Here is a 50,475-nt window from a genome sequence, read left to right as displayed (position 1 = left end):
TAACAAAACAAGGAAAGGCCAAAACCCCAAGCCCACAACCAATCCCCGAGCAGGCAAAAACCCCCTACCTCCCCCCCGACAACCCCCTCTCCAAAGCCGCCACGCCGGCAGGCAAATCAACCTTAACCCCAAGATCGACCATAGTCCTCCCAAGCGCATGCACAGTGCGAAAGAGGTTATGTTCCCGACACTGCTCCCCCATCTGCCCCACACGAACAATTGGCAATCCAAACGAACCCGAAATCTCCACCTGATGCATCCGCGAAATATGCGAACAAACATCCGCGGGACTGAAGCCTTCAGGCACCTCGATCCCAACAACAGAATTCAACCGACAAGCCTCCGGCGTATACAACCGCAACCCCATCGCCGCGACCCCATCCTGCAACGCCAGTGAGCATTTCAAATGCCGGGCAAATCGCTTCTCAAGCGTCTCAGCACACACAAGTCGCAAAGCCTCATGCAAAGCCAGAACGCCCGACACAGGCGCCGTATAGTGATACCCCGCGTTATGCCAAAAATTCTCGGCGAGCGAAGCATCCAGACACCAATGCGCATTCGGCGCCGTGCGCCCCTTGACCCGCTCCCAGGCCGCATCGGAAAACGCGATCAACGATACACCCGGAATCGACGACAACCCCTTCTGCCCACCCGTAATAACGGCATCGATCCCCCAGGCATCCATCTCCAAAGGCATCGTACTCAACGTGCAAACCGCATCGACGATCACCAACGCGCCCGCCGCTTTCGCCAACGCGGCAATCTCCTTCAGGTGATAGTTCCAAACGGTATTGGACGTCTCCCCCTGCACCACCGTCACGATCTCGGGACGCTCCCGACGAATCGCCTCGGCAACCTCTTCGAGACTCGCCACCGAACGATCAGCAACATCGAGCGTGCTCACGCGGGCGCCGACGCGCCGCCCCATCTCCGCCATCCGTTCGCTGAAGAAACCGTTCTTGATGGAAAGCACACGCGTGCCTTCCCACGCGAGGTTCGAAATCGCCATCTCCATCGCGGCCGATCCAGGCCCCGCCACGCCCAACACCCATTTCGAGTTCGTCTGGAACACATAGCGCGCCATCGACTTCACCTGCCCGATCACCTTCACCATCGTGCCGCCCAGGTGATTGATCACGATCGCGTTGGCCTTGGCGACGGCGGCGGGAATCGGCACGGGGCCGGCGCCCATCATCAGGAGCGGTTCTTCGGGAAGAATGGCGTCGAGCGACTCGACAACCGGACAGGGCACTGCGGAAGATGCGGATGTGAATGATGAAGTCGGCATGATGATCGGTACGTGAATGTCAGGACGCAAAGGAGCAAACGGCCCCGCCAGCAATGACGCTGACGAGGCCGCCTGTTCGATCATTCACCGATCCGCGCGATTGCGCAAGTTTTTTGACTATGCTTGTTGCGCACGCAGCGCGGCAAACCATGCCATCACTTCACCTTGGTCTTGTCGAGTTTCTTGCCAGTCGCCGCATTGAAGCGCTCGACATACTCTTCGATCAGCTTGCGCAGAGCGCGCCCGATCTGCCGGTAGTCGGCCTCGTTCAGGTTCGCCAACGACACGCGCCCCGACGGATGCTGCGTGCCGAAACCAAGCCCCGGCAGCAACACGACGCGCGCTTCACGCGCAAGGCGGAACAGCAGTTCGGAAGGCTGCGTGTTCTTCAGAAGCCACTCGACGAACTCACGCCCGAACATCCGCTCGCCGAGGAACTCGACGTCGAGGATCGTGTAGTAATCGACCTGGTTCGGATCGTCGTCCTCGAAGGAAATGCCAACTTCCTCGTAAAGCGCCTGCTTGCGCTTGCGGATCAAACGCTTCAGCGCGTTCTTGTACGCGTCTGGCGTGTCCATCAGCGAGAACAGCGAAAACAGCACCATCTGCACCTGCTGCGGCGTCGACAGACCCGCCGTGTGATTCAGCGCGACAGTGCGGCTGTCGGCCACCAGACGGTCGATGAACTTGAGCTTGTCCGGCTCCGTCGTGATCGATTCATAACGCTCGTGCAACTGCTTCTTCGCGTCCTTCGGCAATTCGGCGATCAGCTTGTCGAGCACGTTGTCGCGGTGCGTCGCGATCGTACCCAGACGCCAGCCGGTCGCACCGAAATACTTCGAGTACGAATAGACGAGAATGGTGTTCTTCGGCGCGAGCGCGAACAGCGAGACGAAGTCGTCGGCAAAAGTGCCATACACATCATCGGTCAGCAGGATCAGATCGGGCCGTTCCTTGACGATGTCGGCAATATATTGAAGGCTCTCGTCATTGATCTTCACCGAAGGCGGATTGCTCGGGTTCACGAGGAAGAACGCCTTCACCTTCGGATCGCGCAGCTTGTCGAGTTCCTTCTTCGAGTACTGCCAGCCGTTCGCCACGTCGGCTTCGAGATTCACCACGTTAAGCTTGTAGTCGTTCAGGCGCGGAATCTCGATGTACGGCGTGAAGATCGGCATGCCGAGCGCGATCGTGTCGCCCGCCTTGATCAGGTGGTTCTCGCGCATCGTGTTGAAGATGTACGTCATCGCCGCCGTGCCGCCTTCCACCGCGAACACATCGAATTCGCCGACAAAAGGATGGTCGCCGATCATCTCCTTGCGCAGATACTGCCCGACGATTAGCTCGGACAGTTTGAGCATGCGGTCCGGCACCGGATAATTCGAAGCGAGAATGCCCTCGCACATTTCATACAGGAAATCGCCGGCTGAGTATCCCAACTGATCGCGCACGTACGACACCGCACCGCGCAGAAAGTCGATACCCGGCACGCCCTTGTTCTCGCGCAGGAACAGATCGAAGCGTTCTTCGAGGCCGTCGCGCCGCGGAAAGCCGCCCACGCCTTCCGGCATGTAGGCAAACGAGCGCTCCGATTCGCGCATCGCGAAGAGGCCGAGTTGCCAGAAGCCGTGACGCGGAATCGTCGCGAGAAAATTCGGGTTGCCGCGGCCGGCGTTGAGCATGGATGCGTTGGCGGGCCGCTCCACGGCGCTGCCGCCGGCGGCCTTGATCAGTTCGTCCTTCAACTCGAACGGGCTGAGCGCGGCCATACCCGCTTGTGCCATATCCGCGTGTTTCTTGTCACCCTTCTCTTTTGCCATGATGCGTTCTCCAATGAGCCAAGTGAAAGACGCCGGCGTGGCGAATGATCGTCCGGTGAGCGCCGGCGTGAGAGAGATCGATAGACGCCCGCGCTAGACAAGCCCGACCACGAGCGGGCCGAGCAGCGTCAATGCGACGTTCGCGATGGCATACGTGATCGCGAACGGCACGGTCGGCACGGCGCTTTCCGCCTTGTCGAGCACGCCGCCGAATGCGGGATTCGCACTGCGTGAGCCGGACAGCGCACCGGCCAGAATGGCTGCGTTGTTGTACTTCAGCACGTAGCGGCCGAACAGCATGGTGAGCAGCAACGGGAACAACGTGACGAACACGCCGAGCAGGAAAATCGTGATGCCAAGCTGCTTGACGGTCACCACGGCCTGCAATCCCGAGTTGAGCCCCACCACCACCACGAACGCCGCCAGGCCGAAATCCTGCAGCAGCCGCGAAGCCGCCGACGGCATCACGCCGTACATGGGATGCTTGCCGCGCATCCAGCCGAACAGCAGGCCGGCCAGCAGACAACCACCGCCCGAGCCGAGCGTAAGCGGAATGCCGCCGACGTTGATGACGATCAGGCCGATCAGCAAACCGAGCACGAGGCCGACGCCCATGTAGATGAAGTCGGTTTTGATGCTATAGGGCAGCTCGTAGCCGGCGGCGTCGACGGCGCGCTTGGTGTCTTTCGGCGAGCCGTAAAAGGTGATGACGTCGCCGTGCTCGAGTTTGGTTTCCGGCAGAATCGGCAGCGGCTGACCAGCGCGCGAAATACCCTGGATGTAGACGCCGTGGCGCAAATCGCGATCCACCACTTCCCGCGCGGCGGCGATCGTGGTGTGGTTCATGCCCTTGCGCGTGAACACGCCCTGGCGCGTCTGCATGACGACGCCGACGTCCTCGACGGTGGCCACCTCGCCGCCGCTCGCGCCGAAGGCGACCACGGCTTCGCGGCGGCCCACCACCAGCACCACGTCATCGGGCTTCAATACCAGGTCGGGCACCGGGTCGAGTTGCTGGCCGTCGCGCTTGATGCGCTCGATCGTCAGGAAGTCCTGATGCTGCGTCTCGACGGCCTTCACCGTTTTCCCGGCGCTGACATCGATCTTGTAGGCGCGGCCAACCATCTCGGGCAAGGCGGAAAGCTGCCCCGGCGCGACGGACGGCGCGCCTGAGGTCAGCTCGCGTTCCGCTTCGATCGAGGCGTCGCGCAAACTTTGCCCCATGAACTTCGGCAAGATATTCACGCACACGATGATCGCGCCCAGTGAGCCGAACACGTAGGTCACCGCGTAGGCAATCGCCACGTCCGATTGCAGCGACTTGACCTGATCGGCGGGCAGGCCGAGACGCGCGATCGCATCGCCTGCCGTGCCGATGATCGCCGACTGCGTCAGCGCGCCGCCCGCGAGCCCGGCGGCGAGCCCCTTGTTCAAATGGAACAGCTTCGCGCACACCACCACGGTGACGAGCGCACTGACCGCCAGAAATACGGCCATCGCGATCTCACGCAGCGTCTTGCGGTTCAGCGAATTGAAGAAGCCCGGACCGGAGTCGTAGCCAACCGCATAGATGAAGACGGCGAACATCACCGACTTCACACCGTTGTCGATCGTCACGCCCGCCTGACTGATGACGACCGCGGCCAGCAACGACCCGCCCACGCCGCCCAACTGGAACTTGCCGAAGTTGATCTGCCCGATGAAGTAGCCGACTGCGAGCGACAGAAACAGCGCAATCTCGGGTGATTTCTGAAAGATGTGATGTAGCCAGTCCATCGTGCCCTCGCTGGATAGTTTGTGATACTGAGTACTGGGTGCTGCTCGCGCATGCGAAGCGCAATCGTGGCGTGCTCCGCTTGGGGCCTGCCGCATCGGCCGAACGTGGCATGGCGCGCCACATCCGGCACATCTGGCCGCCTAATGAAATTTCCCGGCGAGGCCGACGACCACCGGCCCCATCAGCGGCAACAGAATGTTCGAGAGTGCATAAGTGATCGTGTAGCCGATCACGGGCGTGGAGTTGCCGGTGACGCCCACCAGTGCGCTGATCGCAGGCGTGCTGCATTGCTGGCCGGCAATCGCGCCGAGCAGCATGGGGGCCTCAAGCTTGAGAAACATGCGGCCGATCCACAACGACAGCAGGCCCGGCACGAGCACCATCAGAATCCCGGCCACCGGCAGCGCGAGACCGTACTCGCGCACCAGCCTGATGGCGTCCGGTCCCGCCGACAAACCCACTGCGGCGATGAACGTGGCGAGACCAAAGTCCTTGAGAATCTGCGCGGCCGCCGAAGGCAACGAACCGACCAGCGGATAACGCGAACGGATCCAGCCGAACAGCAGCCCCGACAACAGACAGCCGCCGCCCGTCCCAAGCGCCACCGACACGCCGCCCACCCGCCCGCCGAGATGGCCGATCGCCATGCCGACCAGCACGCCCAGACCGAGATAGACGAAGTCGGTCTTCTGCGTCGCGACGAGTACGTAGCCCAAACGCTTTGCGCCGCGCTCGACATCGGCTTTCGCGCCCACCAGCGTGAGCACGTCGCCGCGATTGAGCTCGGTGCCGGGCAGCGCCGGCACCGTGGTTTCGAGCCGCGTGACCGTCGCGATGTAGACGCCACGTCCGTTTTCCGGCGTCGCCTGTTCGCGCACCTGCGCGATCGTTCGACCGTGCAGGTCGCTGCGCGTCAACACCACGTCGAGCTTCTCGGCGATCACAAGGCCGAAGTCCGCGCCGTCTACTTCTTCGCCGAGAGCGGCCGCCGCCGTCACGATCGCTTCACGTCGCCCCGCCAGCAGAATGATGTCGCCGGCCGCGAGCGTCAGCTGCGGTTCGGCCGGCACATTCGCGCCGTCTCGCCGCACGCGCTCGACCGTCAGGTTGAAGCCGTATTGCTGTTCGAAGGCCCGGATCGTCGCGCCGGCCGCCGCGCCGACGCGAAACGCGCGGCCCACGAGCGCCGGCGCGGCCGCACGTTGACCCTCACCGAACGCGCCGTCGCCGCCGAGCTTGCGCCACACGCGCTCGGCTTCGTCGCGCAGATTGACGCGCAAAAGCAGCGGTGCGAACTGGCTCGTAAAGAGCACGATGGTGATCAGGCCGAACAGGTAGCTCACGCTGTACGCGGTCACGATATTGGCCTGCAGGCGGACCGTTTCCGCGTCGCTGAAACCGAGCTTGGCAATGGCCTCGGACGCCGTGCCGATCACGGCCGACTCCGTCGCCGCGCCCGCCAGCAGACCGGCCGCCGTACCGGCATCGAGCCGCATGACGGCCACCGCGATCATGATCAGCACCAGCACCGACACGATCTCGACCACCGACAGCAACCCGTAACGCCAGCCACGGCCGATGTTGGCGAAGAACTGCGGCCCACCGGTGAAGCCCAGCGCGAAGATGAACAGCGCGAACGCGATGTTCTTCAGATCCGGAGCGATGCGCGCGCCCGTCTGGCCCAACAGCAACGCAACGATCAACGTGCCGCACACGCCGCCGAGCTGAATGGGCCCGACGCGGAACGAACCAATGAAATATCCAATTGCAAGGCTTGCGAACAGCGCGATCTCCGGTTGAGATCTCAGCAATTCACCGATCATGTTGGCTCGCCGATTGACGGGTTTATTAGCAGGAAACCGAAAAATCATTCGAAAAACTCGAATAGATTTATTTGGCCCCCAGTACGACGCACGCATTACTCAACCGGCATAGCGATTGAGTGAAAACTTAATTTACGGCAATGGGATGACGCGAGTCGCGTCCGAGACGATTTGCCGCGCTGCGGTGGGGGTTATTGAAATTATCTTCCGATAGCTCGACTGTCACTCTTTCCTCGCGAAGTTGCCTAACGCCTTGAAAAAGACATCGTCTGCTGATGGTCAATTATTACAGCACGAGTGAACATGCTTTTTTGAACGGCCTTTTTTAATAGATATTGTAGTTCGACGAGGCTGTCAATATTATTTTCAACTCACATCCACTTGTCTTCGCAAAAAATGATCTTCAGCAAAGACAAGTGGATTGGCAGCGCGCTTCACTCGCGACGCATACCCTATACTGATTTGCTCGCCTGCCACGCCATGAGTCCGCGTCATTAGCGCCGGCACGGTGTCTTCGGAGCCCGACATGCGCATGATACTGTTCAGCAGCCGCCAATACGACAGTGACACGTTCACCGAAGGCAATGCCAAGCATCGCTATGAACTGCACTTCCAGGAATCGCACCTCGACAGCGAGACGGCCATTCTCGCTCAGGGCTATGAAGTGGTCTGCCCGTTCGTCAACGACAACGTCGACGCGGCGGTGCTGAAACGGCTTCATGCCGGCGGCACGCGCATGATTGCACTGCGCTCGGCAGGCTTCAATCACGTCGATCTGGCCGCGGCCGAGCGTCTCGGCATCACGGTCGCGCGGGTGCCGGCCTACTCGCCGCACGCGGTGGCCGAGCATGCGGTCGGCTTGATTCTGGCGCTGAACCGGCGTCTGCCGCGCGCCGCCGCACGCACTCGCGAAGGCGACTTTTCGTTGCATGGGCTGCTCGGCTTCGATCTGCATGGCAAGACCGTCGGCGTGGTCGGCACGGGCATGATCGGCCGCGTATTCGGCCGCATCATGGCGGGCTTCGGCATGCAGGTGCTCGCGTACGATCCCGGCAAGCCCGCCGACGACTTGCTCGCGCTCGGCGCCCGCTACGTGCCGCTCGACACGCTGCTCGCCGAGTCCGACGTGGTCAGCCTGCATTGTCCGCTGGTGCCGGACACCTACCATTTGATCGACGGCCCCGCGCTCGCCAAAATGAAGCGCGGCGCGATGCTGATCAACACGGGCCGTGGCGGCCTCGTCGAAAGCAATGCGCTGATCGGCGCGTTAAAGGACGGCCAGCTTGGCCACCTCGGGCTCGACGTGTACGAGGAAGAAGGCGGCCTGTTCTTCGAGGATCACTCGAATCTGCCCTTGCAGGACGATGTGCTCGCGCGTCTGTTGATGTTCCCGAACGTGATCGTCACCGCCCATCAGGCGTTCTTCACGCGTGAGGCGATGAACGAGATCGCCCAGACCACGCTCGAAAACGTCGCGGCGTGGCATGCCGGCACGCCGCGCAACGTGGTGCGCGCGCCCGCTTAGGTGTCGCCGCCGGTGTTCAACGGCGTCGCGCGGACCACAGTGCGCGCGTCGTCCGCGGCGCCGCAGAGTTCGCGCAGCAATATCGCCTCACGCTCGTGCACTTCCACCGGACACCAGCGGGCGCCCGCATCCGCCAGATAGCGTGCGCGATGCTGGCCGTTGCGAAACGCCACCACGCCTTCGCGCTCCAGTCCGAACCAACCCAGCAGACCCGGCGCGCGACGCGTCGAGATGGTCACGTACGGCATCTGCGGAATACGCGGGTTCTCTGGATCGAGAAACTCCCGAATGCCGCGCACTTTGCCCGAATGCCATTCGGCGACCGGCTTCAGCACGTAATCGGTATTGTCGCGATCGGCGCAGGCGAGCAGCTTGCGCACATCGACGAGTACGACCTGATGCCGCGTGCCGTCCGTGACGAAGACGCGTTTCAGGCGCACATGGTCGTACCATGGATGCTCTTGCAGAGGCACGGTCCAGACCGTCTCGGCACAAGCCGGCGCGGCGGCTGACGATGAATTGGACAAGGGCAAAGGCAGGCTCGTTAAGCTGGCGAAAAGACGCCAGCGTGTTAGAAGAGCGCTTACGCTACGAGCCGATTGTGTAAGAAGCATGACAGACCACGGTATTAATTACTCTGCATGAGCACACCGCTCACAAGCCCGCGACGAGCGAGCAGACGCGGATGACTTCTACGGTGACAACGATGATAACCACGCAAAATTTCAATGACCACGTGCGCATCGAAGCTAATCAGGATATCGGCGTGGCCACGATCATCCTTGAGCGGCCCGCGCGTCGAAATGCCGTCGACCGTCCTGTCGCTGAGGCGCTCAGCGCCGCGTTCGCCCGCTTCGAAGCCGAGCCGGTCTGGCGCGCGGCGGTGTTGTTCGGCGCGGGCGGCACCTTCTGCGCCGGCGCGGACCTGACCGCCCTCGCCGACGACACCCGTCGCAACGAATTGCATGCCGACGGCAGCGGTCCCGGCCCGATGGGACCGACGCGCATGAGCTTCAGCAAGCCCGTGGTCGCCGCGATTGCCGGTTATGCGGTGGCGGGTGGCCTGGAACTGGCGGCCCTGTGCGATCTGAGAGTCGTCGAAGACGACGCGGTGCTCGGCGTGTTCTGCCGACGCGTCGGGATTCCGCTGATCGACGGTGGCACGATCCGCTTGCCGCGTTTGATCGGCCTGTCGCGCGCGCTGGACCTGATTCTGACCGGCCGCGCGGTGAGCGCGCACGAAGCGCTCAGCTTCGGTCTCGCCAATCGCGTCGTCCCCAAGGGCACGGCGCGCGCGGCAGCCGAACAGTTGGCCGCCGAACTGGCCGCGTTTCCGCAGGCGGCACTGCTCGCCGATCGCCGCTCCGTGCTGGAAAACAGCCTGCTCGACGATGTCGCTGAAGCATTGCGCCGTGAAGGTGCCGGCGGCTATCAAGCCGTGTTCGACGAAGGTGTGGCAGGCGCGGCGCATTTCGCCAGTGGTGCCGGCCGCCACGGCAACACGCTCGCCCCCGACGGCGATCAACGCTAGAAACGCAGCCGAACTCGCGTTGCGATAGCGATTTTCAGTAAAAAACAACACCAGCCTTGACGATCAGCAAGCCCGTTTTGACTTAGGTAGAATCCCCTACTGTTTTACCCCTGTACGGCGCACGCGTTTTCGCCCCGAAAACGCGCGCCGGCCGCGCGACGCTTCCCGCCGCGCCGATTCACGCTCCTTCACCATGCCTTTGCCCCTGCTTGCCCTTGCCGTTGCCGCGTTTGGAATCGGTACCACCGAATTCGTGATCATGGGGCTGCTGCCCGATGTCGCGCGTGACCTGTCCGTGTCGATCCCGGCGGCCGGCATGCTGGTGTCGGCGTACGCGCTCGGCGTCACCATCGGCGCCCCGATCGTCGCGATCGCTGTTGCGAACATGCCGCGCAAGAAGGCGCTGATGAGCCTGATCGGCGTGTTCATCGTCGGCAATCTGCTGTGCGCGGTCGCGCCGGGCTACGCGGTGCTGATGGCCGCGCGCATCGTGACCGCGTTCTGCCACGGCGCGTTCTTCGGCATCGGCTCGGTGGTGGCCGCGGGCCTCGTCGCGCCGAACCGCCGCGCGCAAGCCATCGCGTTGATGTTCACGGGCCTCACGCTCGCCAACGTGCTGGGCGTGCCGCTCGGCACCGCACTCGGCCAGGCGGTGGGCTGGCGCGCCACCTTCTGGGCGGTGACGGGCATCGGCGTCGTCGCGGCGGCCGCGCTCGCGGTGTGTCTGCCGGCGAAGATCGAAATGCAGAAGGCGAGTCTTGTCCACGAATTCAGCGTGCTAAAGAACCCGCAAGTGCTGATGGTGCTCGGCATCAGCGTGCTAGCGTCCGCAAGCCTCTTTTCCACCTTCACGTACATCACGCCGATTCTCGAAGACGTGACCGGCTTTACGCCGCACGCCGTCACCCTAGTGTTGCTGCTGTTCGGCCTTGGCCTGACGGTGGGCAGCACACTCGGTGGCAAGCTCGCCGACTGGCGGCTGATGCCGTCGCTGGTGGCGTTCCTGTTGGCGATCGTCGTGATCCTGACCATCTTCGCTGGCACCATGCATGCGGAGATCCCGGCGATGATCACGATCTTCGTGTGGGGCGTTCTGGCCTTCGCGATCGTGCCGCCGCTGCAGATGCTGATCGTCGACCGCGCGAGCCATGCGCCGAATCTGGCTTCGACCTTGAACCAGGGCGCCTTCAACCTCGGCAATGCGACGGGCGCCTGGCTCGGCGGCATGGCGATCGGCGCGGGCGCACCGCTCACGACGCTGCCGTGGGTCGGCGTGGCAACCTCGATCGGCGCGCTGGTGCTGACGCTGTGGTCGGTGTCGATCGACCGGCGCGCGCAACGCATGGCGATGGCGGGCTAACCACGTTTCTCCGCTCACGTCGCAAACCCCGCGCAGGTGCGAATGACCCGCGGCCGTAGTAGCATCTCGGCCGATGAAAGTCATCTTCACGCGCGATTTCCTCGCTTTGATCCTTAGCGTCGCGGTCGTCGGACTCGGCAGCGGCGCGACGCTTCCCCTCACTGCCCTCGCACTCACGCAAGCCGGCTACGGCACCGACGTGGTCGGCCTGCTGACCGCCGCGCAAGCGGGCGGCGGGCTCGTCATCGTGCCGCTCGCGGGATGGATCGCGGCGCGTTTCGGCGGCCGCCAGGTGATCGTGGGCGCCGTGCTGGTGGTGGCCTTCGCCACCGCGCTGATGCAACTCACGTCGAACCTGTGGCTCTGGGCCGTGTTGCGCGTGCTATGCGGCGCGGCGCTGATGCTGCTCTTCACGATCGGCGAAGCCTGGGTCAACCAGTTGGCCGACGACGCCACGCGCGGACGCGTCATCGCCATTTACGCGACCAACTTCACGCTGTTCCAGATGGCCGGTCCCGTGCTGGTGAGCCAGATCGCCGGCTTCACGCAGTGGCGCTTCCTGATTTGCGGCGCGATCTTCCTGCTGGCGCTGCCGATGCTCGCCACGATCCGCAAGACGCCGCAAGCATCCGAGGATGAGCACGCGGCGCACGGCAGTTGGCGCCGTGTCTTGCCGCAGATGCCGGCGCTCGTGATCGGCACTGGTTTCTTCGCGTTGTTCGACACGATCGCGCTCTCGCTGCTGCCGCTCTTTGCCATGTCGCATGGCATCACGAGCGAGGTGGCCGTGCTGTTCGCGTCGGCGCTGCTGCTCGGCGATACGACGATGCAATTCCCGATCGGCTGGCTGGCTGACCGGCTCGGGCGCGAACGCGTGCATATTGGTTGCGGTGTGATCGTCGTGGCGCTGTTGCCGTTGCTGCCGTGGGCGATGACTTCGCCGTGGCTCTGCTGGCCGCTGCTGTATGTGCTCGGCGCGGCGGCGGGCGCGATTTATACGCTGTCGCTGGTTGCCTGCGGCGAGCGCTTTCGCGGTGTCGCGCTGGTGTCGGCGAGTTCGCTGGTGGGCGCGTCGTGGAGCGCGGCGAGTTTCGGCGGGCCACTCGTGGCTGGTGCGTTGATGAAGGGCGTCGGCAATGACGCGATGGTCGGTGTATTGCTCGTTGCTGCGTTGGCGTTTCTGGCGGCGGTTTGGTGGGAGAGACGGCGTGCGCCGGTGCGGGCTGCTGGTTGATCGGCAAGCCTTTGGTACGGCGCTGCGGCGCCGCTGACGATGCGATGGCCGACGTGCCGCTCGCTGCTGCTTTGGCGTTTCCTGTAGCGGCTTGATGAGAGGGACGCCGTGCGCCGAGCCCGGTCGCGGGTCGATCAGCAGACTCTGTCGCGGCGCGAGATGATGCGTGAATAGCAAAACGGGGAAGCCATTTATCGTGGCTTCCCCGTTTTTTTTCATGCGCCTTCGTGCGGCTCGCCCGCTATTTCCAGCGTTACTTCAACGCCGGCAAAATCTCCCCGACGCACGCGCCGAAGCCCACACGATAACCCTCGCCCTGGCACCAACCGGCCAGCGTCAACTCGTCGCCGTCTTCGATGAAACTGCGCGTGCCGCCTTCCTGCAACTCCAGTGGCTTCTTGCCATTCCACGTCAGCTCCAGCAAGCTGCCGAACGAATCCTCCGTCGGTCCGCTGATCGTGCCCGAGCCCATCAGATCGCCCACGCGCGTATTGCAGCCCGATACCGTGTGATGCGCGAGCTGCTGCGCCATCGTCCAGTACATATGCTTGAAGTTGGTCAGCGCAATCGTGCTCGCCTCTTTCGCCTGGTGCGGGCGCAGCTTCACTTCCAGCGTGATATCGAACGCATGCTCGCCGTCGTGGCGCAAATACGCGAGCGGTTGCGGCTCCTGTGCCGGCTGCGCGACGCGGAACGGTTCGAGCGCGTCGAGCGTCACGATCCACGGCGAGATCGTCGTCGCGAAGGTCTTCGCGTTGAACGGTCCGAGCGGCACGTATTCCCATTGCTGAATATCGCGCGCGCTCCAGTCGTTCAACAGCACCATGCCGAAGATATGCGCTTCGGCATCGGCACACGCAACCGGCTCGCCCAAGGCATTGCCCGCGCCGATCACGAAGCCGGTTTCCAGTTCGATATCCAGCTTGCGGCATGCGCCGAACACCGGACGATCCTGATCCGGCAGCTTCAATTGCCCGTTAGGACGACGCACCGGCGTGCCGCTCACCACCACCGATGACGCGCGTCCGTTATAACCGATCGGCATCTCCGACCAGTTCGGCAGCAGCGCATTCTTCGGATCGCGGAACATGGAGCCGACATTAGTCGCGTGCTCCTTCGACGAATAGAAATCGGTGTAGCCCGGAATCTGCACCGGCAGATGCAATTGCGCATCGGCCTGGCGGATCAATGCGCGGCCGCGCAGCTCGACGTCGTCGTGCAGCGTCGTGTTATCGCGCGACAGCAGCTTGCTCAACTGAATGCGCACGCTACGCCACGCGTCCCGGCCGAGCGCGATGAAATCGTTCAACGCGTCGCGCACGAATACGCTGTCGCCCGCGCCCGATGAAGGCACGGTCAGCAGACCCGCGCTTTCGAGCGCGGCCAGATCGACGATGCTCTCGCCGATCGCGACGCCCACGCGGCGCGTCGCATTCAGGTCGTCGCTAAAAATACCGAACGGCAGATTCTGAATCGAAAAATCGTTGGTCGAATCATTGGCCGACTCGACCCAGCTTTTGCGCGACGGATCGAGCGTCGCCTGAAGATCGCTCAATGCGTTCATCGTTGCTCCGGGTTGAAGTGTTTCGTGAGGCCTTGCCAGCACTCGTAGTAATGCGCTTGCAATTGCGCGGTTTCGAGCGCGAAGCGAGTCGGCTTGATCAGCGTGCGCGTTTCGAACATGAAGGCCATCGTGTCGCCGACTTTCTTCGGCGTCGACGTATCGCCATGCGAGGCTTTCTCGAACGTCTCCGCGTCCGGGCCGTGACCCGACATGCAGTTATGCAGACTCGCGCCGCCCGGCACGAAGCCCTCGGCCTTGGCGTCGTACACGCCGTGCACAAGGCCCATGAATTCGCTTGCGACGTTGCGATGGAACCAGGGCGGACGGAACGTATCTTCGGCGGCGAGCCAGCGCGGCGGGAAGATCACGAAGTCGATGCTATCGACGCCCGGCGTATCGGTTTGCGATTGCAGCACAAGAAAGATCGACGGGTCCGGATGGTCGAAGCTGATCGAGCCGATCGTGTTGAAGCGGCGCAGATCGTACTTGTACGGCGCGTAGTTGCCGTGCCACGCCACCACGTCGAGCGGTGAATGACCGATGTCCGCGCGCCACAGATTGCCGTTCATCTTGACGACGAGTTCGAAATCGCCCTCCCGGTCTTCGTAGGCCGCGTGCGGTGTGAGGAAGTCGCGCGGATTGGCGAGGCCGTTCGAGCCGATCGGACCGAGATCCGGCAGACGCAGCAACGCCCCGAAGTTCTCGCAGATGTAGCCGCGCGCCGTGCCGTCCGGCAGGCTCACCGCGAAGCGCACGCCGCGCGGAATCACCGCGATCTCGAACGGCTCGATGTCGAGCTTGCCGAACTCGGTTGCGATGTGCAGACGCCCTTCCTGCGGCACGATCAGCAATTCGCCGTCGGCGGTATAGAAGAAACGGTCCTGCATCGAGCGGTTCGCGGCGTACAGGTGAATCGCGCAGCCGTTCATCGATTCGGCCGCGCCGTTGCCCGCCATCGTCACCCAGCCGTCGATGAAATCGGTCGGCTCGGCCGGCATCGGTAAAGCGTCCCAGCGCAACTGGTTGGGCGGCGTCGGCGGCACCTCGGCGAAGTTGGCGACGAGCCGCTCCGAAGGCAGTTGCGTGAACGGCATATGCACCGCCGCCGGCCGAATCCGGTACAACCACGAGCGGCGATTATGGCCGCGCGGCGCGGTGAACGCCGTGCCCGACAGTTGTTCGGCGTACAGACCATAAGCCGCGCGCTGCGGCGAATTGCGGCCTTCCGGCAACGCGCCCGGCAAGGCCTCCGTGGCGAATTCGTTCGCGAAGCCCGACTGATAGCCCGGCTCGATTTCGAGCCGCGAACTGGCAGTGTTCGGCGTGCGTGTTGGGGTGTCCATGCAAGGTTCTCCGTTGATACTCGATCTCGTCATCTCACGCGGTCCGCGGCTCGGACGGCTGGCGGCGTTGGCGCGTCGCGGCGGCCAGCGCGATCACCAGCAGCGCGGAGCACAGCACCGGCAGGGCCGCCGCATGAAACAACTCGGCGTTCGACCAGTTCAGCGCGATCAGTTGACCGCCGACCAGCGGTCCGATCACCGAGCCGATCCGGCCAATGCCGAGGCTCCAGCCTATGCCTGTCGAACGCAGCGTGGTCGGGTAAAAATGGCCGGCCAGCGCGTTGACCGCCGGTTGTCCGCCGACCACGCAGAAGCCGCCCGCGAAGACCACTAGCAACAGCCACGGCAACGCATGCGCCACCGTGCCGATCGTGCCGACCGCGAGCGCCGCGCCCGCGAAACACACGAACAGCACGCGCACAAAACCAAAACGTTCGATGAACCAGCCTAGCAGCAAGGTGCCGACCACGCCGCCCGTTTGCAGCACCGTGCCGACGATCACCGCCGTGCCCGGCGAATAGCCGGCGTCGCGCATCACGGTGGGCAGCCAGTTCGACAGGAAATACAGATCGATCAGGTTCATGAAGCTGATCGCCCACAGAATCAAGGTTACCGGACCGCGGCCGGCGCGGAACAATTCAGCGACCGGCGCGCCGTCGTTGCCCTTTTCACGCACGACGAGCCGCGTGTTCGCGTCGATCGGCAGCGCCGGGTTGAACTTCACGAGCCAGCGCAACGCGCGCTCGCTGTGTCCTTTGAGAACGAGGAATTGCAGCGACTCCGGCAACGCAATAAGCATTGCCAACGCGAGCAGCAGCGGCACCGCGCCGCCCACCCAGAACACCGCGCGCCAGCCATAAGCCGGAATCAGCGCGGCGCTGATGAAACCGCCGAGCGCCGCACCCAGCGTGAAACCGCACGACACCAGCATCATGCGCTTGACGCGATGTGCGGGGGTCGAGAATTCGCCGACCAGCGCCATCGCGTTCGGCATGATGCAGCCGAGCCCGAGGCCGGTGATGAAGCGCAGCGCGATCAACGCGGGGATCGTGGTGACGAAGGGCGTGGCCAGCATCGACAGCGCGAAGAAGAAGGTCGAACCGATCAGCACCGGACGACGGCCGATGCGGTCCGCCAGCACCGACAGCCCGAGCGCGCCGAGCAGCATGCCGAACAGGCTCGCGCTGAACACTGGGCCGAGCGCCGCCTTCGAGACATGCCATTCGCCGATCACGCTCGGCGCGACGTAGCCCATCGCCTGCGCGTCGAAGCCGTCGATCACGAGGCACAGCCCGCAGAGCGCGAGCAGCAGCAACTGGAATGCCGGGTGATGCGTTTCGGCGAGCACGCGCTCGACTTCGATCACATTGGCGGTGGCCGCGGCCGGTTTCGCGCTCATTGGGTCGTCTCCTGATGCTGACTGGATTGTTCGGTGGCAGCGCGGCTGAAACAGGCCAGCAAGCGCCAGTGGCGGGCACATGCGCTGCGCCGACGGCACAAGCCATCCGCCATCGCAGCCGCGATGCAATTTACGTATAGTAAAACTAATTACGCTTAGTGAAATTAACGTAAACCCTGAAAAATCGCCTGAAAAGACCGGACAGCGCGTCGGCACAAGCGTTCGGCGGATAACGTTATGAGCAATTTGTTCATGTGGCGGCGGTGCGGACTGCTACCATCAATGGATGCGGCAATCGAGTCGCGTTGCCGCGCGCCGAGCGCCTCACTATCGCCATCCATACGTCTACATGATTCCGCCGACCATCCCCAACCTCATTGCCCGCGCCGCCGATCATCCGTTTCTCGGCGAGCATCTGGTGATGGGTCAAGGCTTGCATCACGACGTCGCGCTGGCGCAATTCGACGGGTTCGAACTCGCCAGCGCCTATGAGCCGATCTTCGATATCAGCGTGCATGCGTTGGCGCAGTCGCTTTCGTCGGGGGTCGAGGGTGTGGACCGTTTCGGCGATGAACTCGGGTTCCAAGCTGTCACGCACCAGGTCGACGCGGCGCCGTTCGACGTGTTCGATCCGTTCGACCGTATCGCCGACGATCGGGAGTTGGTCGCGCTCGACCGCATGTCACGCGCGCTGCACGCCATCAATTTCTTCGGTGCGCAGCGGCATGGGTTGCTCTTTCTGCGCGTGCACGAGCGGCTGCTCAAGAGTGTGAAGTACGACCACGGACGGCATTTTTCGAGCGTGCTGATGTCGTTCGGATTGAACCCGTCGCGGGTGGTGATCGAGTTGCCGGCAGCGGCGGTCGCGCACAAGACCTTTCTTGGCTATCTGACCAAGAGCTACCAGCACTATGGCTTCAAGGTGGCGGGGAATCTGTCGAACGCGGGACAGATTCTGTCGGTGTCGGAGACCGCGCGACTCGACTTCATCAAGATGGATGCGGGGACCGCTTTGCGCGACGCCACGGTTAAACCGCTAGTGGGTTATGCCGGACGGTTGCGGATTCCGTTGATTTTCAACCGTGTCATGGATGAAACGCAGTTTGAGGCGTTGCAGCAGTACGACGTGCGCTTCGTGCAAGGACCGTTGTTCAATGCGCATTATCACGACCGGGCAGTTTGAGTAGTTGTTTGACGCGTCGGCACGCGCCGCCCGCTTCAACCCGTATCGCCCAAACGCCGCGCAAGCGCCTTCAGCCGCGGCGCGACGTTGTCACGAAATACATCCTCTCCCATCGACGATGCCGGCCCGCTGCAACTCAGCACCAGCCAGCGCCCTTCGCGCGGCTCGCGAAACGGCACCGCGACTGCATTGACATCGTCGTGCCACGCACGGAACGAATAGCAGCAACGCTGCGCGGCAAACGCGGCGATTTCTTGCTCGGCGTCGGCGACCAGTTCGGCGCCTTCCTTGCCCGCCGCCTTTTTCAACTCCACCAATAACGCGGCGCGCAAGTCGAGCGGCTGCACCGCCAGATAGGCGCGGCCCATCGAGCTCGTCAGCATCGACAGCTTCGAACCGGACGCCAGTCCGAGCGTCAGCGCGGTTTCGCTGCGGATCGTCTCCAGATAAATCATGTCGAGCCCATCGCGACAACCGAGCGAGACCGCCGCGCCCACCTCGCGCGCGAACGTGCGCATGTGCGGGCGCGCGAGCTCGAGCGTGTCCGTGCCTGAGAGCAGCGCGAAACCAAGTGACAGCACACCGGCGTCGAGCGCGTATTTACCCAAGGTTTCGTCGAGCCGCAGATAGCCAAGCACGGTCAACGTGTAGGCGAGACGGTTGACGGTCGCCTTCGGTAAGCCGGTGCGTTCGACGAAATCGCAGTTGCCGAGCATCGTTTCGCCCGGCTTGAACGCGCGCAGCAAATCCAGCCCGCGTGCGAGGGCGACGACGAATTTGCGCTCATCGAGCGGTTCGGAGGGAGTAGATGTTGGCGTCATGGGGTGATACACTCGGACGTGGTTTGCAAAACATTGTTTCGCATAGCGGAACTAAAGTCAAGCGCAAACACGTTTCCGTCAAGCAAGGAATCAGGAGATAAGCCATGGCCGAGGCCGCGCAGTTTCACTGGGAAGACCCGTTGCTGCTGGATCAGCAGCTCACCGAAGACGAACGCATGGTGCGCGACGCCGCCGCGGCCTACGCGCAGGACAAGCTGCAGCCGCGCGTGCTCGAAGCGTTCCGTCATGAAAAGACCGATATCGAGATCTTTCGCGAGATGGGCGAACTCGGCCTGCTCGGCCCGACGATTCCTGAGCAATACGGCGGCCCCGGTCTGAACTACGTGGCGTACGGTTTGATCGCGCGCGAAGTCGAGCGTGTCGATTCCGGCTACCGGTCGATGATGTCGGTGCAGTCGTCGCTGGTCATGGTGCCAATCTACGAATTCGGCTCGGAAGCGCAGAAGCAGAAATACCTGCCGAAGCTCGTCACCGGCGAATGGATCGGCTGCTTCGGCCTGACCGAACCGAATCACGGCTCCGATCCGGGCAGCATGGTCACGCGCGCCAAGAAGGTCGACGGCGGCTATTCGCTGTCGGGCTCGAAGATGTGGATCACCAATTCGCCGATCGCGGACGTGTTCGTGGTGTGGGCGAAGCTCGAAGAAGACGGCAAGGACGCGATCCGTGGCTTCATTCTCGAGAAGGGCTGGAAGGGACTGTCGGCGCCGACCATCCATAGCAAGGTGGGCTTGCGCGCGTCGATCACCGGCGAGATCGTGCTCGACGAAGTGTTCGTGCCGGAAGAGAATCGCTTCCCCGAGGTCAGCGGCTTGCGCGGTCCGTTCACGTGCTTGAACTCGGCGCGCTACGGTATCGCCTGGGGCGCGCTCGGCGCGGCCGAAGCATGCTGGCACACGGCGCGTCAGTACGTGCTGGACCGCAAGCAGTTCGGCCGGCCGCTCGCTGCGAACCAGTTGATTCAGAAGAAGCTCGCCGACATGCAAACCGAGATCACGCTCGGCCTGCAAGGCGTACTGCGCCTCGGCCGCATGAAGGACGAAGGCACCGCGGCCGTCGAGATCACCTCGATCATGAAGCGCAACTCATGCGGCAAGGCGCTGGACATTGCGCGGCTCGCACGCGACATGCTCGGCGGCAACGGCATCTCGGACGAGTTCGGCATCGCGCGGCATCTGGTGAACCTGGAAGTGGTGAACACCTATGAAGGCACGCACGACATTCACGCGCTGATTCTCGGGCGCGCGCAAACGGGCATTCAGGCTTTTTTCTGAAGGTTTTCTGAAGCGCGGATTACACCGATTGCGATTGGGAGGGAGTCTGCGCGGCTCGATAAAAAAGCCGGTTCCATGTGAACCGGCTTTTTTCGTTCGACGCAGCGCGCCGCAGCTAACGGCCCGCTTCGTGGCGCATCAGCCGCTTACTTGTTCGGCTGCGGCGTCATGCGCAGATACGGACGCAGCGCCTTATAGCCCTTCGGGAATTTCTGCTTGATGACTTCCTCGTCCTTCAGCGACGGGACGATCACCACGTCATCGCCCTGCTTCCAGTTGCCCGGCGTGGCGACCGAGTGGCTGTCGGTGAGCTGCAGCGAATCGATCACACGCAGCACTTCGTCGAAGTTGCGGCCGGTGCTGGCCGGATAGGTGATGATCAGGCGCACCTTCTTCTTCGGGTCGATCACGAACAGCGAGCGCACCGTGAGCGTCTCGTTCGCGTTCGGGTGAATCATGTCGTACAGCTCGGCAACCTTGCGGTCGCCGTCCGCGAGAATCGGGAAGCCGACATTGGCGGCTTGAGTCTCGTTAATGTCTTTGATCCACTCTTTGTGCGACTCGGCGCTGTCGACCGACAACGCGATGGTCTTCACATTGCGCTTCTCGAATTCGTCGGCCAGCTTGGCGGTCAAGCCGAGTTCCGTCGTGCAGACCGGCGTGAAGTCGGCGGGATGCGAAAACAACACGCCCCAACTATCGCCCAGCCATTCATGGAATTTGATCGGGCCGACACTCGACTGCTGCTCGAAATCCGGTGCGATATCACCAAGACGTAGACTCATTGTGCATCTCCTATAGGTTTGGACATTGCCGCGCGAGCATTCATCCGCGGCGCCCCGCAACGATAAAGCATACGGGAGTGACGGTGTATGACGAACCAACATCGCGTCACTACTTTATGCGTTTTTGTAATTTTCACCGATTTAGTGGAAACTTTGCGGGACAGATCAACTCCATCTTAAGCAAACTTGCCTGCACGTTGTGCAGGCGGTAGCGTTGTTTGTGGCTATGCTTCAACCGGGAACGGTTCGTGCGAAGTTGGGAAGCAACCGAGCCCTGCGCTCGCCAGCGGCCGTTTCTTTGGTTACGATTCACGCGTGGCGTGAGACGAAGGGGAGCTGTCAATGTCGGAAATCAACAAGGAGAGATTGATGTCGGATATCAAAACCGTCCTCGCGGACGCTGAAGATCTGCTGAAACAGGCCGCGAGCGCCACCGGCGAGCGTGCTTCGGAACTTCGTGAAACGGCGCTGACGCGCCTGAAGCAAGCCAAGGAAAAGGCGGCCGACGTTCAGGTCGTGGTGGTCGAAAAAGGCAAGAAGGCGGCCCGCGCCACCGACGACTACGTGCACGAGCATCCGTGGGCATCCATCGGCATCGCCGCGGGCGCCGGTGTGCTGCTTGGGCTGTTGATCAACCGCAAGTAACACTGCCGATGCCGCCGGGCGTATCTCGTCCGGCGCACCAGCGAATCGAGTTGACCGGCGCACGCCTGGCCGGTCCGCTTCTTCTGGCGCGCGCGCGCGCCGGTTAGGCCTTCACGCGCAACGCCCACAGCCATGACGATCGAAACACAATCGCAGCGCGGAGAACATAGTCCGTTACGCCGCATAATCGGTTCCGTGTTTGCCATTCTGCAAACGCGGCTGGAACTGGTCGGCATTGAACTCGCCGAAGAAAAGGACCGTTTGCTCGGCGTGCTGTTCCTCGGCCTTGCCGCCATGATGCTCGCCACCATGGCGCTGATCGCGCTGACGGCGCTGATCGCCATCGCCTTCTGGGACACTTACCGGTGGCAGGCGCTCGCCAGCATCACCGCGGTCTATGCGATTGCGGGATTAGCCTGTGCACTAAAAGCGCGCAGCGGTTTGCGCAATGCGCCAATGGTGTTCGAGGCGACCCTCGCTGAGTTCGAAAAAGACCGCGACGCGTTCCGCAAACCGTGACCCGCAAGACGCAACGGCGTGTCCTTCGTGCCCTGCGTTTTGCTTAAGAAGCTCGCGCGATTTGCAGCGCCGTTCCACCGCCTCACCTTCACTGCCGCCGACACGCCATGAGCCAGATCCATTCCGACACCGCATTCCGTAACAAGCGCCACCAGGCCAAAGATCTGACCGCACCGCATTTGCGAGAACTGCGCAAGGAACTACTGCTGGTGCGCGCGGATGTCGAGCGTATGGAACTCGCTCAGGCAACCATCGAGTTGCGGCAAGCGGTCACGCACTTCAGTTGGCTCAAATTTATCCTGCCTGGCTTCGGCGGCATGCGCGTTGGCAAAGGCTCGAAAGCGAGCTTTATCAACGCGGGGAGCATCGGTGCCCTCCTCAAACAGTATCCGCTCATCAGCTCGATCGTCTCGATCGTCCTCGCCAAGCCACTGCGTACGACGGTCGTAGCCGGAGCCAAACCTGTGCTCAAGTGGGGCAGTCTTGCGCTTGCCGGTTGGGAAGCCTATCGGATCTGGCAGCAGATGAAGCGGGATTCGGCGGCGTCTGGCAACAAGGCTGAATCCACGGACAGCGGTTCCTGAACGCTGCGTGCCTTGTCGCGTTGGCTCGCTAGCTTGTATTCCAGCAGTCGCCGCTAGCCGACGTCGAACCGGTTGCCCCGTTTTTGTTGCCGCGTAATCCTGTCGCATCGAGCGTGAAAATGCCGCATGTGTCGTCGCGCATCGGGCCGGATTCGCTCGGCGTTGCCTCGATCGCATAGCCACCGTTTGCATCGTCCGCGGGCAGCACATGCAGGCGATAGACAGCCGTGCCGAATTGCGGCGCCTGATCTAGGCCCGGGCGCAATGTCGGTGCGCTGCCGCTTGTCGCTCCTTCGACAAATTGAGCCGCGCGATAGAGCGCGGACGCCGCGTCGATTCGATGAGTTCGCGCAACATGGCTGCGATACGAAGGCACGGCAAAGACGGCCAGCGTGGCGGCGATCGCTAGCGTGATCATCAACTCGAGCAACGTGAACGCGGACGTATGCGGCTTCATGTCGCCTCCGTCAAAAAGGCCTGGCGGCAACGCGGCGCCAATGACGTTCGATCTTCTCTCCATCGATCACCAGTTCCATTTGCAGCCATACCTGCGACTCGCTGGCGCGGCCGAAGCCGCGCGAAGTCAATAAATACGCTCGAGCGTCGGCTCGAGTGGCGAGACGCCAGGCCTCGATCAGACATTGCGGCGGACGCAGCGAGCCGGGCCATTGCGTTACCGGCGTGACGGCGCCTGCTTCGAATGCGGCTGCGAGTTTCCACTGTGTCGGCTCGCCGGATGTGGCCGGCGGCGGTGCTGCGGACTGCGTGCCTGCAACCGCGATGACACTGCGGGCGCACAATGTCAGTGCCGAATCCGCGGCGTGAAAGGCCTGCAAGTAGTCGCGAACGTTGGTGGTGCCACGCGCGGCTGCGAGCGAGGTTTCGAACCAGGCGGCGGAAGTGATCAGCATCATTGCTGAAATCAGCAGGACGATTGGCAGGACCATGCCGCGTTGGCGAGTGCGTGATACGTTGCGACCCGTTCGGCCTGAGCCTGCCGAGTTTGCCGAGTTTGCCGAGTTTGCCGAGTGATCGTGGCGTCCAACGCACTTCCTGTCCGTGCAACTCGGCTGCTTTTCCGTTCGTCGTTTCGTCACAGCAAATCCTCCGCGTGGTTGCGTATCGCCACACGCCGCGAGAACGCCTGGCGTGGCCGTGAGTCGGCAGCGAGACCGCTCACGCCGTCGCAATCGACATAGCGCGCACGCTGTTGCCCCTGCGGCGCGCCGCGCACGAGCACGCAGAGATCGACTGCGACGATCTTCGCCCATTGATCAGCCATCACGGCCGACGCGTCGATGGCGGCCAACCCGCCGGCCAACCAGTACTTGATCCGCAAGCGTTCGACGCCTTCGACCAGCGGCTGCGCGGATCCCGTCTTGCCGTTGCCCTCGCAGTAAAGCTCCGGCTCACCGGTCGAACCGCTTACCCTCGCGAAGTACCGGTTGACGACCAGCACGCCCTGGTCGCCGAGCGCGGCGCTGCTGCCTGTCACGGCTTGCCCGAGGCAATCGGTTGTTTGCCCGCTGGTCGATGGCCATGTGGAAATGTTGTCGCCCACGTAGCGGACCGCGACACCGTCCGAGTGACTGGGCAAGGTCTCGCAAGCGAGGCTATCGTCGGCGCCGGTCGGGCGGCCGCCCGAGCATCCGAACATCGGCGCGGGATTGTTGTATCGTGCGACGTCGGGGGGCACGAAGCCGGCCATTTGCAGTTGCTGGCCGATCAGCGTCAGCGCCGTCAGTCCGGCTTCGCGAATCCGCATTGCATCGCTCGCGTGTTCGAACGCGCTCCGCTGCGTCGTATAGAGCGAGACGGCACCCGCAGTCACCAGCAGCCCCAGCGCCATAGCGATCACGAATTCGACCAGGGTATGGCCGTGAATAGCATTCGAGCGCCGCGTCATTTCGCAAACGCCAGCACGACGCACGACGAGCCCACGGGAAGATCCGCGCCGCCACAGGACTCGGGCTTGTCGATTACGCCGTCGGAATGCGGCATATCGCGTAGTGATGTCCATGTCACGCGCGCAGCCGATACACCACCGTTGTCTCCCACCGAGGCTTCGCCATGCGGCAAAAGTACCGTGGCCCGGGCGCTCCATTGCCTGATTGCGGAGTCGCCAGCGGAGGGCGCGCACATCGCTTCCGCCACGGAATCCGCGATCCAGGCAGCATGTTCGCGCATGGACATCGCGCGGGCTTCGCGTGCGGTCCACAACTGGCCGGCGATCAAGCCCAGCGCGGTGACCGCCATCAACGCGACAGCCAGCATGACCTCGATTAATGAGCTGCCGCCACACTTCGACTCACTGTGGCGCGAGTGCTGGCTCTGCGAATATCGGCTCATGACGCCGCTCCACACGCGCCCTCGACAATCCGCGCGCGACCGCCCGCTGCGATACGAATGCAGCGTCGCCACTTGTCCCCTTGCGTCGCCCTGGACGGCGTACGCGGCGCGATATCAAAACTGCGAAAGGTCCCGATCAATTGCCCCGCCGGCGGAGTGAACGTGAGATTCGTCTGTGTGCCGGTGATGCTCACGGCCGCAAGCAGAGGCTGCGCGCGCAATAGCGATAGCGTGCCGCCTCGTTCGGCCAGAACGGCCCAGCCGCACGACCAGTCAGCGACGCCATTGCCGCACGGCTGCCCCGCGGCGAGACAATGCCGTGCGGCGTCGGTCCGGCACACGATGACGCGTGAGCCTCGGCGTAAGGCCTCACTGCGCGCATAAGCGAGCGTCGAGGCAAGCGCCTTCGCGCGGGCATCGACCTGATCGCGCACGTACCACGCTACGAACGACGGCGTGCCCATCACAGCGATGACGGCCAGCAGCGCGACCACGGCCAGCGTTTCGACAAGCGTAAAGCCGCAGTATCGCGGCGGACGGACTGCATTCCGACTCATCTGCATCCCTGATCGATTCGAAGAATGCAGCCAATCTAGCGATTTGCAAATCGCCCAACAATCGGCCGAATGGCCAGGTGGCACTCAGACGCTATCCCGCGCAAGAATGCACGCGACGAACCACAACGGCAGCGGGGGATACAGATGCGCGAAACAACGCGGGAGAAAACGGCGATTCAAACGCGACGCGAGAGGCGACTACGTTTAGCGTTTGCGGGAAGGCTTGGGAGGAGAAGAGGCGCGGCGAAATTCTTCGATCACGTCTTCGAATTCGGAGACGTCTTCGAAACGCCGGTAGACGGAAGCGAAACGAACGTAGGCAATGGTATCGAGCGCACGCAACTCGTTCATCACGAGTTCGCCGAGGCGCTCGCTGCGCACTTCGCGCTCGCCGCTGCCGAGCAACTGATACTCGATGCGGGCAACCGCCGCCTCGATCGCGTCCGCTGCCACTGGGCGCTTACGCAGCGCCAGTTGCATGCTCGCGACGATCTTGCGGCGGTCGAATTCAGTGCGGCTGCCATCCTTCTTGACGACCGAAGGCAACGCCAGCTCGACCCGCTCATACGTCGTGAAACGTTTGTCGCAGGCCGGGCAGCGGCGGCGCCGGCGAATCGTCGCGCCGTCTTCGGATACGCGCGAGTCGACGACTTGCGTATCGGCGTGACGGCAGAAGGGGCAATGCACGGCGGCTTAACGGTAGACCGGGAAGCGCTGGGTCAGCTCAGCGACTTGCCCGCGCACACGTTCGATCGTGGCGGCGTCTTCCGGGTTGTCCAGCACGTCGGCGATCAGGTTACCCACCTGCTCGGCTTCCTTGACGCCGAAGCCGCGCGTGGTCATGGCCGGCGAGCCGAGGCGCACGCCGCTCGTCACGAACGGCTTTTCCGGATCGTTCGGGATCGCGTTCTTGTTGACGGTGATGTGAGCGGCGCCCAGCGCGGCTTCAGCAGCCTTGCCGGTAATCTTCTTCGCACGCAGGTCGACCAGCATCACGTGGCTTTCGGTGCGACCCGACACGATGCGCAGACCGCGCTTGACCAGCGTCTCAGCCAGCACACGCGCGTTTTCGACGACTTGCTGCTGATAGGCCTTGAACTCCGGCGACAGCGCTTCCTTGAACGCGACGGCCTTGCCGGCGATCACGTGCATCAACGGACCACCTTGAATGCCCGGGAAGATCGCCGAGTTGATCTGCTTTTCGAACTCGGCCTTCATCAGGATCACGCCGCCGCGCGGGCCGCGCAGGCTCTTGTGCGTGGTGGTGGTGACGAAGTCGGCGTGCGGCACCGGGTTCGGATAGACGCCCGCAGCGATCAGGCCGGCGTAATGCGCCATGTCGACCATGAAGTACGCGCCGACCGACTTGGCGATCTTCGACATGCGTTCGAAATCGATACGCAGCGCGAATGCCGACGCGCCCGCCACGATCAGCTTCGGCTTGTGTTCCTGAGCGAGCTTCTCCGCAGCGTCGTAGTCGATGTCTTCGGCTTCGTTCAGGCCGTAGCTGACCACGTTGAACCACTTGCCCGACATGTTGACCGGCGAACCGTGCGTGAGGTGGCCACCGTGCGCGAGGCTCATGCCCATGATCGTGTCGCCCGGCTTGAGCATGGCGAAGAACACGCCCTGGTTGGCCTGCGAGCCGGAGTTCGGCTGCACGTTGGCGGCTTCGGCGCCGAACAGTTGCTTCACACGGTCGATCGCCAGTTGCTCGGCGATGTCGACGTACTCGCAGCCGCCGTAATAGCGCTTGCCCGGATACCCTTCAGCGTACTTGTTCGTGAGTTGCGAGCCTTGCGCAGCCATGACAGCCGGGCTCGTGTAGTTTTCCGACGCGATCAGTTCGATATGCTCTTCCTGACGGCGGTTTTCCTGCTCGATGACCTTCCAGAGTTCAGGATCGACGTTGGCGATGGTGCTTTGGGCTCTGTCAAACATACGGATTCCGTTGAATGTGTTCAGGTTGACCGGATCGTGCGCCGAATCTTGCGTAGAGGGTACGCAGCGCTGCTGGCGGCTGGGCCAGCCCTGACGTGGCGGATGGAGAGTCGCCGCACACGCGAGGCAGGACAGCCACCGTCAGCGCAGATCAATGCGCGCGGATCACGGCTGCCCAGGCGAACGGCAAAACGGCACCCTGCGCTTCACGGTGGGTTGTTCCACCTTGAACCCGGTTGCTTGAACCGGTTCTATCGCCAGTCACGCAGGGATGAGCGCGTTAGTTTATTGGAAGAGGATCGAATAGGCAACCAGCTTCCGGCCGCTGCCTCGGGCGCCCATCGGGCGGCCTTCAGGGCCGTCTTATGCGACGCACAAACGTCTGAGGAAAATCCTACGAAAACCCGCGGCGCGTCCCTACCACGGCCACTCGTACGGCTGGTTCATCCTTGCCGCAGCGCCGCAATGGAAGTAGGCTTGGGACCTTTCTCTCTTACCAGCCTGGGAACCACTGCAATGATCGTGTTCGTCACCGGAGCGTCCGCGGGATTCGGCGCCGCCATCGCTCGCGCCTTCGTCAAAGGCGGCCATCGCGTCGTCGCCACCGCACGTCGCAAGGACCGTCTGCAAGAACTCGCCGATGAACTCGGCGACGCGCTTCTGCCGTACGAACTCGACGTGCGCGACCGCGCCGCCGTCGAAGCCGTACCGGCCTCGCTGCCGGCCGATTTCGCCGCAGTCGACGTGCTGGTCAACAATGCCGGCCTCGCGCTCGGCATCGAACCGGCGCAGAAAGCGAGTCTCGACGAATGGAACACCATGATCGAGACCAACTGCACGGGACTCGTTCAAGTCACCCACGCCCTTCTGCCCGGCATGGTGGAGCGCAATCGCGGCCACATTTTCAATCTCGGCTCGGCCGCCGGCAGCTGGCCCTACGCGGGCGGCAACGTGTACGGCGCCACCAAAGCGTTCGTGCATCAGTTCAGCCTGAATCTGCGCGCCGATGTGGCCGGCACCGCGCTGCGGGTGACGAACGTCGAACCGGGCCTGTGCGGCGGTACCGAGTTCTCGAACGTGCGCTTTCGCGGCGACGATGAAAAAGCCGGCAAAATGTACGAAAACGTGCAGCCGCTGACGCCCGAGGACATCGCCGATTCGATCTACTGGATCGCCACGCGCCCGGCGCACGTCAACATCAACACGATCGAGTTGATGCCGGTGGCTCAATCGTTCTCCGCTTTGTCCGTTCATCGCGGCTGATATCACGGCTGAGGCCCGCCGGACGGGGCACACATCTTGAAACAGACCTGGGGGTGTGCGTTCCGGTAAAATGCGCCGCATGAATATGTCGACCAGCCAGCCCGGCACGGAAATCGGCTACACGTGGCCGATCCGCGTGTACTACGAAGATACCGACGCCGGCGGCATCGTGTTTTACGCGAATTACCTGAAGTTTTTCGAACGGGCGCGCACCGAATGGCTGCGCGCGTGCGGCGTCGACCAGAATCGGCTCGCGGACGAAATGGGCGCGATTTTCATCGTCCGCAGCACCGCGGTCGATTATCGGGCGCCGGCCCGGCTCGACGACGTGGTCAACGTGGTCAGCCGGATCGAGCGGATCGGCAGAGCGTCGGTCGATTTCGCGCAGGAAGCGTGGCGGGACGGCACGCTGCTTGCTACCGGGTCCATCCGGGTGGGCTGCGTGGACCGCATTACGCTGCGCCCGGCCGCGATTCCTCCGCCGGTTCTCGCCGCCTTGCGGCGCGGGCCGGGCATGAGCGACGGCGGCGTGTCAACGGACAATGACTGAACCCCGTTGTTACGGGGCCAGTGAACTCGTAACGATCAAGCAACACAAAGCATGGTTCGGCTTGCAATATCGCCGATGCTTCCGTTTTGCTCACGGCAAGCTTCGAGCGGCCTTGCAGCCGGACGCCCCCTTCCGGGACGTTAAAACGAACCTTTATGAACACTACACAAGATCTGTCGATCGTTTCACTCGTACTCAACGCGAGCCTGCTGGCGCAGGCTGTCATGGCTCTGCTGCTGTTGTTGTCGCTACTGTCCTGGACTTTCATCTTCCGCAAGTGGTTTGCGATCCGCCGGGCGCGCGCGCAAACTGAGCGTTTCGAACGCGATTTCTGGTCGGGCGGCGACCTGCAGGCGCTTTATCAGAGCGCCGCCAACAACCGCCACACGATCGGCGCACTGGAACGGATTTTCGAGTCCGGCATGCGCGAATTCCTGAAAGGCAAGGAAAAACGCCTGAACGATTCGGGCGCGATTCTCGACGGCGCACGGCGCGCCATGCGTGCCGCGTTCCAGCGTGAAATGGACGTGCTCGAAGCCAACCTCGCGTTTCTCGCGTCGGTCGGCTCGGTCAGCCCGTATATCGGTCTGTTCGGCACGGTGTGGGGGATCATGAATGCGTTCCGCGGCCTCGCCAATGTGCAACAGGCCACGCTGGCCAACGTCGCGCCGGGCATCGCCGAAGCGCTGACCGCCACCGCGATCGGCCTGTTCGCCGCCATTCCGGCCGTCGTTGCCTACAACCGCTACGCGCACGACATCGACCGGCTGGCGATCCGCTTCGAGACTTTCATCGAAGAGTTCTCGAACATCCTGCAGCGTCAGGCACAGTAAGGAGTCCACGATGGCAGGCTCTCGCTCCTCCAGCATGCGCGGCAGCCGCTCCCGCCGCGCGATGGCCGACATCAACGTCGTGCCGTATATCGACGTGATGCTCGTGCTGCTCGTGATCTTCATGGTGACCGCGCCGCTCGTGGCCCCGTCGATCGTCAATCTGCCGACCGTCGGCGGCGCGGCGCCGCAGCAGCAAACGCCGCCCGTGATCGTGAACATTCGCGCGGACGGCAACATGAGCGTCAAGTACAAAGACGATTCGGGTGCGCAGCAGCAGGAAAACATGACGAAAGCAGACCTGAACGGCTTCATCGCCGATCGCGCGCAATCGCATCCCGATCAGCCCGTCGTGATCGCCGCCGACAAGACCGTCAAGTACGAAGTCGTGATGAACGTGATGTCCGAACTGAAAGCTCGCGGCGTCAAGCGCGTTGGATTGCTCGTCAAATCGCAATGATCCGCAAGAATTCCGAATACCCGCTCCAGCCACCGCGTGAACGCGGCACCGGGCGAGCCTTTGCGTTCGCGCTGGTGATGCACGCGCTGCTCGGGTTCTTCCTGTATCACGGCATTCAGTGGCAAAACAGTACGCCCGAAGGCGCGGAAGCGGAGCTGTGGACCGAAGTGCCGGATACGGCGATCCCGCGTCCCGTTCCGCCGCCGCCCGTGCCGGTGGCCCCTCCTCCGCCGGTGCGAGACGAACAGGCCGACATCGCGCTGCAGGAAAAGAAGCGTCAGCAACAGGAAGCGGCTCGCCAGGCTCAGCTGGCTGAACAGCAACGTCAGCAGAAGCTGCAAGCGCAGCAGGAAGCCGAGGCGAAGCGTCAGCAGCAACTGGCAGCCGACCAGGCCGCGCAACTCGCCGCGCAGAAGGCTGCGGCAGCCAAACAGAAGCAGCAGCAACAACAGCAGGCCGACAAGCTGAAGCAACAGCAATTGGCCGAGCAGCAAAAGCAGCAACAGTTGAAGGAACAGCAGCAGGAACAGCAGAAGCAAGCCGAGGCTGACGCGCAGAAGAAGGCCGACGCGCAGAAGGCAGCGAAGGCCAAGGCGCAAGCCGACGCCGCGGCGCAAGCGAAGAAAGCGGATGCTGAGCACCGCGCACGCGTCGCGCAAATGATGCAGGGCTCGGCCGGAGGCACGAGTTCGAGCAGTGACGGGCTTGGGAAGAGCGGGACGGGCAGCGGTTCGGGCGGCACGGCCACTTCGCCGGGCTACTCGGACAAGGTGCGTCGTGCAGTGCGCCCGAATATCACGTGGGGCGGTGAGACTGGCGGTCTGGAGACGGTCGTTTCCGTGCGTTGCTCGCCGACGGGCACCTTGCTGGGTGCAACGATTTCGCGCAGCAGCGGCAACGCGGCGTGGGACGATGCCGCCCTACGGGCCGTCCAGCGTACCGATCCGATGCCTCAGGACATCAATGGCAAGACACCGACCAGCTTCCTGATTACGTTGCGCCCGGCCGGTTGATTCACAGTAGTTTGACAGTCAGTTGACAGCAGACGCGGCGCCCCGCCCACCGGGGCGCGCTCGGGAACGAATCAGTTGTTTTCGGGTCTGTCTGCTGTCTTGAAGCGTTAGTAAAACCGTTTTTGGGGAATCCATACAGCATGAGTTTGATGACCAAGCTAGGCCTGCGGACACTTGTAGCGTCGTGCCTGATCGCCGTCGGCGGCGCCGCCCACGCACAACTCAACGTCCTCGTGACAGGCGTCGGGTCCACCCAGTTTCCGATCGCAACGGCGAATTTCGCCAATGAAGCCAACTCGCCGCAACAGGTCAGCACGATCGTGCGTCAGGATCTGCAACGCAGCGGCAAATTCACGAACATCGACGCGGGCTCCACGCCGATTTCCGAAACCGACTCCGTCGACCTCGGCAGCTGGAAGGCCAAGGGCGCCAATGCGTTCGTGTCGGGCAGCGTGAACCGCCTGCCGAACGGCCAGTACGAAGTGCGCTTCAAGCTGTACGACACCGTCAAGGGTGAAAGCCTCGGCGGCCTCGTGCTGGTGAGCCCGGAAAGCGGCTTGCGCATGAGCGCGCACAAGGTTGCTGACTACATCTACGCGAAGCTGATGGGCGGCCGCGGCGTGTTCGCCACGCGCCTGTCGTACGTCATCAAGACGGGCGGCCGTTATCAGTTGCAGATTTCCGATTCGGACGGCCAGGACGCGCACATCGCGCTGTCGAGCCCGGAGCCGATCATCTCGCCGGCGTGGTCGCCTGACGGCACCAAGGTCGCTTACGTTTCGTTCGAAAAGAAGAAGCCGATCGTCTACATCCACGATCTGCCTACGGGCCGTCGCGTGGTCGTTTCGGACCAGAAGGGCAATAACAGTGCGCCGGCGTGGTCGCCGGATGGACGCACGCTGGCGGTCGCGCTCTCGCGCACCGGCAACACGCAGATTTTCGCCGTCAATGCGGACGGCAGCGGCCTGCGCCGTCTCACGCAAGGCAGCTCGATCGACACGGAACCGTGCTTCTCGCCTGACGGCCAGTCGATCTATTTCACCAGCGACCGTGGCGGCCAACCGCAGATCTACAAGATGTCGGCGCAGGGCGAAAGCGCCGGCGCCGCACAGCGCGTCACGTTCACGGGCAGCTACAACACCAGTCCGCGCGTGAGCCCGGACGGCAAACAGCTCGCTTACATCTCGCGCGTCGGCGGCGGGTTCAAGCTTTATATCCAGGACCTGCAGGGCAACACCGCCACAGGCCTGACGGACACGACACATGACGAATCGCCGAGCTTCGCGGCGAACGGTCAGTACATTCTTTACGCCACACAGGTGAACGGCCGTGGCGTGTTGGCCGCAGTATCGACCGACGGTCGCACTCGGCAGGTCCTGTCCGTTCAGGGTGGCAGCGTACGCGAGCCGTCCTGGGGCCCGTTTATGCAATAACGTTGATGCAATAACACAAGGAGAGTACTCAAATGATGTCAAAACTTCGCTTCGCTTTCGCCGTATTGATGGTCGGTGCGCTGGCCGCATGTCACTCGGGCGTCAAGCTCGACGAAAACGCCAACAAGGGTGGCGCAGTGTCGACGCAGCCGAACCCGACCGATGTCGCACAGGTCAACGTCGACCCGCTGAACGATCCGAACAGCCCGCTCGCCAAGCGCAGCATTTACTTCGACTTCGACAGCTACTCGGTCAAGGACGACTATCAATCGCTGCTGCAACAACACGCGCAGTACCTGAAGAGCCATCCGCAACGCCACGTCCTGATCCAGGGCAACACCGACGAACGCGGTACCAGCGAATACAACCTGGCACTCGGCCAGAAGCGTGCGGAAGCTGTGCGCCGTTCGCTGTCGCTGATGGGCGTGACGGACTCGCAAATGGAAGCCGTGAGCCTCGGCAAGGAAAAGCCGCAAGCTACCGGTCATGACGAATCGTCGTGGGCACAAAACCGCCGCGCCGACCTCGTGTACCAACAGTAAGTAACGGGTGATGAGCCGAATGACGCATCGTTTCTCCTGGCTGCGGTTTGCCGCAGCGGCCTGCGTCGCAGGCACGGCCTTCGCGGCTGTGCCCGCGCATGCGGGCATCTTCGACGACGATCAGGCCCGTCAGGCCATTCTCGATCTGCGTTCGAAGGCCGATAGCCTGTCGAGTCAGTTGTCGGCCGCGCAGCGCACGATCCTCGATCAGTCCAACCGTCTCGACCAGTTGAATCAGCAGGTCGCTACGCTGCGTGGGCAGAACGAGGACATGGCCAACCAGCTCGCCACGGTGCAAAAGCAGCAAAAGGACTACTACACCGATCTGGACACGCGCCTGAAGAAATTCGAGCCGCAGCAGCAGACGGTGGACGGCGTCCAGGGCGAGGTGCAGCCGGGTGAGACGGAGTCGTTCAACGCGGCTTCACAGCAGTTCCGCAACGGCGACTTCAAGAATGCGGCGGCGTCGTTCCGCACCTTCATCTCCAAGTTCCCGAACAGCCCTTACCAGCCGACCGCGCAGTACTGGCTCGGCAACGCACTGTATGCGCTGCGCGACTATAAGGGCTCGACGGCAACCTGGCAGGGCGTGGTGAAGAACTACCCGCAGCATCCGCGTGCACCGGAAGCGCTGCTGGCGATTGCGAACAATCAGCTCGAGCAAGGTCAGAAGGCCGCGGCCAAGAAGACGCTCGAGCAGATCGTCGCGCAATACGGTGGCTCGGACGTCGCGCAGTCGGCGCAGAGCAAGCTATCGCAGATCAAGTAGTTGTGGTATTGCTCAAGTAGTTGGCAGTAACGCGCAGTGTCCGACGTCATAGCCACGCGCGCCTCTCGCTGGAAAGCCCGGGTAGTGATGCCCGGGCTTTTCACTATCTGAAGTGCTGATCGCTCGGATGACCGCGACGGGTTGACAGCGCGCCGACGCTATCGCTATAATTTCGCTTCTCTTTTGGGTCGTTAGCTCAGCTGGTAGAGCAGCGGACTTTTAATCCGTTGGTCACAGGTTCGAATCCCGTACGGCCTACCAAAAGATTCAAGGGCTTGCACGCGTTTGTGTGCGAGCCCTTTTCTTTTTGCGGCGCGGGTTACGTGACGCGTCCCCGCGTGGCACCGCTGTCGTGACCGAAATCCAACTACACAAAAGAAACGCGGCCGCATCTTTTTTGACGACCGCAGACTTTTCCCGCAACACTCGCCACCATTTCACACGACACGACCAGCACTTTCCAGCGCCGAATCTGACCGTCACAAACAGGAAACAACGGACTCCGAATAGAACATTTATTGAGACATAAAGACGTGCAATGATCGCCGCCGGTTCTGCGAAACACGCTGCGACTCTGCGTGAGCAGACGCTTTGGTAACGCCGCAGCCCCCTGCGCTTTCATTCCATCGATATGACCAATTTTCTGTTCGACCTGTTCTCGAACCTGGCTTTGCTTGCCTTCGTGCTGGCCGCATGTCATCTGTGCAACCGTCTCATCCCGGGCGCTTCGCTCAATGGGTCGCATATATTCTCCGCATTGGCATCAGTCGCACTCCTGCTCGATGCCGCGCTGACCTTTCTGGTGTTCGCAGACTCGCAGAACCGCTACGGCCAGTTCAGCACATCGACCGCGTTCGTCGAGCGCGGCTGCGCGTACCTGCTTGCGATCATCTCCGCTTTCACGTGGCATCGTGTTGCGCGCGGCGTGAAATTCAGTGCCGGCAAAACGCTCGTCATCCACACTTCGCCGTATTCGAAATCGAACCTGCCGATGTAAGGCACGGTAAGCGCCATCGCGTCGAACGCGTCCGCCGAATCGCCTGCTTTTCCCGCCAGACATGCGATATGAGCAACGGGAACGGTCCTTGCGAATGCCCGCGCCGTCGCCTATAACTTCCGAAGACCGAGTGTTACCCCGAGTTACCGTTTGCGCCCGCCGCTGGGCATTTGCCGCTGTATTGCACCACCGCTGTTCAATCAGTCGAAGGCAACTCACCCAACGAGGAACATCTTGGATCTCGAAACCGTACGCGTCTTCATCATGACCCGAGGCATCGACCTCGGCGCCAAGGTCGTCGGGGCGATCGTCCTTTGGATCGTCGGCCGTTGGCTCATCGGCCTGATCACCGGCTTACTGCGCAAGATGCTGGCGCGCAACGGCCGGGTCGATCCCACGCTAGCGCATTATCTCGGCTCGATTCTCGGCGCACTGCTGAACCTGCTGCTGATACTCGCGATCCTGCAGGTGTTCGGTGTACAGACGACGTCGTTCGCCGCGCTGCTCGCCGGTCTCGGCCTCGCCATCGGCACCGCTTGGGGCGGCCTGCTTGCCCACTTCGCGGCGGGTGTATTCATGCAGGTGTTGCGGCCGTTCAAGGTCGGCGATTTCGTCACCGCGGGCGGCGTCACCGGCACGGTCTCGGAGTTGGGCCTGTTCGGCACGACCATCGTGACGCCGGACAACGTGACGACTATCGTCGGCAACAACAAGATCTTTTCCGACACGATCTCGAACTACAGCATCCTGCCGGTGCGGCGCGTCGAGCTGACGGCGAAAATCGCCAACGGCGTCGATCCGACCGATGCGATGAACCGGTTGAAGGCCGCCGTCACGCAGATTCCGAATGTGGCAGAAAGTCCCGCGCCGGACGTCGAAGTGCTGAGCTTCACGCCGGAAGGCCCGCTGCTTTGCGTGCGGCCTTACGCGCACAATGAGAACTATTGGCAGGTCTACTTCGACACCAATCGCGCGATCATCCAGACGTTCAAGGAAGCCGGCTACCCGACGCCGGAAACGCCACTGGCACCGCGTGCGGTGACCTGAGCATTGTCGTGCGACGCGGATGTCTCGCGTCGTCAATTGTTAAATCCACGAGATTCAGAAGTACCAAACGAAAACGGCGTCGCGAGATTCGCGACGCCGTTTTTTCCATCTGGCTAGCTCTGCTTGTAGAACGTTAACGGTTGCTCGCATTTGACGTGTTCTTGCGCATCATCTTCCACAACGCGCCGAGCACGACGGGCACGATCGCCGCGCCGATACCCACCAGCACGATCACATTCAGATACTGACGGACAAAAGAATTGTTACCGAAAAGGAAACCGAGGCCGGTCAGCAGCAACACCCAGAAGAACGCGCCGACGAAGTTGAACAACTGAAACCGGCTCACCGTCATTTCCGATGCACCTGCAACGAACGGCGCGAAGGTCCGCACCACTGGAATGAAACGCGCGAGCACGATGGTTTTGCCCCCGTGCTTCTCATAGAAGTTGTGCGTCTTCTGCAGCGCGCTGCGGTCGAGGAAGCGTTCGAGAAAAGGAATATGCGAATTGAACACCCGCGGTCCGATGGCGCGCCCGATCATATAGTTCACGGTATTGCCGCCGATGGCCGCCACGAGTAGCAAAACGATCAGCAAACCAAGGTTCATTTGATGAGACGCGCAAAGAGCGCCGCCGATGAACAGCAGCGAATCGCCCGGCAGAAACGGCAGGATGACCAGCCCGGTTTCGCAGAACACGATCAGAAACAGCACCGCGTAGACCCAGGCGCCGTACACGTGAATAAAGTCTCCGAGGAACTTGTCGATGTGCAAGACAAGGTTGACGAAATGTAGCAACGTGTCCAAAGAGAATCCTTTATTAAGCGAATGTGACGGTGGCGGAAACGGCCATATCGACAGGCCTGTTAGCGAGCGCGGCAAGCGCTCACTCGCCGCCGGAAATTGACCGCGTCATGATACAGAAAGTGCCCGGCCGCAATTAAAAAACTCCCGCGCTTGGGTGCGCTTGCGCGCGCTGCAGGCTTGTCGCGCCGAATCGCTATAATTTCGCCATGTCCGAATTCTCCGAAACGCCTGCCGGCCTCGACGCCGCGGCCGCGATTTCCGCCGCCGCGCCCGCCCCACGCCCGTTACGCGCGATCCAGCCCCTTCCCGATCAGTTGATCAGTCAGATCGCCGCCGGCGAAGTGGTCGAGCGGCCGGCCTCGGTCGTCAAGGAACTGCTGGAAAACGCACTCGATGCGGGCGCACAGTCGCTGCGCATCCTGCTCGACGAAGGCGGCGTCAAGCGCATCTCGATCACCGACGACGGTTGCGGCATCCCCGAGAACGAACTCGTGCTCGCGCTGATGCGCCATGCCACCAGCAAAATCCGCTCGCTCGCCGAACTGGAAGCGGTCGCCACGCTGGGGTTCCGCGGCGAGGCGCTGGCCTCGATCGCCTCGGTCGCGCAGATGACCATCACCAGCCGCACGGCCGACGCGGCACACGCGGTGCGCGTAGACGCGGAAACCGGCGTGCTGAGCCCCGCAGCCGGCACCCAGGGCACGACGATCGAAGTCCGCGAGTTGTACTTCAACACGCCGGCGCGCCGCAAGTTTCTGAAGAGCGAGCAGACCGAACTGGGCCATTGTCTCGAACAGATCCGCCGCGCGGCGCTGGCGCGGCCGGATGTCGCGATTTCGGTGCTGCACAACGGCAAGGCGGTCGAACACTGGAACGCCAGCGAGCCGCCGGTGCGGGTCGCGAAGATTCTCGGCGAGACGTTCGCGACGGCCCATCTGCCGCTCGACGAATCCGCCGGACCGCTGGCCGTCTACGGTTGCGCGGGCCTGCCGACCGCGAGCCGCGGGCGTGCCGATCAGCAGTATTTCTTTGTCAATGGCCGCTTTGTGCGCGACAAGCTGCTCACGCACGCCGTGCGCGCCGCTTATGAAGACGTGCTGCACGGCGAGCGCTATCCGTCCTATGTGTTGTTCCTCGATCTGCCGCCTGAAGCGGTCGATGTGAACGTACATCCGTCGAAGATCGAAGTGCGGTTCCGCGATTCGCGCTCGATCCACCAGTTCGTCTTCCACGCCGTGCAGCGCGCGCTGGCGCGGCATGCGGGCGCATCGCCGGAAACCACGGCGGGCGGGCATGCGGCGCATCTGGAGCCGTCCGTTGGTGGACCGGCTTCGTTTGGCGCGACGCCGTTGGGTGGCGCGGGCGTCGGCGGCGTCGGCTTCGGTGCGGGCAACGGTGCAGGCGGCCTCGGTGGCGGCTTGGGTGGAGCATCAGGCGGCAGCTTCGGCTCGTCGTCGCAGCAGGCGGGCAATACGTGGATGCGTCAGGCGCGCATGACGCAGGGCACGCTGCCGGTCGCGCAACCGCTCGCGTTTTACGACGCGCTCTTCGGCCGCAGGGACACCAACGCCGGCACTGCGGAAGGCGCCACGCTCTTCGAGGCGCGCGATTCGGCCGCCGATTCGCCGTCGCCGTACAACGCGTCCGCGCCCTACCCGGCGCCCGCTTTCCATGCCGCCGACGAGCAGCCGCTCGGCTTCGCGCTCGGCCAGATCCACGGCATCTATGTGCTGGCGCAGAACGCGCACGGTCTGGTGATCGTCGACATGCATGCGGCGCACGAGCGCATTCTGTACGAGCAGTTCAAAAACGCGCTGGCCGATCGCACGATTGCCGTGCAACCGCTGCTGATCCCGCAGTCAATGCAGGCCGACCCGGTCGAAATCGGCACGGTGGAAGAAGAGCGTGACACGCTCGACGCGCTCGGCTTCGACCTCGCCGTGCTGTCGCCGACCACGCTCGCGATCCGCGCCGTGCCGGCGCTGCTGAAAGACGCCGATCTGCAGGCGCTGGCGCGCGCGGTCCTCTCCGACCTGCATGCGTTCGGCGGCTCACGCGTGTTGACCGAACGTCAGCACGAACTGCTTGGCACGCTCGCCTGCCATCACGCGGTGCGCGCGAATCGTCGTCTGACGCTCGATGAAATGAACGCGCTGCTGCGTCAGATGGAAGCCACTGAGCGCGCCGATCAATGCAATCACGGGCGTCCCACGTGGTATCAGTTGACGCTGTCCGATCTCGATCGGCTGTTCATGCGTGGTCAGTGACGTGACGCTGCTTCGACCGGCGCCCGCTTGCTCATGATTTCGCGCATACCTACGGTTGTGCCGTGCCTGCTCGGCCCGACCGCATCCGGCAAAACCGCTGCCGCGCTGGCGCTCGCCGCGCGGCGTCCGGTGGAAATCATCAGCGTCGATTCGGCGCTGGTCTATCGCGAGATGGATATCGGCACCGCCAAACCGACCGCCGAAGAGCGCGCGGTGGCGCCGCATCATCTGATCGATATCGTCGATCCGACCGACGCCTATTCCGCCGCGCAATTTCGCGCCGACACCTTGCGGCTGACCGCTGAAATCCACGCGCGTGGGCGTCTGCCACTGCTGGTCGGCGGGACCATGCTGTACTTCAAGGCGCTCACGCAAGGGCTCAACGATCTGCCGGCCGCCGACGCAGACGTGCGCGCCACGCTCGATACCGACGCCGCACGCGAGGGCTGGCCGGCCATGCACGCGCGGCTTGCCTCAATCGATCCTGTGACGGCTGCGCGCCTCGCGCCGAACGATTCGCAGCGGATCCAGCGAGCACTCGAGGTTTTCATACTGACCGGACAGCCCATGTCCGCCTTGCTGGCCGCGCCCGCCCAACAGGACGACGCTGTGGCCGCGTGGCGCTTCGTGCCCATTGCGCTGGAGCCGTCCGAGCGCAGCGTGCTTCACGCACGAATCGAGAAACGCTTCGATGCGATGCTGGCCGGCGGTTTCGTCGATGAAGTGGTGAAACTGCGCGAACGCGGCGACTTATCGCCCGAGATGCCGTCCATGCGCTGCGTGGGCTACCGGCAGGTCTGGGAGTATCTGGATGGCGCGGTCGATTATTCGACTATGCGCGACAAGGGCGTCTTCGCGACCCGGCAGTTGTGCAAGCGGCAGCTCACATGGCTGCGCAGCATGACAGAGCGGGTGGTGGTGGATTGCTGCGATCCGCACGCGACCGCGCGGGTGCTTGATGCAATTGAAGCGTTGCTTTGACGCGTTGAAGCTTTAAACCCGCCCGGTGCCGACTATTCGCACACCGCGCGGGTCCCAACTGCCTTTAGACCACGACCGTCTGGGCTTCACCAGCGGCGCTTTCGCGAATCACGCCGATCTTCCAGACCTGCTCGCCGGCAGCCGACAGCAGACCGATCGCTGCATCGGCATCCGCAGCGGACACGACCACGGCCATGCCGATACCGCAGTTGAACACGCGGTGCATTTCCGCATCCGCCACGCCGCCGTGCTTTTGCAGCCACGAGAACAGCGGCGGCAACGGCCAGCCGCGATGATCCAGCTCAGCCGTCAGGCCTTCACGCAACACGCGCGGAATATTCTCGACAAGGCCACCACCCGTGATGTGCGCCATGCCCTTAACGGCGATCTGCTGCATCAGCGCCAGCAGCGGCTTCACATAAATATGCGTGGGCGCCATTAGCGCATCGGCCAGCGAGCGGCCGTCGAAATCCGCGTTCAGATCCGGCTGCGCGCGCTCGATGATCTTGCGCACCAGCGAAAACCCGTTCGAATGGATGCCGCTCGAAGCCAGACCCAGCACCACGTCGCCGGGGGCAATCGTGCTGCCGTCGATAATCTTGCTCTTTTCCACCGCGCCGACCGCGAAACCGGCCAGATCGTACTCGCCGTCCGGGTACATCCCCGGCATTTCCGCCGTTTCACCGCCGATCAGCGCGCAGCCCGACAGTTCGCAGCCATGCGCGATGCCCTTCACGACCGTTGCCGCGGTGCCGACGTCCAGCTTGCCGCAGGCGAAATAGTCGAGGAAAAACAGCGGCTCGGCGCCCTGCACGAGAATGTCGTTCACGCTCATCGCCACCAGATCCTGGCCGACGGTGTCGTGTTTGTTCAGTTGAAACGCGAGGCGCAGCTTGGTGCCGACGCCGTCGGTGCCAGACACCAGCACCGGTTCCTTGTACTTCTTCGGCACTTCGAACAGCGCGCCGAACCCGCCGATGCCACCCAGCACGCCGTCGCGCATCGTCTTTTTGGCAAAGGGCTTGATCGCGTCGACAAGGGCGTCGCCCGCGTCGATGTCCACGCCGGCGTCGCGATACGACAAACCTTGGGCCGAATCAGTTGAATTCGGGGCGGATTTCGGTTGATTCATGGGGACGAGCTCGAAGGTCGGTAAAATGCGATTTTACCCGATGCCGGCCGACTGGCTGGAATTGAATTATCCCGATTGATCCGGTCGCGACGACACCTGGGAAACAATTTTGCAAGAGAACTCCTCGATTCTGACGCCGGTTCAGCGGCGCGCCTTCATCTGGCTGGCTATCGCGCTGGTCGTCGGTATTCTGCTCTGGCTGCTGAGTCCGGTCCTCACGCCGTTTCTGCTCGGCGCGATTCTCGCGTACATTCTGCAACCGGGCGTCGCGTGGTTGGTGCGCCGGCGCGTGCCGCGCGGTCTGGCCGCCTTGCTGATGATGCTGCTCTTCACGCTGCTCATGACGCTGCTGGTGCTGCTGGTGCTGGCCGTCATCCAGAAAGAAGGGCCGCAACTCAGGCAGCAGGTGCCTGTATTCTTTGCGCACGTGAACGCCTGGCTGCATCCCAAGCTCGCCTTGTTGGGACTCGCGGACTCTCTCGATTTCGCCAGCATCCGCGATCTCGTGATGGGGCAACTGGAAGGCAGCGCGCAGACCGTCGCGCTGTACGCATGGACCTACATCCGCACCAGCAGCAACGTGATGATGACGGTGGTCGGCAACGTCGTGCTGGTGCCGCTCGTGCTGTTCTATCTGCTGTACGACTGGAACCGCATGCTCGCCCGTGCGCAAATCGTCGTGCCGCGCCGCTGGCTCGATAAGACCCTGCAACTCGCGCGTGACATGGACCAGATGCTGTCGCAGTACCTGCGCGGCCAACTGCTCGTCATGGGCGTGCTCGCGGTCTTTTACGCGGTGGCGTTGACCATCGCGCGCTTCGAGATCGCGTTGCCGGTCGGTATTTTTACGGGGCTCGCGGTGTTCATCCCGTACATTGGTTTCGCAACCGGCCTCGCGCTGGCGCTGCTCGCGGCGCTGCTGCAATTCGGCGACTGGTACGGCTTCGGCGCGGTCGCGGTGATTTACGGTGTCGGCCAGATCCTCGAGAGCTTTTTTCTCACGCCGCGCCTGGTGGGCGAGCGGATCGGCCTGCACCCGCTCGCGGTGATCTTCGCGTTGCTCGCGTTCGGGCAGTTGTTCGGCTTTTTCGGCGTATTGCTGGCGTTGCCGGTCAGCGCGATTCTGTCCGTGGCCGTCCGCGAGTTGCGGCAAAGTTATCTGACCAGCGCGCTTTATAACAACTGAGCACTCATCGAATGTTTCCGGCCCGCGTTGCGGGCCATTTGCGGCCCAAGCCTCATTTTCGGCATTAACCTACTGTGCTTCGTCAACTGACGCTCGATCTCGGCACCCCGCCGCCATCGACATTCGACAATTTCTTCGCCGGCGCCAACGCCGAGCTGGTCACGCGCCTGCGCGAGCTCGAGAACGCGCTCGCCGCCGGGCCGGTCGCCGATCGCACCTTCTACCTCTGGGGCGAGTCCGGCAGCGGCCGCACGCACCTGTTGCAGGCGCTGGTGCACGAAGCGTCGCCGGGGCACGCGCGTTTCGCCGGCCCGCAGAGCAGCCTCGCCGCCTTCAGCTTCGATCCGCGCGTCGCGCTCTATGCAATCGACGATTGCGACGGCCTGTCGGCCGCGCAGCAGATCGCCGTCTTCAATCTGTTCAACGAAGTGCGCGCGCATCCCACCAGCGCGCTGGTCGCCGCGGGCAACGCGCCGCCCATCGGCATGACGGTGCGCGAGGATTTGCGCACGCGCCTCGGCTGGGGTCTCGTGTTCCATCTCGCGCCGCTTCCGGACGAAGGCAAGGCCGCGGTGCTCAAACACGCGGCGCGCGAGCGCGGCATCATGCTCGCCGACGACGTGCCGGCCTACCTGCTCACGCATTTTCGCCGCGACATGCCGAGTCTGATGGCGCTGCTCGACGCGCTCGACCGCTTCTCGCTCGAACAGAAACGCGCGGTCACGCTGCCGCTGTTGCGTACCATGCTGGCTTCGCCCGACGCCGAAGAACGGCGCGCTGTGCCGACCTCAGCGGCCTCATCCGCGTCATCCGCCGCTTCAAGTAAAATAGGCCCCCATGGCTAACCTCGCACTCTTCGATCTCGACCACACGCTCATCCCCACCGACAGCGACCACGAATGGGGCCGCTTCATGGTGAAACACGGCATGGTCGACGCCGAAAATTTCGCCCGTGAAAACGACCGCTTTTTCGCCGACTACAAAGCCGGCAAGCTCGACATTCACGCCTACCTGATCGCCATGCTCACGCCGCTGTCGAAGTACACGCGCGCGCAACTCGCCGACTTCCACGCGCAGTACATGCACGAAGTCATCAAGCCGGCGATCTTTCCCGTCGCGCTGGAACTGGTGAAGCAGCACCGCGAAGCCGGCGACCTGTGCTGCGTGGTCACCGCCACCAACGAATTCATCACCCGCCCGATCGCTCAGGCATTCGGCGTCGACACGCTGATCGCCTGCGAAGCGGAAACCGTTGACGGCGAGCCGCATTCGCCGTACACCGGCCGCCCCACCGGCACGCCGAGCTACAAGGAAGGCAAGATCGTGCGCACCGAAGCGTGGCTCGCCTCGCTCGGCAAGACGTGGAGCGACTTCGAACGCAGCTATTTCTATAGCGATTCGCACAACGACATCCCGCTGCTCGAAAAAGTCACGGACCCGATCGCGACCAATCCGGACGACACATTGCGCGCCCATGCGCAGGCCAAAGGCTGGCGCATCCTCGAACTCTTTCAACCCTCGTGATCAAAAAACTTATCCGCAAGCTATTCGGCCAGGACTCGGCGCCCGCTGACGACAGCCTGCCCGCCGAAGCCGAAGCAGACGAAACCGGCAGCGCACCGGCGCGCACAACGTCGAGCGCCAGCAAGGCGCGCCGCAAACCCGCCCGCTCCGCCGCGCCCGCGAAAACCGTGCGTGACCCGGACGTGCCGGTCATCATTCCGCACGACGTGCACGGCATCGACCAGGCGCTGATCTCGAGAAACGCGATTCGCGTGACCGAAGGTCTGCAACAGGCCGGGCACCGCGCGTTCATCGTCGGTGGGGCGGTGCGCGATCTGCTGCTCGGCATCAAGCCGAAAGACTTCGACGTCGCCACCGACGCCACGCCCGAACAGGTGCAGAAGCTGTTCCGCCGCGCGCGCATCATCGGCCGCCGGTTTCAGATCGTGCATGTGCAGTTCGGCCAGGAAATCATCGAGACTTCGACGTTCCGCGCGCTGGTCGATCCGCCCGCCGCGGACGCCGCGCCGCCGCGCCGCCTGAAGCGCGACGAGCTCGACCGCCGCACTCACGCGGTGGACGCGAGCGGCCGCGTGCTGCGCGACAACGTATGGGGCGAGCAGCACGAAGACGCCACGCGCCGCGACTTCACGATCAACGCGATGTACTACGATCCGGCCACGCAAACCGTGCTGGATTATCACAACGGCATGGCCGACATGCGCGCGCGTCTGTTGCGCATGATCGGCGACCCGGCCACGCGTTATCGCGAAGATCCGGTGCGCATGCTGCGCGTGGTGCGTTTCGCGGCGAAGCTCGACTTCGAAATCGAGGACAGCACGCGCGAGCCGATCGCCAACATGGCCGATCTGATCAACAACGTGCCCGCCGCGCGTCTGTTCGACGAGATGCTCAAGCTGATGCTGTCGGGACACGCGCTCGCGTGCTTGAAGCGTCTGCGTCAGGAAGGTCTGCATCATGGCCTGCTGCCTTTGCTCGACGTGGTGCTCGAGCAGCCCATCGGCGAGAAGTTCATCACGCTCGCGCTGAACAACACGGATGCCCGCGTGCGCGCCGGCAAGCCGGTGTCGCCGGGCTTCCTGTTCGCCACGTTGTTGTGGCACGACGTGCAGCAGCGCTGGCAAAAATTTGAAGCGAACGGCGAATATCCGGTACCCGCACTGCATCGCGCGATGGACGACGTCCTCGACATGCAAACGGAGAAACTCGCGATCCACAAGCGCTTCTCGTCGGATATGCGCGAAATCTGGGGCCTGCAGTTGCGCCTCGAAAAACGCTCGGGAAGAAGTGCGCTGAAGCTGCTGGAACACCAAAGATTTAGAGCGGGGTATGATTTCCTCCTGTTGCGCTGCGAATCGGGCGAACTCGATGAGTCGGTCGGTGCGTGGTGGACGGAGTTCATTGAAGGAGACATCGCCGCACGTGAGGCATTGCTCACGCAAGGCGGGAAGGACCGAAGCCCCAGAAAACGACGGCGGCGCAGCAGTGGCGCCAGAAACCGCAAACCGGGGGACGGATTGGAGGGCGGCACGCCAGCCGAACGCACAGCCGACGACGCGAGCCATGACGGCCCGCACGAAGACTGACATTGCGTTAGCTGTTGCCGTCGAACGAAAGTTGCAGGAAGTTATGCCATGACGGTTGCTTATCTCGGCCTCGGCGCGAATCTCGGGGACGCGCGCCAGACCCTGAAAGACGCGGTGGTGTGCCTCGCACAACAGCACACCATCACCGTGCTCGCCAAGTCGAGCCTGTATCGCACTGCCCCGATCGACGCGGGCGGTGACGATTATTTCAACTGCGTCGTGAAGATCGATACGACGCTCCCCGTACGGCATCTGCTTGCGCTGTGCCACAAGATCGAGCATCAGTTCGGCCGCGAGCGGCCGTTTCGCAATGCGCCGCGCACGCTCGATCTGGACATCCTGCTGTTCGGCCATCAATCGATCGACGAAGCCGATCTGATCGTGCCGCATCCCCGCTTGATCGAACGTGCTTTCGCGCTGGTGCCGCTCGTCGAGATCGACGCCTCTTTGGTCATCCCGCAGCACGGCCGCGCCGAGGCGCTACTTAACGGCGTGAGCGATCAGCGCATCGAGAAAGTGAAGGGGCCTTGCCAGTGTCCTATGCTCAATGCATTGACTGGCGACGAAGCCACGCCACCCAAAGGCCGCTGCTAATGAATTCATCGCCGCTCACCGTCACGGCGCCGCAACTGCGGCCTCCGTTCGGCTATCTCGCGATCGAAGGGCCGATCGGCGTCGGCAAGACATCGCTCGCACGCCGCCTCGCGCAGCGCTGGTCGATGCATGAACTGTTCGAACGGCCGCAGGACAATCCTTTCCTCGAACGCTTTTATCGCGACACCGCGCGTTACGCCTTGCCCACGCAACTGCACTTTGCCTTGCAGCGCGCGCAGCAGGCGCAGGACGTGAGCGCGGCGCACCTGTCGGGCACGCCGCTGATCGCCGATTTCATGACGCAGAAGAACGACATCTTCGCGCGTCTGACGTTGCAGGAAGACGAGTGGCAGTTGTATCGCGCGCTCGCCGCGCGGATCGACGTCAACGCGCCGGCGCCGGACTTCGTGGTCTATCTGCAGGCGAGCCCGGAGGTGCTGTTCGCGCGCATCCAGAAGCGCGCGGTGCCGATGGAGCTGCAGATTTCCGACGCGTATCTGCACGCCCTGTGCGACGCGTACAACGAGTTTTTCTATCACTACGACCGCACGCCCGTGCTGACGGTCAACGCCGAACATCTGAATCCGCTCGACTCGGACGCGGACCTTGCGCTGCTCGCCGAACGCATCGAAACCATGCGCGGCCGCAAGGAATTCTTTGTCAAAGGCACGTCGCTTTAAGCGACGCCGCCACCTCTCTTTTCTCAACGGATTGACCCATGACCTATTTGCAGGAAGCGAGCCGGAACGCCATCACCGTGCCGAAACTGCAGGCAATGCGCGATGCCGGCGAAAAAATCGCCATGCTCACCTGCTACGACGCGAGCTTCGCCGCGCTGCTGGATCGCGCGGGCGTCGACGTGCTGTTGATCGGCGATTCGCTCGGCAATGTGCTGCAAGGCCAGATGACCACGCTGCCCGTGGCGCTCGCCGACATCGCGTACCACACGGCCAGCGTGGCGCGCGCGCGGCCCGCGGCGCTGGTCGTGGCCGACTTGCCGTTCGGCACCTACGGCACGCCGGAAGACGCCTTCAGAAGCTCGGTGGAGTTGATGCGGGTCGGCGCGCAGATGGTGAAGCTCGAGGGCGGCGAATGGCTCGCTGACACGGTGCGCTTCCTGGTGGAACGCTCGATTCCCGTATGCGCGCACGTCGGTCTGACGCCGCAATCCGTGCATGCGTTCGGCGGCTTCAAGGTGCAAGGCAAAACCGAGGCGGGCGCGACGCAGTTGATGCGTGACTCGCTCGCCGTGCAGCAGGCCGGCGCGCAATTGATCGTGATCGAAGCGATTCCGACGCTGCTCGCAAGCGACGTGACGAAGCAGTTGCGCATTCCGACGATCGGTATCGGAGCGGGCGTGGATTGTTCGGGTCAGGTGCTGGTGCTGCACGACATGCTGGGCATTTTCCCAGGCAAACGGCCGCGCTTTGTGAAGGATTTCATGCAAGGGCAGCCGAGTATTCTGGCGGCTGTGGAAGCGTATGTGGCCGCTGTGAAGGATGGTTCCTTTCCTGGGCCGGAGCACACGTTCTGAGTTTCAAGCGATAACGGCGGATCGGACAAGATAAGCATCTTCGTGCCCGTTTTGAAACCGATCCGATATCGCATGCAATACCGGTTGTCTATCTTCGTCTTCCTGTTAATGCGGCTTGGCCGCGAGCCGAGGAGAGACGACCATGAGCCCATTTTGCCTGATCGATGTTGCGGGAATCCGCGATCACGCCACCGTACCGCATGACGCGCGGGAATCCACTTGGCATGCGCGCCTGAGCGGTTGGATGTCCCGCTTGCTGCGTGTTCTCCACGGCTGAAGTTTGAGCGGCAGGCCCGCGCTGCGTTACCTGCTACCGTTAGCGGCTTACTCTCCGGTCTCTCTCAGTCCACAATCCGCGCCGGCACTGCGCCTCGCAGTGCATTGCACACCATTAGCGCTTCGGCGTTTCGCAGATCGGTCCGGGTCAGTACACGTTCGCCCGCCAGCAAATCCGACGCGTCGTCCTCAAGCAAAACGCTGCGCATCACGCCGGGCAGCACGCCCGACGCAAGCGGCGGTGTCCACCAGCGGCCGGCCAGCTTCACAAAAACATTCGAGCGGCCGCCTTCGGTCAACTCGCCTTGCGCGTTGAAGAACAACGTGTCGAATGCGCCCATCGCTTCGGCTTCGCGCCAGCCTCGATCGTATTCGGCGCGGCGCGTGGTTTTGTGACGAAGTAGCGGGTCGGCGGCGTCGGTTGCAGGGAAAGCGTGATCGGGTCCAATCAGCACGCCGACGGTCGATTCGGCTAGCGGCGTCAACACCGCGGCAGTGATCTGGATCGTGCCGTTTTTGCTCAACGCAAGCCGCATGCGATGCGGCGTGTGCGCGGGCAACGACGCACACTTCGCCACGATCTCTGCGCTAATGACGTTTGCGTCGTCGAGTTTGAAGCCGAGCGTCGCGGCGCTCGACGACAGTCGTGCGAGATGGCGCGACAGATGCCGCACGCCCTCTTCGCGTGTCGCATACATCGTTTCGAATAGCTCGAAACCCGGGTCGGCGCCGGTCAGAAAGCTGGCCTTCAATTGGCACTCCGCGTATTCGTCCGTGGCGACGCTATCGAGCACGATGCCCGCGCCGACGCCCATCTTGCCTTCCAGTTGGCCGGTTTGCGTCGACCGGCTCAATGTCAACGTGCGGATCGCGACGGAAAGGCAGAAGTCGCCGCAGGCGGCGGTTTCGATCGCAGAACGCGTGGTTGCGTTTGCGGCGTCGGCAGCCGTTGAAGGCGCGTCCAGCCAGCCAATCGCGCCGGTATAGAGCCCGCGCGGCGTGCTCTCGAGTTCATCGATCAACTGCATCGTGCGATGCTTCGGCGCGCCGGTGATCGAGCCGCACGGAAACAGCGCACGCAGTATCTGAGCGAACGACGCGGCGTGCTTCAACGTTGCCTCCACCGTCGAAGTCATCTGCCACACCGACGCATACGGCTCGACCGAAAACAGCGCCGGCACCTTGACCGAGCCCGTTTGCGCCACCCGCGACAGATCATTGCGCAACAGGTCGACGATCATCACGTTTTCGGCGCGGTTCTTCGGATCGTTGCCGAGGAATTCGGCAGCGCGGCGGTCCGCCGCCGGGTCGTCCGAGCGCGGCGCCGTGCCTTTCATCGGCCGCGCACGCAACGTCGTGCCCTGCTTCTCGATGAAGAGCTCCGGAGAGCAGGACAGCACCCACTGTTCGTCCGGCAACGCGATCAGCGCGCCATACGGCACCGGCTGACGCGCTCTCAACCGCCGATACAGCGCGGTCGGCGAGCCGAATACATCGAAGCCAAGCCGATACGTGTAGTTGACCTGATAGGAATCGCCCACGCGCAGGGCCGAGTGAATCGCATCGATCGCCGCATTGAACTGCGCGGGATCGACGCTCGCGCGCACGTTGGCCGTGCCCGCCACCGATGGCTCAGCCGCGCCTTCATCGCGCGCCATGAGCCACGCGTCGACCTCTTCGCGAGCAAGCTTCTCGCAACGTTCGAACAATAAAAAACGCAGCGCGGCACCGCCACGCTGCGTTTTCAGAGACCGATGTGCTTCTCCGTCGAGAAGATTCCGGCCGAACTCATAGTCGGCGAGCACGACGGCATGCAAACCTCGCTGCATCTCCGCGGCCACGGTCTCGCACACGGCTTCGAGCTGCGCGGCATCCGCGCACACCCGTTCATGCACAAAACCTGTGTACAGACGACTCGAACGGCGCGCCGCCGTCGCGTCGCAATCGTCGAGCAACGCGAACACCGCGCCGCGCTCATCTGCCGTCATACCTACCGCCAACTTCAAACTGCCATTAGTCGAAGAAACTCTTCACCCGGTCGAACCAGCTCTTGCTTTGCGGGCTATGCCGCGAGCCACCCTCGACCAGCGCCTTCTCGAACTGCTTGAGCAGATCGCGTTGCGGCTCGGTGAGCTTGACCGGCGTTTCGACTTGCACGTGCACGTACAGATCGCCGGCAATGCTCGAACGCAGCCCCTTGATGCCCTTGCCGCGCAGACGGAATGTCTTGCCCGACTGCGTGCCTTCCGGCACGGTGAAGCTGGCGCGGCCCGCGAGGGTCGGCACTTCGATTTCGCCGCCGAGCGCCGCGGTGGTGAACGGAATCGGCATCTGGCAATGCAG

General features: G+C 63.0%; 49 protein-coding genes, 1 tRNA gene and 1 riboswitch (1 of these 51 running past the window's edge). Of the genes, 29 read left to right on the top strand and 21 right to left on the bottom strand.

The features are described from left to right. Positions 1–64 precede the first annotated feature (64 nt). The 4 genes from PQR42_RS31200 to aspT (PQR42_RS31185) form a co-directional block, all read right to left on the bottom strand. The gene (locus PQR42_RS31200) at positions 65–1,288 is read right to left on the bottom strand and encodes a pyridoxal-phosphate-dependent aminotransferase family protein (protein WP_408216974.1); all 1,224 of its coding nucleotides are present in this window, start codon (positions 1,286–1,288) and stop codon (positions 65–67) included. 155 nt (positions 1,289–1,443) lie between these two features. After that, on the bottom strand, positions 1,444–3,108 hold the full coding sequence (locus PQR42_RS31195) for a bifunctional aspartate transaminase/aspartate 4-decarboxylase (RefSeq protein WP_408216761.1): 1,665 nt from the start codon (positions 3,106–3,108) through the stop codon (positions 1,444–1,446). A 93-nt stretch (positions 3,109–3,201) separates the two neighbouring features. Beyond that, the gene (gene aspT / locus PQR42_RS31190; protein ID WP_408216764.1) at positions 3,202–4,884 is read right to left on the bottom strand and encodes an aspartate-alanine antiporter; all 1,683 of its coding nucleotides are present in this window, start codon (positions 4,882–4,884) and stop codon (positions 3,202–3,204) included. A 141-nt stretch (positions 4,885–5,025) separates the two neighbouring features. Then, positions 5,026–6,708, bottom strand: a complete 1,683-nt coding sequence (gene aspT, locus PQR42_RS31185) for an aspartate-alanine antiporter (protein ID WP_408390177.1) — start codon at positions 6,706–6,708, stop codon at positions 5,026–5,028. Positions 6,709–7,234: 526 nt separating this feature from the next. Here aspT (PQR42_RS31185) and PQR42_RS31180 point away from each other — a divergent pair. Beyond that, positions 7,235–8,233, top strand: coding sequence for a 2-hydroxyacid dehydrogenase (locus PQR42_RS31180; RefSeq protein ID WP_408390174.1), 999 nt, complete (start codon positions 7,235–7,237; stop codon positions 8,231–8,233). Here the strand turns inward: PQR42_RS31180 and PQR42_RS31175 are convergent. Further along, positions 8,230–8,847 (bottom strand): plasmid fertility inhibition factor family protein, encoded by a 618-nt coding sequence (locus PQR42_RS31175; protein ID WP_408390170.1) that lies wholly within the window; start codon positions 8,845–8,847, stop codon positions 8,230–8,232. The two genes, PQR42_RS31180 and PQR42_RS31175, sit on opposite strands and share 4 nt — an antisense overlap. A 92-nt stretch (positions 8,848–8,939) precedes the next feature. Here PQR42_RS31175 and PQR42_RS31170 point away from each other — a divergent pair, with 92 nt between their 5' ends. The 3 genes from PQR42_RS31170 to PQR42_RS31160 all read left to right on the top strand — a co-directional run bounded on the left by PQR42_RS31170 (position 8,940) and on the right by PQR42_RS31160 (position 12,358). Continuing rightward, a complete protein-coding gene (locus PQR42_RS31170) occupies positions 8,940–9,764 on the top strand; it encodes a crotonase/enoyl-CoA hydratase family protein (RefSeq protein ID WP_408390168.1) in 825 nt (274 codons plus the stop codon). A 193-nt stretch (positions 9,765–9,957) separates the two neighbouring features. Further along, a complete protein-coding gene (locus PQR42_RS31165) occupies positions 9,958–11,124 on the top strand; it encodes an MFS transporter (RefSeq protein ID WP_408216777.1) in 1,167 nt (388 codons plus the stop codon). A gap of 73 nt (positions 11,125–11,197) precedes the next feature. Next, positions 11,198–12,358, top strand: coding sequence for an MFS transporter (locus tag PQR42_RS31160; RefSeq protein WP_408390165.1), 1,161 nt, complete (start codon positions 11,198–11,200; stop codon positions 12,356–12,358). 253 nt (positions 12,359–12,611) lie between these two features. On the opposite strand, the gene fahA is transcribed toward PQR42_RS31160, so the two are convergent. The 3 genes from fahA to PQR42_RS31145 are packed head-to-tail and all read right to left on the bottom strand — an operon-like array spanning position 12,612 to position 16,664. Beyond that, a complete protein-coding gene (fahA, locus tag PQR42_RS31155; RefSeq protein WP_408390162.1) occupies positions 12,612–13,922 on the bottom strand; it encodes a fumarylacetoacetase in 1,311 nt (436 codons plus the stop codon). Continuing rightward, positions 13,919–15,265, bottom strand: coding sequence for a homogentisate 1,2-dioxygenase (gene hmgA, locus PQR42_RS31150; protein WP_408216785.1), 1,347 nt, complete (start codon positions 15,263–15,265; stop codon positions 13,919–13,921). The genes fahA and hmgA overlap by 4 nt, the downstream gene beginning before the upstream one ends. Positions 15,266–15,299: 34 nt before the next feature. Beyond that, the gene (locus PQR42_RS31145) at positions 15,300–16,664 is read right to left on the bottom strand and encodes an MFS transporter (protein ID WP_408390160.1); all 1,365 of its coding nucleotides are present in this window, start codon (positions 16,662–16,664) and stop codon (positions 15,300–15,302) included. Positions 16,665–17,013: 349 nt separating this feature from the next. Between PQR42_RS31145 and PQR42_RS31140 the strand changes: the two genes are divergently transcribed. After that, positions 17,014–17,847, top strand: a complete 834-nt coding sequence (locus tag PQR42_RS31140; RefSeq protein WP_408216790.1) for a diguanylate phosphodiesterase — start codon at positions 17,014–17,016, stop codon at positions 17,845–17,847. Positions 17,848–17,882: 35 nt separating this feature from the next. Here PQR42_RS31140 and PQR42_RS31135 read toward each other — a convergent pair whose 3' ends face one another. After that, positions 17,883–18,668, bottom strand: a complete 786-nt coding sequence (locus PQR42_RS31135; RefSeq protein ID WP_408494387.1) for an IclR family transcriptional regulator — start codon at positions 18,666–18,668, stop codon at positions 17,883–17,885. Between the two features lie 104 nt (positions 18,669–18,772). On the opposite strand from PQR42_RS31135, the gene PQR42_RS31130 reads away from it, so the two are divergent. Next, positions 18,773–19,963 carry an acyl-CoA dehydrogenase gene (locus PQR42_RS31130; protein ID WP_408390158.1) on the top strand — a complete coding sequence of 397 codons (1,191 nt, stop codon included), beginning with the start codon at positions 18,773–18,775 and terminating at the stop codon, positions 19,961–19,963. Positions 19,964–20,109: 146 nt separating this feature from the next. Here PQR42_RS31130 and PQR42_RS31125 read toward each other — a convergent pair whose 3' ends face one another. Further along, the gene (locus PQR42_RS31125) at positions 20,110–20,748 is read right to left on the bottom strand and encodes a peroxiredoxin (RefSeq protein WP_408216798.1); all 639 of its coding nucleotides are present in this window, start codon (positions 20,746–20,748) and stop codon (positions 20,110–20,112) included. 342 nt (positions 20,749–21,090) lie between these two features. Between PQR42_RS31125 and PQR42_RS31120 the strand changes: the two genes are divergently transcribed. The 3 genes from PQR42_RS31120 to PQR42_RS31110 all read left to right on the top strand — a co-directional run bounded on the left by PQR42_RS31120 (position 21,091) and on the right by PQR42_RS31110 (position 22,496). Next, positions 21,091–21,393: an ElaB/YgaM/YqjD family protein gene (locus tag PQR42_RS31120; protein ID WP_007179108.1), complete on the top strand. Its 303-nt coding sequence runs from the start codon at positions 21,091–21,093 to the stop codon at positions 21,391–21,393. A gap of 132 nt (positions 21,394–21,525) precedes the next feature. Then, positions 21,526–21,912, top strand: a complete 387-nt coding sequence (locus PQR42_RS31115) for a phage holin family protein (RefSeq protein WP_408216800.1) — start codon at positions 21,526–21,528, stop codon at positions 21,910–21,912. Positions 21,913–22,019: 107 nt separating this feature from the next. Continuing rightward, complete coding sequence (locus PQR42_RS31110; protein ID WP_408390156.1) at positions 22,020–22,496, top strand: DUF3318 domain-containing protein; 477 nt, start codon at positions 22,020–22,022, stop codon at positions 22,494–22,496. 28 nt (positions 22,497–22,524) lie between these two features. Here the strand turns inward: PQR42_RS31110 and PQR42_RS31105 are convergent, their stop codons facing one another. The 7 genes from PQR42_RS31105 to glyA all read right to left on the bottom strand — a co-directional run bounded on the left by PQR42_RS31105 (position 22,525) and on the right by glyA (position 27,343). Beyond that, on the bottom strand, positions 22,525–22,953 hold the full coding sequence (locus PQR42_RS31105) for a type IV pilin protein (protein WP_408390153.1): 429 nt from the start codon (positions 22,951–22,953) through the stop codon (positions 22,525–22,527). A gap of 10 nt (positions 22,954–22,963) precedes the next feature. Continuing rightward, positions 22,964–23,593, bottom strand: a complete 630-nt coding sequence (locus PQR42_RS31100) for a pilus assembly PilX family protein (RefSeq protein WP_408390151.1) — start codon at positions 23,591–23,593, stop codon at positions 22,964–22,966. After that, complete coding sequence (locus tag PQR42_RS31095) at positions 23,590–24,402, bottom strand: PilW family protein (protein WP_408494384.1); 813 nt, start codon at positions 24,400–24,402, stop codon at positions 23,590–23,592. Before PQR42_RS31095 ends, PQR42_RS31100 begins: the two co-directional genes overlap by 4 nt. Beyond that, positions 24,399–24,845, bottom strand: a complete 447-nt coding sequence (locus PQR42_RS31090) for a type IV pilus modification PilV family protein (protein WP_408216815.1) — start codon at positions 24,843–24,845, stop codon at positions 24,399–24,401. The genes PQR42_RS31095 and PQR42_RS31090 overlap by 4 nt, the downstream gene beginning before the upstream one ends. Beyond that, a complete protein-coding gene (locus PQR42_RS31085) occupies positions 24,842–25,402 on the bottom strand; it encodes a GspH/FimT family pseudopilin (protein WP_408390145.1) in 561 nt (186 codons plus the stop codon). The genes PQR42_RS31090 and PQR42_RS31085 overlap by 4 nt, the downstream gene beginning before the upstream one ends. Positions 25,403–25,606: 204 nt before the next feature. Then, the gene (gene nrdR, locus PQR42_RS31080; RefSeq protein ID WP_007179115.1) at positions 25,607–26,089 is read right to left on the bottom strand and encodes a transcriptional regulator NrdR; all 483 of its coding nucleotides are present in this window, start codon (positions 26,087–26,089) and stop codon (positions 25,607–25,609) included. A gap of 6 nt (positions 26,090–26,095) precedes the next feature. Then, entirely contained in the window at positions 26,096–27,343 is a 1,248-nt protein-coding gene (glyA, locus tag PQR42_RS31075) for a serine hydroxymethyltransferase (protein ID WP_408216822.1), read from the bottom strand. A 166-nt stretch (positions 27,344–27,509) separates the two neighbouring features. Further along, positions 27,510–27,618: riboswitch (ZMP/ZTP riboswitch) on the bottom strand. Between the two features lie 241 nt (positions 27,619–27,859). Between glyA and ydfG the strand changes: the two genes are divergently transcribed. From ydfG to PQR42_RS31020, 11 genes are all read left to right on the top strand, one after another. Continuing rightward, entirely contained in the window at positions 27,860–28,606 is a 747-nt protein-coding gene (gene ydfG, locus PQR42_RS31070; protein ID WP_132375975.1) for a bifunctional NADP-dependent 3-hydroxy acid dehydrogenase/3-hydroxypropionate dehydrogenase YdfG, read from the top strand. Positions 28,607–28,676: 70 nt separating this feature from the next. Continuing rightward, positions 28,677–29,156 carry a tol-pal system-associated acyl-CoA thioesterase gene (gene ybgC, locus PQR42_RS31065; RefSeq protein ID WP_408390143.1) on the top strand — a complete coding sequence of 160 codons (480 nt, stop codon included), beginning with the start codon at positions 28,677–28,679 and terminating at the stop codon, positions 29,154–29,156. 155 nt (positions 29,157–29,311) lie between these two features. After that, a complete protein-coding gene (tolQ, locus tag PQR42_RS31060) occupies positions 29,312–29,989 on the top strand; it encodes a protein TolQ (protein ID WP_012431821.1) in 678 nt (225 codons plus the stop codon). A gap of 10 nt (positions 29,990–29,999) precedes the next feature. Beyond that, positions 30,000–30,446: a protein TolR gene (gene tolR, locus PQR42_RS31055; protein WP_012431820.1), complete on the top strand. Its 447-nt coding sequence runs from the start codon at positions 30,000–30,002 to the stop codon at positions 30,444–30,446. After that, complete coding sequence (gene tolA / locus PQR42_RS31050) at positions 30,443–31,459, top strand: cell envelope integrity protein TolA (RefSeq protein WP_408216836.1); 1,017 nt, start codon at positions 30,443–30,445, stop codon at positions 31,457–31,459. The genes tolR and tolA overlap by 4 nt, the downstream gene beginning before the upstream one ends. A 140-nt stretch (positions 31,460–31,599) precedes the next feature. Beyond that, on the top strand, positions 31,600–32,892 hold the full coding sequence (gene tolB, locus PQR42_RS31045) for a Tol-Pal system beta propeller repeat protein TolB (RefSeq protein ID WP_132375978.1): 1,293 nt from the start codon (positions 31,600–31,602) through the stop codon (positions 32,890–32,892). Positions 32,893–32,924: 32 nt separating this feature from the next. Continuing rightward, positions 32,925–33,434, top strand: a complete 510-nt coding sequence (pal, locus tag PQR42_RS31040; protein WP_035552920.1) for a peptidoglycan-associated lipoprotein Pal — start codon at positions 32,925–32,927, stop codon at positions 33,432–33,434. Between the two features lie 19 nt (positions 33,435–33,453). Next, positions 33,454–34,203 (top strand): tol-pal system protein YbgF, encoded by a 750-nt coding sequence (gene ybgF / locus PQR42_RS31035; protein ID WP_408216840.1) that lies wholly within the window; start codon positions 33,454–33,456, stop codon positions 34,201–34,203. Positions 34,204–34,388: 185 nt separating this feature from the next. Then, positions 34,389–34,464 (top strand) — tRNA-Lys (locus tag PQR42_RS31030). 370 nt (positions 34,465–34,834) lie between these two features. After that, entirely contained in the window at positions 34,835–35,200 is a 366-nt protein-coding gene (locus PQR42_RS31025) for a hypothetical protein (protein ID WP_408390141.1), read from the top strand. A gap of 234 nt (positions 35,201–35,434) precedes the next feature. Continuing rightward, positions 35,435–36,247, top strand: a complete 813-nt coding sequence (locus PQR42_RS31020; RefSeq protein WP_408216844.1) for a mechanosensitive ion channel family protein — start codon at positions 35,435–35,437, stop codon at positions 36,245–36,247. 133 nt (positions 36,248–36,380) lie between these two features. On the opposite strand, the gene PQR42_RS31015 is transcribed toward PQR42_RS31020, so the two are convergent. After that, positions 36,381–37,052 carry a VTT domain-containing protein gene (locus tag PQR42_RS31015; RefSeq protein WP_408390139.1) on the bottom strand — a complete coding sequence of 224 codons (672 nt, stop codon included), beginning with the start codon at positions 37,050–37,052 and terminating at the stop codon, positions 36,381–36,383. A 206-nt stretch (positions 37,053–37,258) separates the two neighbouring features. Here PQR42_RS31015 and mutL point away from each other — a divergent pair, with 206 nt between their 5' ends. After that, positions 37,259–39,319, top strand: a complete 2,061-nt coding sequence (gene mutL, locus PQR42_RS31010) for a DNA mismatch repair endonuclease MutL (protein WP_408390136.1) — start codon at positions 37,259–37,261, stop codon at positions 39,317–39,319. Positions 39,320–39,352: 33 nt separating this feature from the next. Further along, entirely contained in the window at positions 39,353–40,300 is a 948-nt protein-coding gene (miaA, locus tag PQR42_RS31005) for a tRNA (adenosine(37)-N6)-dimethylallyltransferase MiaA (RefSeq protein WP_408390133.1), read from the top strand. Positions 40,301–40,364: 64 nt separating this feature from the next. On the opposite strand, the gene purM is transcribed toward miaA, so the two are convergent. Continuing rightward, positions 40,365–41,432 carry a phosphoribosylformylglycinamidine cyclo-ligase gene (purM, locus tag PQR42_RS31000; protein ID WP_012431808.1) on the bottom strand — a complete coding sequence of 356 codons (1,068 nt, stop codon included), beginning with the start codon at positions 41,430–41,432 and terminating at the stop codon, positions 40,365–40,367. 109 nt (positions 41,433–41,541) lie between these two features. Between purM and PQR42_RS30995 the strand changes: the two genes are divergently transcribed. From PQR42_RS30995 to panB, 7 genes are all read left to right on the top strand, one after another. Then, positions 41,542–42,618, top strand: a complete 1,077-nt coding sequence (locus PQR42_RS30995; RefSeq protein ID WP_408390129.1) for an AI-2E family transporter — start codon at positions 41,542–41,544, stop codon at positions 42,616–42,618. A gap of 74 nt (positions 42,619–42,692) precedes the next feature. Next, positions 42,693–43,463: a DnaA regulatory inactivator Hda gene (gene hda, locus PQR42_RS30990; RefSeq protein ID WP_408216861.1), complete on the top strand. Its 771-nt coding sequence runs from the start codon at positions 42,693–42,695 to the stop codon at positions 43,461–43,463. Next, positions 43,456–44,142, top strand: coding sequence for a histidinol-phosphatase (locus PQR42_RS30985; RefSeq protein ID WP_408216864.1), 687 nt, complete (start codon positions 43,456–43,458; stop codon positions 44,140–44,142). Before hda ends, PQR42_RS30985 begins: the two co-directional genes overlap by 8 nt. Then, positions 44,139–45,728, top strand: coding sequence for a polynucleotide adenylyltransferase PcnB (gene pcnB, locus PQR42_RS30980; protein WP_408216866.1), 1,590 nt, complete (start codon positions 44,139–44,141; stop codon positions 45,726–45,728). Before PQR42_RS30985 ends, pcnB begins: the two co-directional genes overlap by 4 nt. Positions 45,729–45,776: 48 nt before the next feature. Then, positions 45,777–46,322 carry a 2-amino-4-hydroxy-6-hydroxymethyldihydropteridine diphosphokinase gene (gene folK / locus PQR42_RS30975; protein ID WP_408216868.1) on the top strand — a complete coding sequence of 182 codons (546 nt, stop codon included), beginning with the start codon at positions 45,777–45,779 and terminating at the stop codon, positions 46,320–46,322. Continuing rightward, complete coding sequence (locus PQR42_RS30970) at positions 46,322–47,002, top strand: deoxynucleoside kinase (protein ID WP_408216871.1); 681 nt, start codon at positions 46,322–46,324, stop codon at positions 47,000–47,002. Before folK ends, PQR42_RS30970 begins: the two co-directional genes overlap by 1 nt. Before the next feature lie 38 nt (positions 47,003–47,040). Then, entirely contained in the window at positions 47,041–47,856 is an 816-nt protein-coding gene (gene panB / locus PQR42_RS30965) for a 3-methyl-2-oxobutanoate hydroxymethyltransferase (protein WP_408390127.1), read from the top strand. A gap of 341 nt (positions 47,857–48,197) precedes the next feature. On the opposite strand, the gene pabB is transcribed toward panB, so the two are convergent. Further along, positions 48,198–50,120: an aminodeoxychorismate synthase component I gene (gene pabB / locus PQR42_RS30960; protein ID WP_408390125.1), complete on the bottom strand. Its 1,923-nt coding sequence runs from the start codon at positions 50,118–50,120 to the stop codon at positions 48,198–48,200. Between the two features lie 25 nt (positions 50,121–50,145). Then, positions 50,146–50,475, bottom strand: the 3' end of a protein-coding gene (gene dnaJ, locus PQR42_RS30955) for a molecular chaperone DnaJ (protein ID WP_091796668.1). Its footprint extends 813 nt past the window's final position; 330 of the gene's 1,143 nt are visible here — the last part of the coding sequence; its start codon lies off the right edge, out of view; it ends in the stop codon at positions 50,146–50,148.

This window comes from Paraburkholderia sediminicola (assembly GCF_046027355.1).
Classification (GTDB): domain Bacteria; phylum Pseudomonadota; class Gammaproteobacteria; order Burkholderiales; family Burkholderiaceae; genus Paraburkholderia; species Paraburkholderia sediminicola_B.
The sequence above is the reverse complement of the archived record's forward strand: the minus strand, read 5'-3'. Positions and strand labels throughout refer to the sequence as shown.

Coding starts and splice junctions, on each gene's coding strand:
- PQR42_RS31200 (WP_408216974.1), bottom strand. CDS start 1,288: ATGCCGACTTCATCATTCACATCCGCATCTTCCGCAGTGCCCTGTCCG.
- PQR42_RS31195 (WP_408216761.1), bottom strand. CDS start 3,108: ATGGCAAAAGAGAAGGGTGACAAGAAACACGCGGATATGGCACAAGCG.
- aspT (WP_408216764.1), bottom strand. CDS start 4,884: ATGGACTGGCTACATCACATCTTTCAGAAATCACCCGAGATTGCGCTG.
- aspT (WP_408390177.1), bottom strand. CDS start 6,708: ATGATCGGTGAATTGCTGAGATCTCAACCGGAGATCGCGCTGTTCGCA.
- PQR42_RS31180 (WP_408390174.1), top strand. CDS start 7,235: ATGCGCATGATACTGTTCAGCAGCCGCCAATACGACAGTGACACGTTC.
- PQR42_RS31175 (WP_408390170.1), bottom strand. CDS start 8,847: ATGCTTCTTACACAATCGGCTCGTAGCGTAAGCGCTCTTCTAACACGC.
- PQR42_RS31170 (WP_408390168.1), top strand. CDS start 8,940: ATGATAACCACGCAAAATTTCAATGACCACGTGCGCATCGAAGCTAAT.
- PQR42_RS31165 (WP_408216777.1), top strand. CDS start 9,958: ATGCCTTTGCCCCTGCTTGCCCTTGCCGTTGCCGCGTTTGGAATCGGT.
- PQR42_RS31160 (WP_408390165.1), top strand. CDS start 11,198: ATGAAAGTCATCTTCACGCGCGATTTCCTCGCTTTGATCCTTAGCGTC.
- fahA (WP_408390162.1), bottom strand. CDS start 13,922: ATGAACGCATTGAGCGATCTTCAGGCGACGCTCGATCCGTCGCGCAAA.
- hmgA (WP_408216785.1), bottom strand. CDS start 15,265: ATGGACACCCCAACACGCACGCCGAACACTGCCAGTTCGCGGCTCGAA.
- PQR42_RS31145 (WP_408390160.1), bottom strand. CDS start 16,664: ATGAGCGCGAAACCGGCCGCGGCCACCGCCAATGTGATCGAAGTCGAG.
- PQR42_RS31140 (WP_408216790.1), top strand. CDS start 17,014: ATGATTCCGCCGACCATCCCCAACCTCATTGCCCGCGCCGCCGATCAT.
- PQR42_RS31135 (WP_408494387.1), bottom strand. CDS start 18,668: ATGACGCCAACATCTACTCCCTCCGAACCGCTCGATGAGCGCAAATTC.
- PQR42_RS31130 (WP_408390158.1), top strand. CDS start 18,773: ATGGCCGAGGCCGCGCAGTTTCACTGGGAAGACCCGTTGCTGCTGGAT.
- PQR42_RS31125 (WP_408216798.1), bottom strand. CDS start 20,748: ATGAGTCTACGTCTTGGTGATATCGCACCGGATTTCGAGCAGCAGTCG.
- PQR42_RS31120 (WP_007179108.1), top strand. CDS start 21,091: ATGTCGGAAATCAACAAGGAGAGATTGATGTCGGATATCAAAACCGTC.
- PQR42_RS31115 (WP_408216800.1), top strand. CDS start 21,526: ATGACGATCGAAACACAATCGCAGCGCGGAGAACATAGTCCGTTACGC.
- PQR42_RS31110 (WP_408390156.1), top strand. CDS start 22,020: ATGAGCCAGATCCATTCCGACACCGCATTCCGTAACAAGCGCCACCAG.
- PQR42_RS31105 (WP_408390153.1), bottom strand. CDS start 22,953: ATGAAGCCGCATACGTCCGCGTTCACGTTGCTCGAGTTGATGATCACG.
- PQR42_RS31095 (WP_408494384.1), bottom strand. CDS start 24,402: ATGACGCGGCGCTCGAATGCTATTCACGGCCATACCCTGGTCGAATTC.
- PQR42_RS31090 (WP_408216815.1), bottom strand. CDS start 24,845: ATGAGCCGATATTCGCAGAGCCAGCACTCGCGCCACAGTGAGTCGAAG.
- PQR42_RS31085 (WP_408390145.1), bottom strand. CDS start 25,402: ATGAGTCGGAATGCAGTCCGTCCGCCGCGATACTGCGGCTTTACGCTT.
- glyA (WP_408216822.1), bottom strand. CDS start 27,343: ATGTTTGACAGAGCCCAAAGCACCATCGCCAACGTCGATCCTGAACTC.
- ydfG (WP_132375975.1), top strand. CDS start 27,860: ATGATCGTGTTCGTCACCGGAGCGTCCGCGGGATTCGGCGCCGCCATC.
- ybgC (WP_408390143.1), top strand. CDS start 28,677: ATGCGCCGCATGAATATGTCGACCAGCCAGCCCGGCACGGAAATCGGC.
- tolQ (WP_012431821.1), top strand. CDS start 29,312: ATGAACACTACACAAGATCTGTCGATCGTTTCACTCGTACTCAACGCG.
- tolR (WP_012431820.1), top strand. CDS start 30,000: ATGGCAGGCTCTCGCTCCTCCAGCATGCGCGGCAGCCGCTCCCGCCGC.
- tolA (WP_408216836.1), top strand. CDS start 30,443: ATGATCCGCAAGAATTCCGAATACCCGCTCCAGCCACCGCGTGAACGC.
- tolB (WP_132375978.1), top strand. CDS start 31,600: ATGAGTTTGATGACCAAGCTAGGCCTGCGGACACTTGTAGCGTCGTGC.
- pal (WP_035552920.1), top strand. CDS start 32,925: ATGATGTCAAAACTTCGCTTCGCTTTCGCCGTATTGATGGTCGGTGCG.
- ybgF (WP_408216840.1), top strand. CDS start 33,454: ATGACGCATCGTTTCTCCTGGCTGCGGTTTGCCGCAGCGGCCTGCGTC.
- PQR42_RS31025 (WP_408390141.1), top strand. CDS start 34,835: ATGACCAATTTTCTGTTCGACCTGTTCTCGAACCTGGCTTTGCTTGCC.
- mutL (WP_408390136.1), top strand. CDS start 37,259: ATGTCCGAATTCTCCGAAACGCCTGCCGGCCTCGACGCCGCGGCCGCG.
- miaA (WP_408390133.1), top strand. CDS start 39,353: ATGATTTCGCGCATACCTACGGTTGTGCCGTGCCTGCTCGGCCCGACC.
- purM (WP_012431808.1), bottom strand. CDS start 41,432: ATGAATCAACCGAAATCCGCCCCGAATTCAACTGATTCGGCCCAAGGT.
- PQR42_RS30985 (WP_408216864.1), top strand. CDS start 43,456: ATGGCTAACCTCGCACTCTTCGATCTCGACCACACGCTCATCCCCACC.
- folK (WP_408216868.1), top strand. CDS start 45,777: ATGACGGTTGCTTATCTCGGCCTCGGCGCGAATCTCGGGGACGCGCGC.
- PQR42_RS30970 (WP_408216871.1), top strand. CDS start 46,322: ATGAATTCATCGCCGCTCACCGTCACGGCGCCGCAACTGCGGCCTCCG.
- panB (WP_408390127.1), top strand. CDS start 47,041: ATGACCTATTTGCAGGAAGCGAGCCGGAACGCCATCACCGTGCCGAAA.
- pabB (WP_408390125.1), bottom strand. CDS start 50,120: ATGACGGCAGATGAGCGCGGCGCGGTGTTCGCGTTGCTCGACGATTGC.